This is a genomic window from Amorphus sp. 3PC139-8, assembly GCF_040750475.1.
Lineage (GTDB): Bacteria > Pseudomonadota > Alphaproteobacteria > Rhizobiales > Amorphaceae > Amorphus.
The window spans coordinates 1-52,478 of sequence record NZ_JABJVY010000031.1 but is presented as its reverse complement, the minus strand read 5'-3'; the positions used below and the strand labels follow the sequence as shown (position 1 = coordinate 52,478).

Here is a 52,478-nt window from a genome sequence, read left to right as displayed (position 1 = left end):
CTTCTGGGGCATTCCTGCATCCTCCATCTGGCTCGAAAGCCTACTTCAGGGAGGACCACTTTTCAGGGGGCAGGCCAGAGTGGCGTCATCCCGGCCGCATCCTTCCTCGGCAGAAACCCGGTCATCAACGCCCTAATGCAGATCAGCTCGGTTCCCATGGCACTCTGCAGACTATGCTTTACATCGGCGCCTGGATTTGAGCAGTGAGTCTCAATTTGGGTTCCGGAACTTCCGCCTTTGCCAGAACCAAGCCGCCCCGCTCAGGGGTACAACCTTTTCCAGAAGGGTAATACGCCCGCTCTCTTTCGGGAGATGTCAGTTATTGTTGAGCATTATTCCCCCATAAATCTGTGTTGCCAGCCGCTCGGGTTGCAATAAACGCCGGAATGCGACGCCTACTTCGGCTGGCAACACCTTTTAGCCTCTCGCAGATCTGAGCTCTTCGCAAGCAAAAGCCGCTTCGTTTGCGCGGCCACCCATAAGCAGGTGGTTGCAATAAACGAAGGAGGCGTCGCCGATGCGCGCTCTGGCCTTCCTGTGGGCTTTGTTTGTGCGAGCTCCGATGCGGTTTCTCGGTCGCACCCTGGTGGTGCTTGCGGGACTGTCGCTCGTATTCGTCTGGGGCTTCGTGCCTGTCGCGGTACTGCTCGGCCTTGTTCTTGGCACCGGCCTCTGGCTGCGGATCCGCCGACACCGCAAGTGGGCGACCCTGCATGGCTCGGCGCGCTTTGCCTCGCGCCGCGATTTGGATGGTCATGGGTTGCGCGGCCGCCGCGGCCTCATCCTCGGCCGTGTCGGTCGGACCTTCCTGCGCTTCGACCGGCCGGGCCATCTACTGACCTTTGCGCCGACGCGCTCCGGCAAGGGCGCGGGCTCGATCATTCCCAATCTGCTCGATCATCCAGGCTCCGTATTCGTCGTCGATCCCAAGGGTGAGAACCACGCAGCAAGCTCTGCCTTTCGGGAGAGCATCGGCCGGGTGCATGCCATCGCCCCCTTTGATCGTCAGGTCGAAGCGTCACGCTTCAACCCGGTCGACTTTATCCGGGTCGGAGAGGCCGAAGAGATCGACGACGCCACCCTCATCACCGACATGCTGGTGGTCTCCAGCGGCCCGGAGACCTTCTGGGACAGCGAAGCCAAGGCGCTGATCACCTGCCTGTTGCTCTACGTGGCGCATGCATGCACCGGCCCGGAGCGCACGCTCAGCCACGTCTGGACGCTCCTCATGCGCAACCAGGACGGGTTCGAGGATCTCCTGGAGGAGGTCCTTGCGATCGACCATGCGGGGATCGCCGCGATGGCTCGCGGCTTCTCCCAGAAGGAGATCCGCGAGCGTTCTGCCGTGATTTCCACGGCCCAGACCCACATGAAGATCTGGAAGAGCCCGCTGCTTGCTCGGGCGACCGAAGCCTCGGACTTCATGATGGAGGATCTGAAGCGCCGGCCGACCAGCCTCTACCTGATCCTGCCGCCTGAACTCCTGGAGACCTATCGCTCCTTCGTCCGTTTGTTCGTGGGACTGGCGCTCGTTGCTACGACCCGGGCTCGCACGGCGCGCCGCGAGCCGGTGGTGTTCTTCCTGGACGAGACCGCGGCCCTCGGGCGGATGGAGCCGATCGAGGCCGGGATTGGCTGGCTCGCGGGCTACGGTGCGAGCCTGTGGCTGTTCTTCCAGGATCTCGATCAGCTGATGCAGATCTATCCGCGCTGGCGCTCGATGATCGCCAACTGCGCGGTGCGCCAGGCCTTCAACGTCACCGACTACGCAACGGCCGCCGAACTATCCAACATGCTCGGGACGCGCACGGTGATCGCGCCCAGCATCAGCCGGGCGACGGCCGGACCGCTGTCGCTGTTGCCGAACCACTTCTCAACCAGCGAAGGGCTGCAGGCGCGCAAGCTGATGACCCCTGACGAGGTCATGGCCATGCCGACCACCCACCAGCTCCTGTTCGTCCAGGCCTGCCCACCGATCAGGGCGCGCAAGATCCGCTGGTTTGCCGAGGAGCCGTTCCGGGCCCGCAAGGCGCTTGCCGAGCGCCGGACGATAGCCCGCAAGGACGAAAGCTAGACACCACGAAAGCACGAAAGGAAGAGACCACGATGGACCCGAACACCAATCCCAACACCGCCGCCACCTGGCAGCTGTTCACGATGATCGCGGTCGCAGCCGCCGTCTTCGGCGTGACGATCGGCCTGGCCACGGCCAAACCGCCACCCAAGCTCCCGGCCTGCAACGCCGATGAGGGCCGGCGCATCGTCCAGGCGGGGTACGCCGCAGAGAACGATGATCTCGCCGTCTTCGGACTTCATTCGGTGCAGGAGACCGCGAACGTTGCCGACGGAACCGAGCTTCGCCGGTGCACGGCCGTCGCCATCACAGACCAGGGCGAGCGGACCCTCCGCTTCGTCGTCGGCTGGGTCGATCGGGCAGAGAAAATCGCGTTCTGGAGCAGGTTGTCGGATCAAGACGAGAGATGAGCTGCGAGTCTATGGTGGCTCGGTCACGCAACATTAGGAGTATCTTCAGAATGGGAGAAATCCGGCACAGTTCGCATCGCGCTTTACGTCGTTGATTGGCTGGGAGAAATCGGCTGTAACCGACTCAGTCATTCGACCGGCTTCCTCCCGAAAACCTCTCTCGCCAACCGCCGGAGTCGCCATGCCCCGACTTCCCAAAAGACCGCAAGCGGCTGCTGCCCGTAAAAGGGCGGGCGGGAAAAGCGATGGGGGGCTGTCGAAGGAGGTTATCCTCGCCGAGGCGATCCGGCTGATCGACCAGGAAGGCGCGCAATCTTTCAGCGTGCGCAGCCTTGCCAAGGCGCTGAACGTCTATCCCACGGCAATCTATTGGCACATTCCCAATCGACAGGCGCTCGTCGCGGAGGTCATCACGACTGTCCTGCGCGATCTCGTTCCACCGGGCGAGTTGGATTGGCGCAGTTGGCTCAAAGCGCTGTTCGCGCGCTACCGCAACATCATCCGGGAGCACCCCAACATCGCGCCGCTGATCGGCGTGCAGCTCGTCTCCAACGCCACGGTCGACCTGCAATTGATCGAATCGCTTCTGGAGAAACTCTACGATGCCGGCTTCTCCGGAGAGCGCCTGGTCGCCGCCTACAACACGGTGATCGGCGGGATGGTCGGGTTCGCGACCCAGGAGTTTGCGATCGTTCCCCCCGACGTGTTCGAGCTGCAGGAGATGATGGCGCGGAGCGTTCTCGAAGCTCCCGCGGACCGCTTCCCCCACTTGCACGAGAATGCCCCGCGCCTGCTCAACCGCGCTTTTATCCTGCGCTGGGAAAACGGGGCCACGGCCCCGATGGAGAGCGGTTTCGAGCTCTATGCCGATGCCTTGATTGCGGGGCTCGACGCCCTTCGCGTCCGGGGATCGCCTAATGTTTAGGCACTTACGGACAAAGCCCTTCACGTGGAGAATCTGAAAAATTATCAATAAAAATATATAGTTATATCAATTCTGTCGTTGTTTTCGGGCGACTATTGTACACTGGACAATAGTATGCCTTACTCGCTCCACGGCGGCCGTGCCGCCTTCGATGAAAGCCGTGGAGCGACGATTGATGAGTTTGGGAAGCGCGACCGCGACGCAGGACGACGTCAAGGCCCGGACAGCCCGCGGCGGTCCGATCCAGGTCTTCTACACGCCGGAGGATGCGCCCCAGCGGCCCCTGATTTCGCACGCGAAGGGGCTCTACATGTGGGACGTCGACGGCAATCGCTATGTCGACGCCACCTCCGGGCCGGTCGTCTCCAACATCGGCCACGGCAATGAGGCAGTGCTCAAGGCGATGACGGATCAGGCCTCCCGGGTCTGCTTTGCGTCCCGCGCGTTGTTTCGGAACCAGGCGAACATAGATCTCGCCGACACCGTCGCCGCTCTGGCCGGCGAAGGCTTCGAGCGGGTGTTCATCGTCTCTGGCGGGTCGGAGGCGACGGAAGCGGCGTTGAAACTCGCCCGCCAGTATACGGTCGCAGACGGCCAGTCCTCGCGCTGGAAGGTGCTGGGACGCAATCCAGGCTACCATGGCGGATCCCTCGGGGCAGGCTCGGTGACTGGCGATCCGGAGACCGACGCCATGTTCGGTCCGGTCATGAAGATCATGCCGCGGGTTCCCGCTCCATTCACCTATCGGTTGCCTGACAACCATGACGCGGATTCCTATGCGCGCGCCTGCGCCAAGGCACTGGAGGACACGATCCTCGCCGAGGGGCCGGAGAGCGTGCTGGCCTTCATCATGGAACCCGTCGGTGGCCTCGCCACGGGGGCGCTGGTTCCGCCGGCGCACTACTATTCCGCGGTCCGCGAGATCTGCGACCGCCACGGCGTGTTGCTCATCTACGACGAGGTGATGAGCGGTGCCGGCCGAACCGGCACGTTCCTCTCCGCCGAGCACTGGCCGGACGCGCGTCCAGACATGGTGATCCTGGCCAAGGGCGTCGCCGCCGGCTACACGCCGCTGGGCATGGTGCTCGCTCCGCGTCACATGGTCGACGCGGTAGTCGCCCAGGGCGGCTTCCTGCACGGCCATACCTATTCGGCGAATCCGCTGTCATGCGCGGTCGGCGCTGCTGTCCTGAAGGAGGTTGTCGACAACGACCTCATCGCCAACGCCGCCCGGATGGGCGAGCTTCTGGCCGCCCGCCTCCAGGCACTGGTCGGCGAAAGCCCGATCGTCGGCGATTCCCGCGGGCTCGGTCTTCTGCGCGCGATCGAGATCGTCGCCGACAAGGAAACCAAGGCGTCTTTTCCGGCCGAGCGCCAGGCGATCTCGCGGATCGTTGAGCTCGGTATGGCGCGAGGCCTCCTCCTCTATTCGCGCCGCACTGCCGGCGGCCGCTACGGCGAGTGGCTGATGATCACGCCGCCGCTCACCGTCACCGAGGCCGAGATCGACGAGATCATGGCGCTGCTTACCGACACGCTTTCAGCCTTCGCCAAAGAGGCGCTTTGAGCCCGAACCAGACCTGCACCGGGTCGGCGCGGGGAGGACCCTTTCGTGCCGTATCCGCAACACCGGAGGGATGACCGAATGCGAAAGATCTCTTGCGCCATCGTGGCTGCGTCCGTGATCGGGCTCGTCGGCCAAGCCGAAGCCGCCAACCTGCGCTTTTCGCATTTTCTGCCGCCGGGCCACTATTTCGACAACGATGTCCACGCCTGGGCTGACGCCCTCAACGCGGCCTCCAACGGCGATATCACCGTGCAGGTCTTTCCCGCCGGGCAACTCGGCGCGCCGGCCGACCAGTACGATATGGCGCGCGACGGCATCGTCGACGTCGCCTGGGTCAACTTCGGCTACCAGCCGGGCGCCTTTCCCATTGCCGATCTGATCGACATTCCGTTCTCGATCGGTGCGGATCGCGCGGTTGCCTCGCGGGCGGTGAACGACTGGTATTCGGAGTATGCACCGACGGAGATGGAAGACGTCCATTTCTGCCTGGCGCACGTTGGACCGCCCGGTACGCTCCATTCCGCCGAAGAGGTCATCCTGCCGGCCGACGTCGACGGCATGAAGGTGCGACCGGCCAGCGCAGCGCTGTCGCAGTTCATCGCCGATCTCGGCGGTTCGGCGGTTCAGGTGCCGGCGACCGAAGCCCGCCAGGCGATCGAGCGCGGCGTTGCCAATGCGATTACCTTCCCCTGGGGATCGCTGGAGTTCTTCGGCATTGCCGATGCGGTGCCGTATCACATCGGCACCAACTTCTATTATGTCGGCGCCGGCCTGGTGATGAACAAGGCGAGCTATGAGCGACTGTCGGATGAGGATAAGGCGGCCGTCGATTCCGTGTGCTCATCGGAGTGGGCGGAAAAGCTGGGCGCGAGCTGGGTGGAGTTCGAAAACTCCGGTCGTGCGGCGCTTGAGGCTACCGGCGGTCACACCGTTCACGACCCGACGGAGACCGAACTCAAGGCGTGGCAGGACGCCGCCGAGCCCTCCTTTCAGCGCTGGGCGGACCGGGTCAACGAGGCGGGTTACGATGCCGACGAAGTGAGGGCGAAGCTTCAGGCGGCCCTGACGTCCGAAGCCTCGAAATAGGGCGCAACTTTGACCCGCGTCGTCCGCATCGTGGAAATCGTGGCGAGCCTGTCGCTCGCCACGGTCACGCTCATCACCTTCGTGTCGGTGGTGATGCGCTATGCCTTTAACTCTGCGCTGCTCGACGCCTTCGACATGACTCGCATGGCGCAGGGGCTGGCCCTTGCCTGGGGGATCGCGCTTGCCACCCAGCGCGACGAGCACATCACCATTGATGGCCTCTGGAACATGGCCAACGACCGATGGAAGCGCATCATCACCGCTGCCTCCAGGGTAATCTCTGCTGGGGCTCTCCTGGTGCTGTCGTGGGTCATGATCCTGCGCGCGCTGCGCAGTCTTCACTCCGGCATTTCGACCGCCGAACTGCGGATCGTCCTGTGGCCCTTCAATTTCGCCATCGCGGCTGGTATCGCAGCGGCCGCCCTGGTTGCCTTGATCGCAGTGGCGCACAGTCTCAAAAGTGACGTCCGATGACGTCGGCTCCGACGCTTGTAGGGTTCGCGATCCTCATCGCGCTCCTGGCGATCCGCGTCCCGGTCGGCTTCGCCATGGCGACCGCCGGCATGTGCGGTTTCGCCATGGTGGTCGGGTTCGACCCCGCCCTCAGCATGGTCGGGCAAGTCGCCTTCAATTCGCTAACCGCCTACGAGTTTTCCATCATCCCGATGTTTATTCTCATGGGGGTGTTCGCGGCTCGGGGGAATTTGAGCCTGGAATTGTTCCGCGCGAGTCAGGCTTGGCTCGGCCGCTTCAAGGGTGGTCTGGCCTACTCGACACTGGTCGCCTCCGCAGGTTTCGCGGCCATCAACGGCTCCTCGCTCGCCACCGCCTCGACCATGACCCGGGTCGCAATGCCGGAGATGGAACGCGAGGGCTACGATGGCGGGTTGTCGGCGGGCGTGATCGCCGCCGGCGGCACGCTCGGGATCATGATCCCCCCTTCGGCGGTCTTCGCGCTCTACGGGTTCATCACCCAGCAGGATATCGCCTCCCTTTTCATCGCCGGCATTCTGCCCGGTCTTCTCGGGCTCCTGCTCTATTCGGCGACGGTGTTTCTGACCGGGCTCGTCAGTCCCTCTAAGATGCCGGGCACCGTGCGGACGAGCTGGGGCTACAAGTTCGCCACCCTCCGTCAGATCTGGGCGATCGCGCTCCTGTTCGTCCTGGTGATCGGCGGAATCTACGGCGGCGTCTTCACGGTCACCGAGGCCGCAGGCATCGGCGCGTTCGGCGCCTGGGTGATTGGCTTTTTGAGGGGAAAGCTCGGCCTTCGGGAAACGATGGAGTGCCTCGCCGAAGCGCTTCATATGAGTGCCGCGATCTTCACGATCGTCATCGGCGCGCTGATCTTTGGCTATTTCCTGACAGTTACCGGCACTACGGCTGGCCTGATCTCCTGGCTCGCCAACCAGCCGGTGGGACCCTACGGGGTTCTCGCCTCCATTCTCCTGGGCTACCTGATTCTGGGCGCCTTGATGGATGAACTTGCCATTACGCTTCTGACCCTGCCGATCGTTTTTCCAGTCGTGCAGTCGCTCGGTTTCGATCCCATCTGGTTCGGCGTGATCTTCGTCATGACGGTGACGCTCGGCGTCAACACGCCGCCGATTGGGATGAACGTGTTCGTTATCAATCAGATCGCCCGGCATGTCGAACTCGGACGAATCTACCGCAGCGTGATGCCATTCATCCTTGCGGACCTGGTTCGCCTGGGCCTGCTGATCGCTTTCCCGTCGATCGCCCTGGTGCTGGTCAACGGGCTCTGACGCCAACTGACGCCGACCATGGAAATTGAGGAACGGATGACGTCCAGCAGCAATTCTCCACTCGCCGAAATGCACAGCCTTCTCGAGAGCATGGCTGAGCGCGTGGAGGAGCGGATGATCGCCTGGCGGCGGGACTTCCATGAGCATCCCGAACTCGGCAACCAGGAGGTCCGGACGAGCAGGATCGTAGCCGATCACCTTAGGACCATCGGCTGCGACGAGGTCCGGGAAGGACTGGGCGGCAGCACAGGCGTAATCGGGATCCTGAAGGGCGACCGGCCGGGGCCGTGCGTCGCGCTCAGGGCCGATATGGATGCGTTGCCGGTGCGCGAGGAGACGGGGCTGGACTTCGCCTCCAAGGTCACCGGAACCTGGGGCGGCGAGACGGTGCCCGTCATGCACGCCTGCGGCCACGATGCCCACACCGCCGTGCAGATGGCGGCGGCGGAGGTGCTGGCTGAATGCCGCGAGCAGCTCGTCGGCACCTTGATGTTCGTCTTTCAGCCGGCGGAGGAAGGCCCGGCGCCGGACTGGACCGGCCTGAGTGGAGCCGCCCGCATGGTCGCCGACGGCGCTTTCGACGATCCAAAGCCCGACGTTTTCTTCGCCATGCACGTGCTTCAGGGCGAGGAGAAGGGTACGGCCGGCCGGATCAAGGTCCATCGCGGCGACGGCACCTATGGGATGAGCATGTTCCGCCTGACGGTGACGGGGAAGGGTGGCCACGGCGCCTATCCCTGGAAGACTGTCGACCCGTTGGTGATCGGAGCGCAGATCCTGCTCGGGTTACAGACCATTCCGGCGAAGACGGTGAATGTCTACGAGAACGACGTGACGCTGTCGGTCGGCATCTTTCGTGGTGGCACCAAATTCAACGTCATCCCCGAAACCTGCCTGTTGGAAGGGGCTCTGCGGCTGACCGACGAGGCGGCGCGGGGGGATTTGGAAGCCCGGGTGGAGAAGCTTGCCGTTTCCATCGCCATCGCTCACGGCGGGACGGCGGACGTCGACTGGTATCAGCGCGTGCCGATCTGCCACAACGATCCGGCGCTCGTCGAGCGCATGATGCCGACGCTGCGGCGGACGGCTGGCTGCGAGGAGATGCTGGTGGAGGTCGACACCTGCTTCCTCGACGACGTATCGAACTTCATCCAGGTCGCGCCTCTGATGTTCTACACCGTCAGCGTGGCCCTCGATGCTGACGACGAAGCGGAATCCGGCTTCCATCACGCGCCGAATTTCATGGTCAACGAGAAGGGTCTGCTGCCCGCACTGAAGACGGTGGTGGGGCTTGCCGCCGACTGCGGCCATCTCGCACGCTCCAACAGCTGACGCTTCGGAAAGTGCTCGAACGATCGACGCTCCAACGCAGCTCAGTGTGTGGGAATCGGCGCAGCGATCGCCCGGTTGCTGGTGTCTTTCGAGGCGCTTCGGGTCAACGCTTCGAACAGATCCGGATCGAACACGTCGTGCTCCGGCGTCATGACCTTCAGGCTATGGCCGCCGTCGCAATCCATGCAGCGGGCGATTTCGAGGGCAACTTCGGCGGTGTCGGCGGTTTCCGTCCAGAGCTCCCCGCCTGGACCCGTTCCCAAAACGCAGTAGGACATGGGCGTCCTCCGTGCTGGAGCATCCGCCATCGAGTGGGCAAGTGCTCAGCGCTCTTCTACAGCGCGCCACCAACGACAAGCTCTGCCTGGTTGGTGGCGGTTTGGTGACGCTCTCGCTGCAATGTCGAGACGCATCTCTCATCGCCGTCTTGGGCCAATCACAAGTCCGATACCGGCAGACGTGTGGCAGGAGAGTTTGACAGCTCAGCACTGGCGATGTTGGCTTTACGAGGCACCTTTCGTGGGGATGGACGATGAGACAAAACACACAAAGCTGGCTGGTGGCTGCGATTGTGTTTGTCGGCATGATGGCAGTGCCAATGCTCATGACCACCGACGCAGAGGCCCGCTCGAAGGCCGCCAACTGGCTCATCCAACAGCAGAAAGAGGCGGCGTGCGACGGCGCGCCGGCCTCTGTCATGCCCGACGCAATCTATGAAGGCGACATTACCGGAGATGGGCGGGATGATCTGATCATTTTCCACGCCGGGGTACGTTGTGGCGACCGGGTGCTGAGCCTATTCTGCGGTGCATCCAACTGCTCGCTCCTTCTCTATGTCCGACGCGGCAATCTGCTCGTCCTGGAGAATGAGCTTCTGGCCCTCGATTATGCGGTTAAGACCCGCTCCGGGCGGACCACCGTCGAGGTCGTCTCCGGAGCGGGTACCGACACGCTCACATGGGACGGGTCGGGGTTTCGGTGAGCGTTGATCTTCAAGAGAGAGCGCGGGCCGCGTGACAACGCCCGCGCCGCAATCCTCACCGCCCCCTTCCACGCTCCCGTTTCCTCTGCCGCTCATGGTGTCGCCGCCAGGCGCGGTGGAGCTGCTCGACGCGCTCGTCGGCAATCCGGCTTTTCTCGAACATGCGGTGATTGACCCGGTCGAGGGCGCGGGCGCGAAGGCGGATCGAGCGCCGCAGGTAGCGCTTCACCTGCTCGCGCTCGCCGACCTGGGCCTGGAGGTGGCGGAAGTTCGAGCGCACCCGGTCGGCCGCATGGCGGGCCTGCTGCATCTTGTGCCGGGCGTCTTCCAACTCCGCCCGGGCGTCGCGCCAGCGGGTGCGGGCCTTCTGGAGCGCCTCCCAGCTCTTGGCCGTGGCGCGGGCTGACCGGCCTGCTTTCGCATCGCGGTTGAGGCTGCCGAGGAGGCCAGGCGTCTTGGCCACGAGCTCGGCTGCATCACCCACGCCGAGTTCGCGCTCGAGCGCGGTCCAGCGGGCGTGGGCCTTGGCCGGGTCGGCAAAGAGCTTCTTCATGTGGAAGAGCATGCGATCGTGGGTGACGACCTCGCGGCCGCGGTTGCGGTCGAGTTCGAAGGATCGCTTCCGCGTCGTGCGGTCCGCCCGTTCGATCGCGCGCTCGGACGCGGTCAGCGTCTCGTCAAGGAGTGCCCAACGCCGGTATTCGAAGTCGGCGTCGTCCAGGCGGTGCAGGCTATCGAGGTTGTCCCGCTCTTTGCCCTTCGGTCCGTTCCTCTGACCGCGATCCGAACTAGCCTGGGACGAGCGTTCCCCGCTCTGCGTTCATTGGACCCTCCGTCCCCTTCGCGCTCGGCCACCAGGTCTCTGGCCTCGCGCGCATAGTAGTCGGCGAAGCGTTCGCCGAAGCGCGCCTCCAGCTCCTTCAGGCGGACGGTCTTGCCGAGCTGGGAGAGCTTGGCATAGGCGCGGCCGTCGGTGACGATCAGGCCCTGACCCTTGGCGCGTAGATAAAGGCCCTGGGCAGCCAGCCGCCCGCTCAGGCCGGCCCAGTTCGTCTCCTCGCGGAAGGCCGGAACAAGGCTGGTCTTGAGGTCAGCGAGTGCGTCTCGATCGAACGGCGCCTTCGGCTCGCGCCCCTCGCGCTGGGCGGTGCGATACTCGCCATCGGAGACGGGTCCGGTGCGGTCGGCGTCTCTCCCACGCTCCTGGTCCCGGCTGCGCTCCTTGAGCGCATTGAGACCGCGCTCCTCGGCGATCTCCCGGCACAGCGTGGTGAGCCTGATCCCGATGTTGCGCTGGCTCCAGGCCCGACCCGTCTCCGGGTGGACGCGGTTCACCAGGAAGTGGAGATGGGGATGCTTGCGGTCGCCATGGGCGTAGATCAGCATCTGGTGATCGTTCAGCCCGAGCTTCTCGGTGAGCTCGCCGGCAATCTCCCGCATGGACTCCGCATCGACGCGGCCGCGGCGGGCGTCCTTGGGGTCGAAGGCCACGATGAAGTGGAGCGCCGGCTGGCGAACCCGCTGGGACCGCTCGGCGGTGATCGCCATGATACGGGCCGCGTCTTCCGGATCAGTGGTGCCAAGCCCGCGCTCTTCAACCCAGAGCACCCGCTCGCCACGGGACTCCGGGCTCGACGTCTCGCCAAGGCGACCGCCGTCGTCTCGTCCACCTGAACGCTGTCCGTCGCGCCCAGCCTCCCGCGCCCGCTCCTCTTCGCGATGCTTGCGGGTCTTGCCCGCCAGATAGAGGGCGGCCGCCCGGAAGCTCGCCGGCTGTTGCTTGCCCACCTTGAACCGCATGACCGCTCTCCGCCTCAGCGCTCGGGCGACGGTGTCGCCCAGACGCAGTCCTCCAGCGGCCGGAGAGCCGCGGCCACGACCTCCAGCACGTCGGCCCCTTCGGCCTCGGTGACGGCGTGGCCGGCATTGGCGCGGTGGGCGAGCGCGTTCAGCAGATGACCGGCACGGTTGATGGAGGTGAGCAGATCTTCCATGGCATCGGCCCGCTCACTCGCCCGGACACAGTCCCGCACCAGGATCACCGCCACATGAGTGCGCCAGTCCAGATAGTCGGAATCCCCCAGGCTCGTCGCGAGCTGGCGGAAGTTCGCCCCCATGGACTGAAGCTCGTAGACGACCTGCTTCAGAGCCTGAGGAGCGGCAGACCGACCGCGAGGCCGTCCGCCGGAGAGCACCAGGCGCACATAGCGTCCAAGGCTCATGCCGCGATCCCGCGCAAGCGCACGAAGCCGATCCAGCTCCGCCGCCGTCATCCGCACCCGGATCTTCGCATCGGCCTTCAGCCGCTCGAACTGGCGTCGGTACGGCCGGCGCCGTGCGCCGGCCAGGACCGCACGGACATAGTCCGCCACGGCCATGCCGCCGCGCGCGGCACACTCCGCGATGAAGGCGCGCTGGGACCCAGGAAGCCGGAGGTCCAGGATGGCCGCCTGGCGCGCCTCCGCGGCAAGCGCCCTACGCCCCATGACCCACCTCCCGGATCGCGCCAGGATCCGCAAGACCGGTCCCGGCTTGAGCTCCCGACAGGGGGCGAATGCCGGACGGGTTGGCCCGTTTATGAGTCGTCACCGAAGCCAGTCTCTGGCGAGGTGATGCGAATAAATGTGGGACAACGTACATCTTGCCTCCCGCATACGACTGTTTTTCATCCTAAAACTGTTATGGGAACTCAGGACAAAAGCCGCAATACGGAGGCGAATAATTTATTCAATACTTACCGAATACGATAAGCCATGTCCAGCATGATCCGGTGCTGGCCAACACCGGCCAACAAAACAAAAGGGCGCAGGCCCGTGAAACGCTGCTCGGTAGGTGCCGTCACCGCTTGATCGAAGCGAAGACGCGGTTGCAACCCGGACCCAGCGGGCTGAGAGGGACGCCAGACGTTACGATGGTTCGAGCGGCGCGGGTCGACCGAGGTGGTAGCCTTGGGCGAAGCCGACAAGGGCATCGATCATGGCCCGACGAACTGGATCGGCGTTGATGCCGCGCGTCAGGCTCATGTCGAACTTGATCAGGTCCGGCTCCAACTGGAATATGTGCCGAAGGCTGGAGTGGCCAGCGCCCGCGTCGTCGATGGCAACGCGCACACCCAGCGCCCGCAGCGGTGCCAGTGCAGCCCGGATGGCGTCATAGTTCGCGATCAAGATCTGCTCGGTGATCTCCAGAACGATCCGGTCGTGGGGCAGATCCTTCAGCGCCACCTCCAGCTCGGGCATCAAGACCGTCGCCGGCGAAATGTTGACGGCGAGGAAAGCGCCATCGGGGAGCGCAGAAAGGTGTGACGTGGCACTGCGGATCGCCGCAAGCTCGAAAGCCTCGCGACGCTGCACCTCGTCGGCCTCGGCGAACCACTGATCCGGCGATCGTATTGGTTCGGCCCGCACCCGGCAGAGCGCCTCAAAACCGACGGTCCGCATGTTATGAATGTCCACGACGGGCTGGTAGACCATGTCAAACAGGCTGCCTTCCAGCACCGCCTCGATCCGGGCGCGCTTCTCCTGCTCTTCCCGCCTCGCTTCAACGTCTCGGCCGATCTCGAACGCTGCCAACTCGGCAAAGGCGCGCACCATTCGATGGTCGCGCTCGTTGAGGGTCTGATCCGACGCGAAGCTCAAGCAACAGAACATCCCGTAGCAGGTGCCGTCGGGCAGCCGGATTGGAACGCTGAGATGCGCGCCGATGGGGATTGCCTGGGTGATCGGCAATTCGCGCGCGAAGGCGTTCGCGGATGTGTCGGGGATAAGCTCAGGCAATCGGCCTGCCAGAATGTGCCGGCAATACACATCGTCCAGGGACTGGGAATCCCCGACCTTGATGAGCGCGTCCAGCCCGGGCGCGTCGACCTTCCGGAACACCGACCTGTCGTCCACGAACTCCGAGACGTACGCGACATCCATTCCGAGGTGCTTGCGGATGACTTCAAGAGCGCGCGCGACGATATCCCCCTCGTCGACGGCTTCCGTCGCCCTTTGAATGATGAGGTTGGCGATGGCCCGTTCGGGCATTGTCCAGCGTACTCCGTCCCTCAACGCTCCGATCTTGGGCAACCGCTGGGCGCGCTGCCGTCCCGAATCTCATTTGGCTCAACGACCGCTATGCGGAAGCGCGCCGGTAGGTGAGGTTAGCGCACGGCGTTCCAGTTTCAATAAGCACCAGCATCGACATGGGTGGTCAAGGCGCTGAGCTCTTTGTGCCGCGAAGTCTCTCGCTGCGTGTTCCGAGACCACCCAGGCCATTGTACTTCATTAAGTAAGGCGGCCCCGCCCGTTGAGCGGGGCCGGTTGTCGTCAGCGGGTCCAGATCAGGACCTGCTTGCCGTTGCGGTCGACGAGGTTGGCGTAGACCGGGGCCGGGAAGCTCGGGTCGTCCAGCTTGATGGCAAGGTAGCTGTTGCCGGCCTCGCTGGTGCGGGTCCAGGCCGCACCGATCTCGGCTGTGCCCGCCGTCACGCGGTAGTCGGGGGCAGTGTCTCCGCCGCTTGTCACGGGCGTCAGCGCCACCTTCGCCTTGAAGGTCAGGGTCTGGATGTCGCCGGTGTAGCCGCGCTCGGTTTTGGTGAAGGTTCCAATGGTTGCCATGTCGTAGTCTCCTTTCGGTGTGTTTGAGGCCGCGCTCCTCGCGACCTTTCCATGGCTCACCGTCGGCCCCGGTTGAGGCCGGGCCCTGCACCCAACGGGCGGAAGCGAAGCGGACGACGGCACGCGCCGACTTTTCTGCTTCGCGCGGAATGACCGGAGGTCAGAGGAGAAAAGTCGAAGCACGCCGTTGCCGGGCGCGGCGCCGGGGCCAGGTCCGCCATGCAAAGGAAAGGGCGCAGGAGCAGCGAACAACCTGGCGAAAGGAGCAAGGGCAGCCGAACGGAATAACACTGCAGAGCGGTTTCGGCGGGATCCGGTAATCGACCGTTTGACTCTACGAAACGGACGGTACTTGACGGGGCAGAATTGTGGCGACGACGCCGGCCCACAGTCTCATCGCGGATTGCGCTTATCCAAATCCGCTGGATCGTGATGATCCGGCGCCTGCTTGTTCGCTTGAACAATCGCCATCGGCATGTCGGGCGCAAGCATCCAGACATCGTCGATCGATCTTCGGCTCCGGCGCACCAAGGCTTGTAGCAGGTGGTCAGCTCGATCCCGCCAAAGGGATCCTGTGATGAAAGCTGTGGTCGTCTCGCGTGGAGCACACGTTGACGCGAGAGCATGATCGATGCCTCGGCCTGGTCCGAGAGCTCCGGGGCATGCCGCCGGAAGTTGCCGGAAGAACACGCTAGAGGGGGCAATTTTCTGTTCCCTCGGCTCATAGAGCCTCACGACCACGGTTCCATACATACGCCATTTCAAGCCATACAATATGTCACATTGTATGGATTTATCGATGCTGACATTTGCGTAGTGCCGTTGTGCCCGATCGGCGCTCCGGCAAGACGGGAGCAAACCGGAGGCACTGAACCATGGCAGACAAAACCACACACTGGCCCCCGCTCGATCCCTGGCGTGTCGGAATCCGAGGCCGGTGCCCCCGCTGCGGACAGGGACATCTGTTCAGCGGGTTCCTCAAGCTCGCACCAGGATGCGAGGTGTGCGGCCTGAGCTACGACTTCGCGGATCCGGCCGACGGCCCCGCCTTCTTCGTGGTCTGCTTCTTCTGCGTGCCGTCGGTCTTCTTCGCCGTCTGGGCGGAGGTCGCGTTTCAGCCCTCGATTTGGTTCCACGTCTTCGTTTCCCTCCCGATCATTCTGTTGACGTGCATACCGCCGCTTCGACCCTTGAAAGGCTGGCTCGTTGCCAGCCAGTTCTACTACAAGGCGGAGGAGGGGAAGCTCGTCGGTACCGACGAGTAGCCCCCTCACCCGAGCGGCTTGACCGGCCAGCGCATGCCCCAACTCGGCAGACCGCCGGTGTATGGCAAAGCTGACCGGTAAAGCCATACAATAAACGACACCCTGCTCAGTTGGCACCGGAAGAGACGCCGAATGTGGACACCGCGCCTGGCCGAGACGGCTCGGAGAAAATATCTCGGCATCGTCGAGGCGCTGGAAGACGACATCCGGGCCGGGCGCGTCGAGCAGGGTGAACGGTTGCCGCCGCAGCGTGCCATTGCCGAGGCGCTCCATGTCGATCTGACCACGGTGACCCGGGCCTTCAACGAAGCACGCAGCCGCGGTCTGGTTGCGGCTCAGCCCGGCCGCGGCACCTTCATTCGCAGCGGGATCGGAGGCGACCGCGGCGACGCCGGGCGCGGTCAGATCGACCTCAGCATGAACATTCCCTCGCAGCCCGCCGACGTCGCATTCGAGACACTCATCCCGCAAGGGATCGCGGATCTTCTGGGCGGAGCGCGGGGGCTCATGGCCCTTCACTATCACCCGAGTGCCGGAGCCGAGCCGGACCGCGAAGCCGGGGCAAGGTGGCTGGGTCGTCGGATGGAGGGCGCCACACCCGAGCAGGTCCTCGTGACCGCAGGTGCCCAGAGCGCGCTTTACGCCGTGTGCGAGCTGCTGCTTCGCCCCGGCGACACCCTTGCCGCCGGTGCCATGACCTATCCGGGTCTCAAGGCGATCGCGCTTCAGAGGGGCCTTTCTCTGAAGCCGCTGGAGATGGACGATGACGGCATTCGGCCGGAGGCGTTCGAGACGCTCTGCCGGGAGACTGCGCCGAAGGCACTCTATGTCGTTCCCAGCATAGACAACCCGACGACGGCCACGCTTCCGGAGGCGCGCCGCCGGCACCTGGCGGAGACGGCCCGCAGGCATAGCGTGGCCTTGATCGAGGATGACCCGTACGCCCCGTTGACGTCGATGCGAACGGTCGCCCTGGCGGAGCTAGCTCCGGAGATCACCTGGCACATCGCGACGCTGTCCAAATGCGCCACGCCGGCGTTGCGGGTTGCCTATGTTCGCGCCCCCACCGCAGCTCTGGCGGAACGTCTCGCCGGCGTCCTGCGGTCGACGGTCCTGATGGCGCCGCCGCTGATGTCCGCACTGGCCAGCCGCTGGATCGCAGACGGCACCCTGCACCGGATCACGGCCTCCATTCGCGCGGAGAATGCGAGCCGTCAGCACCTCGCCCGCACGATCCTGGCTGACTTTGGCTTCGCCGCCGATCCGCACGGCCATCATCTGTGGCTGCGTCTGCCCGACCCGTGGCGGGCCAGCGATTTCGCCGGGCACGCCGAGCACGCCGGAATTTCGATCGTGCCGAGTTCGGCCTTCGCCACATGTCCCCACCCTGAGGAAGCGGTCCGGCTCTCCCTCGGCGTGGCGCCCGATCGAGGCGACCTCGAAGACGTCCTCCTTAGGCTCGTCGATCTGACCATGCGGCCCGCGCTGAGTACGAAGGTCGTGGTCTAGCCTGGGTCGGAGCGCCATCAACTTCCGCCTCGGCTGACCCTTTTGGTCGCGCTTGACAAGCCCTGTGGGGCGGCCGAGCATGCGAGCCATGTTCAAGATGAAGCAAGACAGTTTGTTCAGGCCGTTTCCCATCGCGGAATAGCGGCCCCGGTCCCGGCACAAGGGGCCGGGGAGTCGTTTGCTTCACCATTCCCAACTTTCGAACGCGCTCAGCACGCACCGCTCGCGGTGGGGCCCTCCGCGAGGAGGCGTGCGTTCGGGTCGCTTGGGCGACCGGCTTGAACAGAAGACGTTTCCTCCATGGAACCCTCACTCATCGTCCTCAGGGAGGACTACGAGCGGCTCACGCGTATGGCGAGCGGGCTGCTCTCAAAGAACCCCGATCTGGCTGAAGATCTTCTTGGCGAACTCGAACGCGCGCGGATCGTCGCCACACGCGAGATGGCCGGCCCGAGCGTGCAAATGGGATCGACCGTCTGGTTCTCGACCGACGATGGTGGCTCGCGCGTGGTGACCCTGGTCTATCCGGACGAGGCCGACATCGCTCAGGGGCGCGTCTCCATCCTGACTCCGATTGGAACCGCGCTTCTCGGGTTGTCGATTGGAAGCCAGATCGATTTCGTCGCCAATGATGGTCGCCTGCGCATGCTGACCGTCACCGCGGTCGAGCCATCACACGCAGCTGCCTGAGACCTCCGCGACCGGCTGGCGATGGAGAACGAGTGTTCCCGTCGCCACTGGCATTTCACCCAGTAGCGCGACCGGACGCCTGAGACCCGCATGGTCAGCGGGCTGGTCGATCGTGTCCGATAGGGATTGTGTGATGTCGACCCTGAACATCAAAACGTCCACCCGAGCCAGAGCCTATGGGGGCAGTCTTACGGAAGACGATCACGCTGTCCTGCATCGGTTGGCCGGTGGCGGCGAGGCATTTTCCGAGCGATATCAGCAACTGCTGGCCGCAAAACTCCGCAGCTGCATTGTCTACCCGGCAGGTGGTATCCCCGAGGATGTCGTTCGGCTCAATACGTGCTTCACCTATGCGATCGACGGCAACCTGAAGGAGGCGTCGATCCTCGTTCGTCATCCGCCTGCCGATCTGCCGCCGTTCGCGCTGTCGCTCCACACCATGAGAGGATTGGCCCTCCTGGGTCTGAGCGAAGGGGAATGCGTTGAGTTGGGCGCGGCCGGTGGCGCCTCGGAGACGATCGAGCTCGTGCGGATCCTTCGCCAGCCCAGAGACTAGCGATTCCGAGCAGACCGCCAGCGGTCTCCGCCGAGGCAATTGGTCCGGGCGACATGGACCCCGCCTGTCGAAGCAGTGAGCGACAGGCGGGCCCGCACTTCTGCGGGTTGGGGGGCGCCCTCCCTGATCGTCGCGCTCACTTATTGGTCCGCGGGCCTTCGGTCAAAATCCGCCCCTGGAGTTCGGAGAACCCCATCTGTCGAATGACGCGCAGATGGTCTTCGTCGTCGACACCTTCCGCGGTGATGGCGAGGCCCATCTCTTCGCCCAGGTGGAGAATGGCCTGCACAATGGCGAGCGAACGCGGATCGGTCCCAATGCTACTGATGAAGGTCTCGTCGATTTTGAGCCGATCGAAGGGAAATCTCCGCAAATGCGCGATGGTTGACGAGCCCGATCCGAACTTGTCCAGAGCCAGATGGACACCCTTTTCTTTGAGCGCAGCCAGCGTTGCATAGATCCGATCTTCGTCCCCGAGCAACGCGGTTTCGGGAAGCTCGAGCTCGAGCCGGTGGCTCGGCAGGCCGGATGCGGAAAGTGCTCGCTCTACTGTCTTGAGAAGGTCGCCGTATTCCAATTGGATGGGGGATACGTTGACGGTGACGCGTTGATCCGTCTCCCAGGTCCTCGCGTCCGCACATGCTCGCTGCAGTACAAAGGCGGCAATCGCGTGCATGAGTCCCGCCTTCTCCGCGACGGGAAGGAAGACGTCACGGGCAATTTCGCCGCGATCGGGATGGATCCAGGCCGGCAAGGCCTCGTAGCCGTGGACGGCCCCGTCCGGCCCGCTCAACGGCGAGTACTCAAGCGAGAGATCTCCATCAGTGAGCGCGCAGCGAAGGTCGGCGTCGATCTGCCATGCTTCCCGATTGCGGGGGGCGCCATCGGCTCCAGCTCGCAAATAGGCGCCGCCGCCCGTTCGCTTGACCTTGTAGAGGGCGTCGTCGGCCTCTTTGTAGAGGGCTTCGGCGTCGTTGGCTTCGTCCGGGTATATGGAAATGCCGATCGAGGCGGAGACCGTGAACTCGTCGCTTCCGAGCCGAACGGGCTTTTCGAGAGCATCGATCAGCCGCTCCGCCAAAGCGAAGGCTCCGCTGGGTTGATGTATGCCGACCTGAACGATGCAGAACTCGTCGCCACCCAGTCTTGCAACTGTATCAACGATGCGAACGTGGCTTTTGAGGCGCTTTGCCACGACCTTCAGAAGTTCGTCGCCCGCGGCATGTCCATGCCTGTCGTTTACGGCCTTGAACCCATCGAGGTCGAGCAAGAGGTAACCAATTCGCGTGTCGGCCCGTCGGGCCAGCTCGAGCGCCTCGGCCAGGCGCTCATTGAGCTGCGTGCGGTTGGCCAGACCGGTTAGACCATCATGGGCCGCCAGGTAGCGCGCCCGGGCTTCCGCCTCACGGATCGAGGTGATGTCGGAGACTGTGGCGATGATGAAGGGCGTTTCGCCATCCGGGGTCGGCAGGTGAATCAGTCGCTTGCGCGTCACGACGATATGCGGAACGCCTTCGGCGTCCGAGGCCACCTCCTCGTTCTCGTTGGGAAGCCCGGTCCGAAAGACCTCGTCGTCCATCTTCCAGAAGACCTTTCTCTGCTCTTCTGGGACGTCTCCGGTCTTGGTCAGAATCTCTTCGGGCGACACTCGGGCAAACTCGCAGAACGCGTCATTGACCATGACGATCCTGTGGTCCTTGTCGAGCAGGAAGACAGGACTTGGAACCGAATTGAGGATCCTTTGCAGCGACTTAACGGTGGGCAAGATCGGCGATTTTGAATGCATTAGCTCGACCGAAGAAGCTTCTTCACCCATCGTCTGGGAGAAAATGTTGCGTAAGGCCACCAATTTCTCGCTGAATTTTGGTGGGTCAAGGGCAATCTGACCGAGGCAGAAGGTGCAATCCGCTTTTTTGGAAGCCCGACCCCAAATCAGCAAGCTCTGTCTCCACGAACCTCTTTTGGGGAAACGCCGAACCTTTTGCGAAACGCTACGGAAAGATGAGCTGGCGCGTAGCCGACCTTGTACGCGATCGTAGCGACATTCATGTTGCCAGCCGCAAGCAGCTGAAAGGCCGTGTCCAGCCGCAGGGTTTGCACGTAGTCCGCGACGGTCGTCTCGAACGCCAGCTTGAAGCCCGCCGTCAGCTTCCGCCGGTTGAGACCGACATGAAGGCTGAGTTCGGAGAGCGACGGAGGCCGATCGAAACACGCATCCAGGGTGTCGCGCGCGGCATGGAGCTTCGCGAGATCGTCAGTGGTTAGACGGACGTTCGGCGGCGGAGCCTCATCGAAGGCGTCGAGCATAATTGGCCTGCTGCCGGTTTCGTGGACACCGAGATAGGGTGTTTGACGGAACCGGAGGATTGGAATGCGGAGACGGAAGTTCAGCCGCGAGTTCAAGCTTGAGGCAGTGAGGCTGGTGAAGGACCGGGGCGTGGCGGTGGCTCAAGCCGCCCGCGACCTTGATGTCCATGAGAATGTGCTGCGCAAGTGGATCCGGGACTTTGCCGCGGATCCGCAGCATGCGTTTCCGGGCCATGGTCAAATGAAGCCGGAGCAGCTCGAGATCGACCGGCTGCGCAAGGAAGTCGCGAAGCTGAAGGCGGAGCGCGACATCCTAAAAAAGGCCGCAGCCTTCTTCGCGAGGGAAGCGACATGAGGTTCGCTTTCATCGCGAAGCACCGGAGCATCTGGCCGGTGGCATGGCTCTGCGACGCGCTGGATGTCTCTCGGTCGGGCTTCCATGCCTGGCTCAATGCATTCCAGTCACATGCACCCCGGTCCAGCCGGGTCGAGGCGCACCGTAGGTGAAATCCGAGAGCCACAGCATGTTCGGCGCCGGAGCATGGAAGACGCGGTTCACATGATCGAGCGGGCATGGCGCCGACGTGTTCTGGACCGTCGTCCGGATCGGCTTGCCCCGGATGACGCCTTGGAGACCTATCCCCTTCATCAGCCGTTCGACGGTGCACCGGGCAACATCGAACCCTTCGCGCTTCATCTGTCGCCAGACCTTGCGCGCACCATAGACCTCGAAGTTCTCGGAGAAGACACGCTCGATCACCGGCTTTAGCGCCAGGTCCCGCTTCGCTCGCGGCGAGAGCTTTGACGGATCAAGCCGCCGGGAGACGTGGGCATGGTCGGTCGATGGGGCGATCGGCAGCACGCGGCAGATCGGCTCGACCCCATACACACAGCGATGATCGTCGATGAACGCGATCATGTCTTCGACCGGCGGTCGAGCTCCGCCTGGGCAAAGTAAGCCGATGCCTTACGCAGGATCTCGTTGGCCTGCCGCAACTCGCGGTTCTCCCGCTCGAGCGCCTTCAGCTTCGCGGCCGTGTCTGTCGATACGCCAGCACGCTTGCCAGCGTCGACCTCGGCCTTCTTCACCCACTCGTTCAGCGAGCGCGCCGAGCAACCGATCTTCGGGGCTATCGATACGACCGCTTGCCAGCGCGATGCGTGTTCGTGCGCGTGTTCGAGAACCAGCCGTACCGCCCGGTCCCGTACCTCAGGTGAAAACTTGTTCGTTGTCCTGCTCGTCATCGCTCCACATTCTCAGGAGTTGGAGCCTCCGACAAACCAGGGGCGGTTCACTCTCTACTGGCTCAGTCGATCGGAGAGGACATTCAGCATACGCCCCACGAGTTCGGGAGACTGCGATACAATCCCGGTCGGAGCCGGCAACTTGGTCAGTTGGCCCTTCAACTCCGCCTCTCGGCCGTCGCTAGGCGACGCGCCTGCGAGCTTCTCTATTTCGGCCAACCGGCCGGCCATCGCCGCCACGGGCCCATCGTCGTCGAGAGACTGGTCCACTTCCCCTTCAACCGCCGCCCCAAATTGCGCACCCCATGGATTGGCGGCCAGAAACCCGACTGCGACTTTCGCCCGCTCCGGGAGCGGCGCCTCCTCATCCAGCATCCGCCGGACGGACCCCGCGACCGGCTCCTGATTGAACCGAGGCCGCCGCATTGCACCGAACGGATCCTGTTCCTCTTCCTCAAACACCGGCGGCGCGGGCATCGGCTGATTCCGCAGCCCCATCCCGCCCCCCGCTGCCTCCACCTCTTCCTCATCGTCGGTTTGCGCGAATGGCGGCGCCGACCCTGTCGGCGGCTCCTCCTCATACTCCCCGAACTCATCCTGGATCGAAATCTGAAGCCGCCGCAGCCCACCGGCACAAACGGCAACGAGGCTCGGATCAACGCCCGCCCCACCGTCTCTGCTCGCCGCAGAAACGGCCGCCGCCGCCGTACCCGCCGCCGATAGCAGGCCCTCTCGGCACACGCGCCCGGTCACTGTCCGGCCGACGTCTCCGCTGCCGATTTGCCGAGTGCAATCGACGAACGCCTTCTCGAAAGCAATCTCCCGGCTCTGATCGAGATTGGGTGCCCGGTCGAAGGGTCCACGAACTGGAAGAAACTTGTTTATCGCAAAGCTGTCGGCATATTCTTTGCCATCTTTGATGCCGTCGCCCACGTAGAAGCAATTCGCTTTTACAAGGACACCGTCAAACAGGTAATAAAACACACCTGGGTCAAGCCCGTTCAACTCGGGAAGCGGAATGCGATCTTCCTCTTTGAAGGTTATATCGCCTCGGTCGACGTAGTTGGTTCCAGCAAAGCCCGTCTTAGAGGAATACCCGCTGGAAACCGCGACGGTGTGGCTCCCCACCCTCTTCTTGACGAATTCGTAGGTCAGGCTCGAATCAACGGTTTTGCCGATCGCAAACAGATTGGTATTGGCCGTAACGGTGTCTAGCAGGTGCGGAGCGCTCTCTTTGAGAGCGGTGACATCCTGGAGACCGACCACTTGCTGAAAGCCCAGGCTTCGGCCCTGGGCAAACATTGTGTCCACACCTTTCGTCAGGTAGTAGCCGGCTTCGTCCAATACGAGAATGAACGGCATCCTGGCCACGGTTGGCCGGGACTCGATCACCTGCTCCCGCGTGCCAACCACCGTCCCGCCGGCCGCCTTGCCCATCATGATCCGGAACAGGGAGACGATGACCCGGCCGAGATTCTTCATCTCCTCAGGAGCCTTCTCCAGGGCCGGCAACAGGACGACGAGGATCCGCCGGTTCTGAACGACGTCCTCCATATCCACCTCGCCCAGCGCGGTGCGGAAGACATGCGCGAAATCGTCCGCCAACGTTCCCAGCGGCTTCGTAAGCTGCATGCTCAAGTAGCCGTATTGCTCGATCGTCTTGCCCTCTTGCGGCTTACCCTGCATGGCCGCATCCATGCTGAAGCCTGGGAGCGTGTCGAAGAAGGCCTTGAGCTGCAAACGCGATGCATCCGAAAAATCGCCATTCAGCGCCCTCAGGTAGAGCTCAATCAGGCCAGGCCGGTTCGCGAGTTCTTTCCACTCTTCCTCGGTCGGCTCTACCCCTTTCTCCGGCCGACCACTCCGCTTGATGCCAAGCCCGAGCGGCAGGTAGTCGCGGATCGCCTGAACGTCGAGCAACAGCTCGTTGCGGTCGCGCATGTTCACCAAGATGCGGATGACGGCCGCCACGAGGCTGGCCGCACGTCCACGCCACATACTGTCGGCGCCGCTCGACTCTCCCATGAGGGAGTCAATGATGTTGCGGAGCTCCGCGTCCGACCCCTTCGCGAATGGGTTGAGGGTGTTGGTCTCATAGGCGGGCCCACCGGCCGGCGCGTCCGAGAGCGTTTCAGGGTTCTTGAAGCTGATCAGCCTGACGTCGTCTTCGCGCCCAAAACGACGGGCTAGGCTCCAGACGCGGGGATAGAGATCGTTCGCTCCCTTGCCGTCGATGAACGCGAAGCCCGAAGACCACATCAGGCTTTGGCTGACATACCCGAGCATCAACTCGGTGTTGTGCGTGGTCACATAGCCGTCGGTGATATAGAGCCCATCCGCGCGCGTGGTCTTGATGCACCGGCATTCTTTGAGACGAGGGCCAGGCTCTAGCCCCACCAGCCGAACACCCTTTCCGGAGAATTTCGCGACTTTGACCTCGTCAGCCATCAGTTCGTCGAAGCCGGGCCCATGGAACCGAAGCGCCCAACCGCTCCGGCGGCCGTGGCGCCGGCCGTTGGTCTGTATCACCATGGCCAGTCCGCCGAGGCTCCACACCAGCTGTCGAAGAGCACGCGCATTGGCCTTGGAGCTGCAGCCGACCTCCATCCCGAATGCGGTCGCGCGCACTTTGGCCGCACTCAGGTAACCGCGCAGGAACGCCCGCCTGCCCTGCACAGAACCGCACTGATCCGCCATGCCGCCCACCGCTCTGACGAAACCGACATCGTACGCCTTTCGGCCGTCGCCCTCGGTCAGATCTTGGCTACCAGGGATGCCCGGATACGGTTCGATCAGCGGCACGAAGATTTCGACATCGCCCTGGTGGACACCCAGCAGGATCCCCAGATCCTTCGCCTCCATGACCTGAAATCCGTCACCACCCGCGCCGCCGGGAGCTTTGCTCCCCAGCATCTCCACTCTGCCCTCGATCCGAACCTGCCAAAGGTGCTCCGGCGTGCATTCGACAATCCGTCCGTCCTCGAACTCGAGCCGGCACACCGGCTGCCGCCCTTGAGGATGGACACTTTCGACGAAGGTCAACGAGCCGTCGGGGTGCCACAGCGCGTCCCCCACGCGAAGCTCGCGATTGCGGCGCCAACCGACCGGCGTCAACACCAGAGCATCGTCCGGCAGCGCCTTCCCGGAGCCGGTCGTGCCCATCACCAGGATGTGGCGCCTCGCATCATCATTGGTGATCCAGAGCGCCTGGCCGTCGTCGTAGGAGAACCCTCCGTAGAAGATACCCGACGCTGACCGGGGCTTTCCTGTGGGGGATGTGTTGCCATAGTCCGGCCCCGGCCAGGTGATCGGCGCCCGAAACGGCAACCTGATCTTCAATCCCGTCAACCACAGATAATAGGTGAGTGCCAACGGCACCACGAGCAGGAAGAGTGAAGGAAGCACCAATAGCGCCAACGCACTGCAAAGAAGGGAGACGAACGCGAAATCGCCGCCGGAAATGGTCTCGATGAACCCACGGCTCGGACGGCGCACCTTCCGCCGTATCTGTGCCGACGCCACAACACCGCGCGCCGCATCCTGCGTTCGGGCTTCCTTCGGTTCGCTCATGCCTATCTCCAAGAAAAAAGGCGGAGGGGAACCGCCCCCTCCGCCTCCGATCCGCTCGACCCAGGCTTCTCGCCCGCTAGGTCCTCGAGAAATGCCAGGTGATGGAGTTGCCGCCGTTGACGCACAGCCCCGCCGCGTCGACCGGCGTGATGCCGTCGGTGTCGGCGTTCGCGATATCCGTGTCCGGAGTGGCCGTGGCGGCTTCGACGGTCACGCCGATGATGCCGGTGCCCCCCTGCCCCATGCCGCTCGTGTCGTAGGGAACCAGGCGCGTGCACGCGTCGTCCGGGACGTCATCGTAGCTGATGGCGAATTCCTGGTCGTTGCCCGTCACGAGGATCTGCCCTTCCCACTGATTCACGACCGCGCCTCCGGCGCGCTCCAGGTTGCCCTGGATCGCCCCGGAGTTGACCAGCGCCGGCGTGATGTCCGTGCCGACGGCCCCGAAGTCCGCGGACGTCTGGTGCATCGCTCGGGTCTCCGACTGCAGGGACATGAGCGTCCGAATCGCATCGTTCACGCGCGACGACAGCGAAGCCTGGCCGAAGAACACGATGCCGCCGACGATCACGCTCAGCGCGATCACGATATAGAGCACCGCTTCCATGAGCGAGATGCCACGCTGGTGGATGCTGCGGAGGCCTGCCGCGCTCGGCATCTCCCGGTCGACAGTCGCACGGTCGCCTCGGCGCGAATACAGCCGATCGGCCATGACGGCCAGGAAGCCGAGCGCCAGGAAGAGCGCCCCGGCCGGCGCCACCAGGAACAGGATCGAAAGCAGCACCAGCCCCATTGCCGACATGGCCATCATCGGCGGCGGCGAGTGCAATGCACGGGTAAGAGTGGCAGTCATGATGAGCTCCGTGATTGTTTGAAGAACAGGCCGCCACCAAGTTCTCCGTAGGCGGCTCGCCTTGTGTTTTTCGCACAAAACACCGACCACAGAGAATGCGATTTTCAAAATACCATGCACTTTGCAATGTCGATGCGATGTTTCGAGTCAGCGCCGGTTCAATTCCTGGGCGAGCTGATCCTGAAGGGCGTACATGCCGACCACCACCGAGATGATCGCGCCAAACACCAACAGCATGAAGATCGACCTCAACAAACCCATCTGGGTATTGATCCGCTTTTCCGAGCGCGACAGCCAGTCCCGCGACAGCTGCATCAGCTGCTCCGAAAGCTCTTGCGTTTGGGCAAAGATCTTGATGGACAGGTTCATCCTCTTGTCAGGCCATCCGGTCCCCGCGGCGGCCAGGGCACTGCCAAGGTCCTTGCCGTCCAGCATCAGCAGACGGATGCGATTCACGCGATAGCGAACATACGGGCTCGCGTTCTGCCGAATTTTCTCGAGCGCCTTGATGGCCGGCATTCCCCCATCAAGCAGCGACGCGAGCGAGAGCAGGAAACTTACGCCCGTATAGGTTCGATACAGCGAATAAATCGGCAGATTTTCGACGTATTTCCGTCCTTTCGTTGCCCAGCGCGGCAACGTAAAGCCGATTGCCAGGAAGAACAGGACCACCCCAACGGCGCTTGGGAGGGCCCAGTTTTCTGCAAACTTCCCAAGAAGCGCAAGGAAACGGGCCGCTCCCGTCCATTTCTCCGGCGGCATGATTGTCGCCACGACCGGCACGACGGAGCTTCCGAAGTAGGTCAAGAGCACGTAGACCATTACGAACAGCGCCACGGGATACGCCAGGCCGCCGATGATCGCTCCCTTGATGCGGGCCTTCGCACGCATCGTTTCGCAAAAGGCATCGAGCTGACCCGGGAAGTCGTCACTGTTTTCGGTCGCTTCGATCACCATGAGCTCGTCGCGCGGGATCCAGCGGCGCATCGCGGTCGCGAGCTCTGCTCCATCGCGCATCGATAGGGCCACATCCCACATGATGACGGCCAGCGCTTCGCCCTTCTTTTTCCCTTCCTCCGAGTTCACGAGGTAAAGATTGTCGATCGCGGCCCGCTTTGACAGGTTCGCGCGCAGCAACCCTGCGAGTTCCTGATAAAAGCCGAGGCGCTTTTCGAAGCCGAACTGGATCCGAGCGAAGTGGTACGTGATGCCCTTTACGCGGCCTCGTTTTCGCATTTGCTTTTTCTCCCGAGCATCTCGTCGATTTCCGCTCTCATCTTCTCAACGAGGTGGCCGTACTCGTGCACGAACGAACTGACGAGATCGACCTCCTCCTCCACTTCGTTGATGTCTGCAATTCCCTGCGCGACCTTCATGAGCGCGTGGTAGATGACCGGACGCCCGCCTAGACCGCCCTCCGCCCGATCCTTCATCCAATGCTCATGCATGCGGCCCCGCTCACCGATGCGGTAATAATCGAGGAGCTTCTGGTCGACGAGAACTACTTCCGCCACCACGGTTCGGCCATTTAGCCCCTGAATGCAGTGTGTGCAGCCATTCTTCGAGCGCAGATAGAGTTCCTCCAGCTCCATTTGAAACAGTCTGGCGACGTCTTCGGCCAGCCCTCTGTCCAAACGACCTTCTTCGATCCCTTGCGCGTAGCTTATTCGACAGTGTGGACACAGCGTCCCGACCAGGCGCTGATAGATCAGGCCTCGCGTCACGGATGGATCGGTAATTTTCCAAAGGGCAACCTCGAGATCGAGAAGCCGATCGAGGATAGAAAGCGCCTTGCCGGCGTGAACCGTGGACCACATGGCATGGCCCGTCAGCGCGCCCTGGATTGTGTAGTAGGCGATGCCCGGATCGCGGATCTCGCCGACGACGATCACGTTCGGGTCTGACCGCAGCGCCGACTTGATCGCGTCCTGAAATGCGGTGCGCCGGTCCTCTTCGGTAGCCGCCGTAATCGCCACCTGGACGGCATTCGGAATGTTCAACTCGATCGGCTCTTCGATCGTAAAAATCGTGATCTCGCCGTTTTTCTCATGATACATCGCGTTCATCGCGCGCTCTAGCGTCGTCGATTTTCCCGAGGAGACTTTGCCTGAAAGAATGTACAGGCCGTTGGTCCGCCGCCGCATCAGCGCGATGTCTTTCGCCTGGGCCTGCGTATAGCCCAAACTGTCGACGTCACGCTCGCCCGGCTTACTCCGGTACTTGAGCCGCATGACGAGCGCGCCCCGCCCTTCGCTCGACGGCGTGTACGCGAGGCGGACCATCTCGATTTGTTTCGGAAGCCACTTGTTGCTCGCGTGCGTCAAGGCGCCCTGCTGGTAGGAGCGATCGTTCTTCGCGACCGTGTCGTCGGAAATCGCGAGGGCGGCACGCATAACCCTCTGTCCCTCCTCCACCGAAAGTGATTTGCCGTTCGTCATCCGCCCGAACACGCGGTATCTGACTTCCGTAAGCCGCGGTGTGACCCGAATGTGCACATCCGACGCTTGCCCCATGACCGCATCCATCAGCATCGCTCTCAAGATGCCCTGGTGCTCGAGCGCCTCCGTCTCATCGTCAATCCCGATCCCACCGCTGCCTGCCAGCTTCGCGGCATCGTACACCCGATGGATGATGACGCCGGGCAGTTCCAACAGACACGAAATCGAATGCCCGAAGCGCTTCTTGAAATCGCTTTGAACCGTGCGGACCAGCGGGGTGAACTTTGTCCCGTGCTCGCACAGAAGAAGCCCCTCTCGGAACGCGGCGACCATGTGCCGGTCTTGCCTTTTCACAAGGTAGGCCTGTTCACCACCGTCGCCGGTCGTTGTGCTAAAATGCGCGATCCGGCGCAGCAGTTCTTCGTGCCCGTCCTGACCCTGCTCCGCGAGACGCTTCAGTTCCTCCACCAGCTGTGGCGATAGAGCCGAGGGGTCTGCATTCGCGACAGCGCTGACCTCCTCCCCGGACTGAAGGCCGAGGGTTCCTTTTGCGCTGCTCATGCGGCCCTCCGGGGGGGTCCTGCTTCGCCGGGCGCGCGATCGACGTCCCTCAGGGCGTTCTGGAGCGCGTGGACGGGACAGTCCCGCAGCCAGTCGACCTGGCGGCGCAGCGCCGTGAGCTCCCGCGACTGCTGACCGAAGGAGAAGCGCCGGCCCGGCCGCCACCAGTCCCGCCGCTGCTCGAGGGCGAGGTTGTGGACGAAGCGGCACGCGCCGGCGATGCGCGCCATCGCCGCGGACTGGGCCGGCGTGGGGTAGAGGCGATAGACATTGGCGCGCATCTGCTCCATCCACAACTCCAACACTCAGTCACCCGCCGGCGGCGATCGCCGCCGGCCGCTCGAAGCAGACCCACCAGGCCCGCTCTCCCAATCAGCTGCGCAGGCTGAGCACCCTCGTGTTACCGGCCTCCTCCACCGTAACGCTGTCGGCACCCACCGCCTTGACGCGAACCTCGCCCGGCAGTGTATCTCCAGTGCGAACCCGGACCCTTTCACCGTTATATTCGATAACGGCAATATAGCTTCCCAGAAGTCCGTAGACCTCACGCAGCGACATCTGTTGAGACAGCGGCTGCGGATTGGCGCCGGCATCTTTCTGCTTGGTCTCCATTTGCGTCCGAAGCGCCGCGAGTTCGGCCCGCAATGCGTCAAGCTCGGCAGACGGTTGCGAGGCCAGCGTGCCATCGTTCCGCAACCGCGGGGCCTGCACGTCGACATTGGTCGAGTCGTTGGCGTTCCGCGCCTTCGGCTCGTCCTCGGGCTTCGGCGGAGGGTTGAGCAGCTTCTCGATCTCCTGCTCGCTCTTCGTCCGAGCGATCTCGGCATTCCGCTTTTCCTGCTCCAGCGACCGCTTGAGCCGGATTGCCGCCGGCCGATCGGAGAAGCTGCGGAACTCGCCGGGTGCCACTTCAACCACAGCGTCCGGTCCGGCCGCATCGATCAAATCGTTGATCGCCTTCGCGATCTCGAGCTGGCGGTTCAGCAGAAGCAGCGTTTCACTCTGATCGGCCTGCCGGTCGATGAAACCGCCCGTTTCCACCCGCGCCCGTCGCTCGGTCAGTGCTGGATCGACCCACTCCCCCGTCGCCGTCTGCACTTTGCCTGCCGGCGGACTGACGCTCGTTGCCGCGACCGGCTTCTTTGGAGGGGCAGGAGCATTCTCACTCGGCCCGGACGGATCCTTTTCCGGTTCACTCTCCGGTCCCGACGGCATGCTGGCTTCGCGCGGCGCCGCTTTCACTGTCGGCGGCGGCGCCCCTTCGACCGTCGCTCTGTCTGCCGGCACCGGCCCCAGTGGCGTCCTTCCATCCGCGCCTGCCGGCGGCACGGCTTGGCGGGCGGGATCAGCGGCACTGCTCCCTGAGGGACCTTCATCCGCGGCCACCGGATCCACTCCCGCACCCGCCCCAGGGACGGTAGGCACATCCCGAAGCGCCGGCCGCTCTGTATCCTGATCCCACCCGCTCGGCCACTCCGACGGTTGCATCCATGCCGGCATATCTCCCGAGGACGATCGGTCCGGATCTTCACCGGTCGGAACAGGTGACGTGGTCGCAGCTCCGGCAGGTACGGATGGCCCGGACGGCATCTGCGCCAACGCCAGTTCGACGTCCTCCACCGTGCAAATCATCACGGCGAGAGCCAAAATAAGCAGGTAACGACCCATGACGTAGCCCTCTTAGAAGTTCAACCAGCTCCACCCCCGACTTTGAGACGCCTGATCCGGGGGTGGTGGAAGGATCGGCGGCATATAGATTCTCGCGCGCAATTCCCAGCTGCCGTCCCGCGTATCGAGCACCACGCTCTCCGCCACAGCCGCAGGAATATCGGCCAGCAGCTTCATCACGTCGTGCAGATCGCTCGATCCCATCAGTCTCAGCGAGTAGTAGTTGTAGACGGGGCTGGTGAGCTGAGCGCGTTCGCTGCGCGACAGGCTTCGCGTTTTCGCGCTCAATGCCACATCGATCCCAAATGCGTTGAAGCGCTCCCGGACGCGGGATTCGATATCCGCCTCGTCCCACGGCTTTTCCTGCTTCCTTGCCGCCTCTGGCGGCACCTTGACGGTGAAGCTGAGTGCGGCCGCGGTTCCCGATTTGCTCAGATTCACCGCGCCTTCGATATCCGCCGGCTTTGCCGCCTCAAGCCAGTAGAACCGCCCCTGAGGGGCGCGTCCCCATTCGAGCGCAACTTGAATCTCACCCTTGTTGTTCTTGCATTCGAGCGGCTCCGGGTTCCATCCAGCGACCGAAAAAAAGCCGACATTGAAAGCCGCGACGCACTCGTCGACCACTCGAGGCGGCGATGCCGCCTCCTGCCACGGATAGCGGATGCTCAAGCGGGCACGCTCGGCTTTCAGCTGCGCGATCCGCTCCTGCTCCAACCGAACCTGGCGAGCCTGGTACCAGTCCCATGCGTACCAGCCCACCATGACCAGCGCGATGGCAGCAACGCCTCCCATCAGATGCGGTCGGAAGGCGCGAAGCGGGTAGAGCGGACGCAGCCGCCGCGCTGGCCCTGTGGCCCATTCCGCCAGGTCACCGTCCTCGGCGTCAGGTACGAACCAGTCTGCCGGCGCGATCACCCGCTCCCAATGTGCGCCGCCGACCAGGCTGTTAAATTCGTTGCGCGCCTCCGTCATCTCCATATAGACGGCATCGGTCGAGATATCGCGCTGGTTGAAGGCAACGATCCAGTAGCCTCGGGCGCCGAGTTGGAACGCGGCGAGCCAATTCTCCCCAATGCTCGCCGGGAATAGCGATAGGCCTACGACTGATCCACGCGACAGCCCGTGGCCAGTCGCTGCGAAGCCGACCATGGCTCGCCGATCGTCGTAGTACCCGTAGAGGTCATATTCCTCGCCACCCGCCGAGGCCTCCGCAGCTTGTTCCGCCAGCGAGAAATCATCATTGGGCGGCTCCCATTTGAGACCTACAGCCACCACGGTCCGGCCGACCTGGATCGCACTCTGCGACAGAACTGTGATTTCCCCGGAAAGATGCGCACGCCCTTCCCGTTGGGAAACGAGACCCTGGAGTGTATCCAGAAGACCCACCTTCGAGCGCTTTGCCGCCTCGCCCTCTTCGCTCGGCCTCGCCTCGTGAACCAAGGTGGACGTATCAAGCCCGCCGTCCTCGACCTCCACCGGTTCGCCGGTGGGCTGACGCCTCTTCCAGAACTGCAGATTGCCTAGGCGCATATCCGGATCCTTCTGGCTCTCAGTCCCGCGCCGTGGCAAAGATCGGGCGCCGCCGATCCAAAAGCCGTGGCGTCAAAAGGATCACGGTCGCGATACGCTCTTTCTCGATGTCACGAGAACCGCCGAACAGGAAGAAGCGAGGATCCCCGACACCCTCTTCGTCGATCGTGTTGCGGGTCCGCTCGAAGCCCGCCAGGATCAGCGTCTCGCCATTTTCCAGCAACGCCTGTTGCTCGAAGCTTGTCCGCGCGACTTCCGGGAGTTCGACCTGCGAGTCCCCACTTCCGAAGGTCCGAATGTCGTTCAGGTCGGACAGAACGACAGTGTACTGGACCATGATCTCGCGATTGTTGAGGATCCGCGGCAGGAGCTGCAGATTGAAGCCAGTGACGACCGTATCCGGCGTCACCTGAACCGCTGTCTGATCGCCATCGCGGTCCAGAATGACTTGCGTTTCCTTGACGTAGGCGACCTCTTCGACAACCTCGATCGGAGCCATGCGATTGTTGGAAGTCGTCGTGCCTGTCCGCGTCTGGACCCCGACCTTGCCCTGACGAGAAAGCGCCTCGATCACGCCATCCAAAGTGAAATCGTCAGAGATGACGCCGATGTTGACGGCCCCCACCGGCCCGGTCAACGTCGACGCACCCGTCCAGGAGACCGTTGCATCGCCGAGCTCGACCATCAGATCAGAGATATCGACGCCATAGCCGTCTTCGCGCCGCATCGTCACGGTCAGAATATTCACGTCAAACGCAATTTGCCGCCCCAGGCTCTCGTTGATCTGGTCGACATAATTCTGGATCCGCTCGTGGTCGCTCAGCCGCGCCGTTACCGTGATGATGCCAGTCCCGGTCCCCAGGGAGATGTTCGCTCCGGGACCCGCCAAGCCCGCCATCACGTCCTCGATCTCGTCCCAGAAGCGTACGTCCACATTCGTGGTCGTCGACGTGTCGTCAGCGCCGATCTCCGAGCTCGAGGACACCTCCGAGGGAAGCGCCACCAGCTGGTACTGGCGGGTAATGAAGTCCCGGAACAGCACTCGGCCATCCGTGTACGACCAGGTCGCCCCGAACGTCGTCGCCACTTCATCCAGCACTTCCGACAGGGGGCCCTGCAGATCGGGGCGCATCGTGGCATCCTCGCTGTCTCCGATGTCGTTCGCGACCCGCGCGGACACCATCTTCGGGGACATGTTGGCCGGGGCCTGGGCGCCGAATTCTGTGCTCGTCCCACAGGGCTGCAGCGAACCATCGGACCCGCGGCATAAGGACGGAGCCGATCCCAGCGTCGACGAATCCTTGACGTCCCGTTCTTCGTCCACGCCGCTGTCAAAGAGCCCCGTCGGTCCGAGGGCGGCAATGTGCGGAATCCCGGTGATTTCTGTGAGCCTCGCGGCGATCTGCGGCAGGGTCATCGGATCTCGCGATTCCAGTCGCACCGCATTCGCCTTCTGAACCCGGTTTGGCAGGTTCGCCCCCGGATCCCGCTCCACGCGCTTTGCGGCGACGAAGACCCCATCATTGACCTGCGCCCCACCCGGCCGCAGCGCTCGCCGAGAATTGAAACGAGCAAGCCCCTCGGTCGCGACGGCATTTTGCTCGTCCCAGCTGGGTCCGGTATACGCGGTCTTCCCATTTTCGCAGCTTGCCAAGCCGAGACCTATCACCGCTGCGACAAGCACCGCCAACGGCCGCCGAAATCGCACATCGTGCCTGTACATCGCAATATGACCTTTGCTTTTCGCAGACAGGGGAGCAGCGTCACACCTAGCGTGTGGCCGGCGCAAGCGTGTAGACGTGGATCGTACGGTTGCCCTTGTAGAGATCCACTGCGAGCTCCGGATAGCTCCGGTAGACGGCATCGACCAGTCCCGTTACAGCCTTCTCAAACGGTCCGTCGAACGTCACGCTCGCTCGCAGCGCGTAGTCGCCCTCATGGTCCCAAACCAGGCGCCATCCCGCCGTGCGCGACCATCCCAACAGGGTGCTCTTCAGTGTCGAGCCGGCCATGACGGCCCATGTGCCGGTTTCTGCCGCTGGCTCCACAGCGCCAGCCGGCCGCTGAACGAATGGAGCGAGCCCTGTGCCGCTCGGCTCACCAGCGCGACTGACCGCACAGCTTGCGCAAAGAGCGGCAAACACCAAAACTGCGTAGCGCATGCGACTAGGTTCCCTTTTCCTCGTGCGATTTCTCGCGCGCCTTGGATCCGACCGAGAGGAGCGGCTTGGCCTGCGGCCGAGGCGGTAGCTCGCGAGCCGCTTGCTTTTTGGCATCGGGCTCGCTTGGCGGCGCACTTCTCGTGAACTCGAAGTGCGGCCCTTTGAACGAAAGCAGACCTGCATCGTCGTCATCGCCGGCGGCGCTGCCCGCGAAGGACCTTGGCCGCGGCCTGGGCACTATCGGGTTCGGATGGCCGCGAAGCAGACCTCCAAAGCCCGTTTCGATCTCCAATGCCCCGTCCCTCTGCACAATCGACTCGACAGGACCCAACGCTCCCAAAACGACCCCTCGCTCAACCTCCAGTCGCGTTGCCTCGTCGTCACCCTGCTGGATCCACGCTCGCCCCTCAGAATCTCGGTAGGCGTCCCAGCCCCTTGTGAGGAGGGTCGGTCCGTCTGAGGGGGCTTCGGACTGGGGCACCCCTGGCGCACTCAAGGGAGGCACGCCGATCGTCGGCGGACTACTTGGCCGGCGATCGGACAGCCATTGCCGGCCAACCTCCGGATCCTTGAGCGCCAATACGAGTCCGATCGCCGCTTCCATTTGGTCTGGGCTCATCTGCGCGATCGAGGCGAGATCAATCAATGCATCCGATCGAGCTCCTCGATCGGCCTGCGACCCGACGAAAGCATCCGGCACGACCCGAACCGCCTCATCATTTTTCACAGAATTTGGCGCAGAATCCTCGCTCTGCACTGCCGCCGGCACGCGCGCTGCCATGGCGTCCTCCGCCTCAGCAGGAGGGCTCTGCTCGCGGGTCTTCCTCACAACCTCGATCAGATCCGCCGCGCCAGCCGCGGCTGGCCGGTCTTCACCATCCGCAAGACGACGAAAAAGTGAGAGACCCGGATCCAGCGTCCACCGACCGTCGACGTCAGACCAGTCCACCGCGAAGCTGTCCTCGCCCTCCGCAGCGACCTCTGAAGGCGTAGATCTTGTTGGCTCTTCCAGAAATGTCGGCGACGGAAGCTGTGCGCTCGAGAACCGCCCCGTCGGCGCCTCCTTGTGATCGCGATCATTGGTGGCGCCGGCCACCTTCAGCTGCACGCCCAGCGGTACGGCACCCACGACCAACACGACCATCCCGAAGGTCGACCATTTCACCGTGCCACCCTCCCGTCACGCCGCTCGCTTGAACCCCTCGCCAGCGCGGAGGCGACACGGGACGATCGGCTTTCTCCGTAGAGGGCCTCTTGCAGAATCCGCCGCGCGCACCATTCCAAGGCGACGAAAAGATTGTGGTGAGCCGCCAATGCCGACCCTGACCAGTCCGGCTCCACGGCGACCAACCCATCGAACACACTTTCGTTGGTGGAGATCTCGCCCAACGCGCGCACACGCACTGGTGCAGGCAGGTACGCAAACACGATCGCGAAGGGCACGCCGATGCCTGAGGATATCGGACTATGGCACTTCGCACATCGGTCGACGAAAGTGTCCAGTTTTTCGCCTAGCAGATCCGAGACGTCATCATCCGTGAGACACCAGGGCTCCCGGCTCGACAGCGCCACGACGAACTCCGCGATCGTCGGGCAACGCGGAGCCCCTGCGTGTTCCTCTTTCACAGTGTCGTCTCGACGCTCGACCGCCTGGACCATGCCTCAATCCTCGATACCCTATATCGAGTTGCATTTTCGCAAAGACCGCGCAAGCGCGATTGCCTTCCAATTCAGGGAAAACCGCATTCAACGGCTGTCACATAGGTCCTCGAATACCAATGCAAAAAAGCGGATATCTCTTGAAAAACGGGGCTGCCTACGGCCATGATCAGCCACGAGGACCGGCGCGCGGACTGCCGCGCTGTACCGAGAGGGTCATGATCAATGCTCGATGAGACAGCGGCCCCCGCCATCATCTCCATCGCATTGATGGCGCGGGCGGTGCGGGCCAAATCAAGGCCAATCCCCCTGATATCAGCTCTAACCAATTACAATTTCACACGCGCTTCGCTCGACGTCGCGACAACGCTGGTCGTCCAGAGCATGGCGCCAGGTGCCTCCCAATCCGTTCACCTGGGCCCGCTCCTTTGCGCCCTCGACTTCGCATGGATGGAGCTCGCCAGCTCCGAAAACGATCCTACGCTCCTCGAGCCTGGCGCCCTCGTGGCTCACGCACGCGCCCTCGCGCCCCGGTACAACCCGCGTGACCTCTACGCACCCGAACTGCTGACAGAGATCCAGTCTCTCGCGCGCCACCACTCCTTGGTGCATTCCGCGCAATCCAGCATCACCGATCAGCCGGCACAGGCGTAACCGATGCCGGCCCCGTCCAATCCCTCCCGCACCAACGACGACGATCCCGCCCTCATCGGCCTCGTGCTGATGATGGTTGCGGTCGTCGGCTTCGGTTTTCTGCTTCGCTACTACGCGGCCCCCATCAACCTATTTGTAGGAGCGGTCTCCTGGATCCACGTCGCCCCCGCCGCGTTACTAGCCGAGATCCTGACCAAGACGACGATCGCGCCGGCACTCGGAATTCCGGATGCCATGTTCTGGCGCAGAGCAACGCTCGTCTGGAACTATCTAAATCAGGGCACGTTCGACACGATGTCGCCGACCCAACGCTCGGCCATCTTGTCGACCGCGGGCTTCTACGCGGCCATCCTCTATGCTCCCATCATAGCTTGGCTCGGGGTTCGAGCCCGCCGCTACAGGGTCGACGAGGTCCACCGCGGCAAACTCTCACTCAGCCAGATGATCGTCGAGCAGACCAAGCACTGGCACACCGGGCGTCCGGCCCGGGTCATCGACCCCAACTATCTGCCGGACACCAACCATGACGAAATTCGAGCCGCCTTCCAGAAGGCCCGTTCCAGAGTCCAGAGGGAAACTCCCGACCTGGGCCTCCTCCTCCAGCCGGAGAGCGCTCCGGTCCGCCCCCCTAGAACGGGTCGATCCTTGCGCCCTGAGGAGTGGATCTCATCTGTTGGACTGCTCGAAGACCAAGACGGGGACCTCCCGATCGAGGACCTGGTTGAGGTCCTTTCCGCTCAGCTGGTCTTTCCCTGGAAAGGCTTCGACCAGCTGCGACCGTACCAACGCGCGCTGTGTGCGATTTTTGCTGCAATGTATGATATCGGCTTTCCGAAAAGCCAGCGCTCACCCTACGGTCGCGACGACGCAAACTGGCTCCTAGACGCGCTCGGCATTCTATTCGAGAAAACCGGCCACCGAAAAGGAATGGATGCCGCGATCGCCGCCGATGCTCAGGTTGCCGAGCGCATCGACGCTATCCTCTCCAGTGTCGCCGCCCGCCGATTGCAGGTGAACGTCGCCGCTCGCCACGCCTGGGTCGCGACGGCCATGATCGGAATGCTGGTCAACGCGCGCAAGGGCCGAGGCGTTCTCGCGACCGCCCAGTTCAATTGGCTGAAGTACGAAGATCGCCCGCTTTGGTATGCGCTCAACTGGGCCGGCGTCGAGCCATCCGCCGTAGAGTGTGCGGCGGTCGTTGCGCACTACAAAGCCGAAGTCCAATTCGGGTTCCCCATTGCTCATCCAACTGTCTGGCAGGCAGCACGGGCGCTCCATGACGAATATCTCGACATGACCCCTGAAAGAAAAAAACTTCGCACAGAACGCCGAGAGGCCTCCAAGAGTCTTTCGGAAATCGTTACCGGGGCGTTCCGCCCAACGACCGAGACCAGCTGATGATTTCTATTCTCGCGGCAGCGCTCGCAACGACGTTTCTACTTTACAACGTCATTCTCCCTGCCGCCTGGGAGCAGTATGACCAAATCGGCTACCAGGCCGACGCCGATGCGGAAAGCATGCTCCGCTACCACCAACGAGCGGTCGACCTGGTTGATGCGGATCCTGCGTCCTTCAGCCCGGGGAGCGAACTCGTCACCGTCGACGTCCGATATCCCTATACCAATCTCGGCATATGGCGCGCCCAAGTCGTAGTCGCCGACGGGAATCTCGGCATCGTGACGGCCCCCGCCGACTTCGGATCCTCGACCACGCGATCGGAAGCCGAATATCAAGCCATCCTGACCACCCTGAGCCGACGCAATGTTGTCGGGATTGGGTCCGCCCTCGGAACCTTCCCTTCGTCCGCCCCTGCGACAGTCGGGGGCATCACTCTCACCTCGATCGGAACGCCGATCGCTCCGGGAGCGCCAACACTGGTCACGCGCCTCGCAGCTTCCCCGACAGCGCCCTAGCACGCCGAGCAACCGATGACAGTCCCCCCTCTCCTCAGTTTCGCAACGCTCGGCATGCTGATGCTCGCGGCGATCGCGATGCCGCGATATGCGCGGTGGTGTTCCCAGCGCGCTGCGCATGCCGCTGGCGTCGCCAGTTCCCTGCCTCCTCTGGACTGGACCGGTCGCATCCTTATCGGTCTCGGCGCGGCGGCCGCCTTGCTGGCCTACGCCGTTCAGACCATCGGTGTGGCAGAACCTGCCTACTTCGAGGCAGCCATCTCCGCGATCCTTGCTCTGTTTCTCATGGGCGAGGCGGCTGCCGACCGGAACTGGTGCTTTGCCCCGTACGGTTTGATGCTCCCCATTGTCATTTGCTCGGCAGCGCTGTCCCCCTACGGCGCTCCAAACGCCTTCGTTGTCGCGGCCGGAATGTGGGCGGGCGCCTACGTGCTCACCATCGTCCAGATCCGCACCGGATATTTGACCGTCGTGACCCAGGACATCGTCGCAGCTCTCATGCCGTTGCTCCTCTTCGGGGTCAGCCTCTGGGCGGTTGCGACCTATCTCACCACAGCAGCTGCGCTTGCCCTTGCCCTATCCCTCGGCCCGAGCAAACCGGCCATTGCCGCGGCCCACGAGACCGGCATGACCCTCGGGCCGGCGCGCGTGCACATCCCGTTCTGCGCCGTCATGTTTCCCATCCTCGCCGGCTGTCTCTTGTGGAAGGTGCTCGCCGCCTTCCCACCGGTGCACCACGCAATCTCGATGGTAGGATTGTGAAAATGCAGATACTTCCTTCTTTCACGTCGCCCACCTGCTCCAGTCCTCCGTTCGGCGCGCGTGGCCGTTCAACCCTCACCGTCCATGAGCGCGCCATATCGCTGATGGAGGCGATCCTCGGTTTGACGATCATGCTGGGCGTGATGGCGACGACCGCGCTCATGCTCAACGATCAGCGAGAAAGCCAGCAGGAAGCCGTATCGGCGGAATCCATGGGGATCATTCTGCGAGCTGCCCAGAACTACGTACAGGCCAACTACGACACCCTCCTCAACGAGCTTGCCGGGGTCGCCACCACCACCGGCGCCGGCATTCGAAGCCAAGACATCGATGTCGTGACCGACGCAGGCTTTCTTCCCCCCGCGTTCCTCAACGACGGCAGCACGGCATCGAACTTGTGGGATCAGAGGTACGCCCTCCTGTCCCGGATCGTGCTCAACGGCGACACGACCAACCCACCGGCCACCGTAACGGGTGGTCAAATCGCCGGAGCCGGCGGGCTCGGCACCAACAACATTCCCGACGCCTGGGAGGACGATATCCTGGACGCCGGCACCGGCAACGACGAGCTAGGTCTCGAGATACTTCTGGTGACCTACGACGGCGAGGAGATCGACCCGAACCGGGGAAACCCGATCGCGGTCCTTGCCGGCCCGGACGCGGGTTTCGTGCGGGTCGCCGATTCCGCCAGCGGTCCCTACGGCGCCTGGACCATCGACCTCACCCCCTATAGCGGCCTCTCCGAATATCCAAGCGAGGGTCATTTCGCGTCCCTTGTTTCCCTTTCCGGCTATGGGCCTATCCTGTCGGGAGAAGTCGACCTGCGCCCCTACCTCAATCGGTGCGAGGGCCTCACCGGCGCGACCCTCCAAGACTGCCTGAACAGCCCGCCCAATGAGGTCTATGGATCCGTCGTTTTTCAGCAGGACCAGGACGGCGACGGTGTCGACGAGACGCCGACTGTGATTCAGGGCCTCTCCGAGATCGAATGCCCGCCCGGAACCGTCACCGCGTCCGTCGGTATCCTCTTGATCGACTGCCCGACCACGCGCACCTCCGGCCAGCTGATTGTCGACACGGACGTGAACATCGGAAACAACCTCCAGGTCGCGAACGGCGCCGGCGTCGGCGGGGACCTTACGGTCAACGGCAACGGCGCGTTTGGAGCCGATGTCTCGATCGCGCAGGACCTGGCCGTCACCGGCGACGCGACTGTGCAAGGCGGCGTCTGGTCGAATGACGGCTTCACGACCCCTGGCGATCTCGACGTCGGCGGTGACGCCCGCTTTGGCAACGACATCGATGTGGATGGCGACGCGGCGATCGACGGTCAGATGCAGACCAGCCAGGCCGTGGTGACGTCACTTCACCGCCCTGGCGAGACACTCCGAGACATCTCCGAGGGGGTCTATGACGTCATCGTCGCTGAATCCGGCGACTCCATCGCCAAACCGACGTGCCCTCCGCAGAATGCCGAAGGCTTTTTGATGGCCCCCCGCATCTACGTCTCGACCATGTCCGCAGCCGATTTCGACGGGCGGCCGATTGTCGGGACCCGAACCTTTGCCACTGACACCGGCCCGAATTGGCAAGTCCGGATGCTGAACTTCGTCGGCCAGGACGTGTTCACGAACGACACAGCAAACCCGCCTGGCCGGTGCACCGAGTCCGGATTGACCACGACCAATTGGCGCTTCTGTGCCGACGTCAACGGCGACGGCGTCATTGCCGGCGATGGCCAGGCGGATGTCTACGAGGTCGACGGCGGCTACGGAAAAATGATGGTGGTCGTCCGTTGCTTCTGACCGCGAGCCCCTCTTAGAAGGGGCTCGGCCCCATCTCCGTGTTTGGGCGACGATCGTTCTCTTCGACGTCCTCTTCTACATCCTTCGCTGGCTCCGGATCGGGCGTCCGCCCGGTCGCGACCAGGTCCGCTGCTGCCGGCGGCGTCATCACTGCCCTGGCGGCGTCATCAGCCGCCGCGGCCGCCAGCATAGCCTCTCTCACGTCATCCGGCAGATTGCGCAGAATTGCCGTCAATCCTCTCCCAATAAGCTCGGGGCTCATCCCGGCCGTGGACGCTTCGCGATCGCGTACTTCGACGCCACCGATGGCTGCGGCGTTCCGGGAAACTTCTTCAATCATCTGACTTGCGCGTCGGTCGCGAAAGCACAGCGGGGCAGCCTGCAGGCTCTCTCGGCCGATTGCGCTCAGGGTCAGGGTCCACCCGTCCAATTCCACCAGCCGCTCCGCTGCCGGCGCGTCGGCGTGCACATGCCAAAGCGCCGGGCGCCCCAGACCCTCATGGTCCAAGATATCCAGCAGGACAGAATCCACGGGCCACTTGCGCACCCCTGTCGCTCTCTTCTGCCCCCAGGGAACCCCGAAGCGAGGCTCGCGGAACCATTCCATTTCCTCTAGTGCACCCCGAACCGCCTCCGGCGCGTCTCGGCCCACCCACACACCCCGTTCTCTACGACGATCGCATCCCGCCTCTATCGCGCGTCGCGCCACGACCGCGAAGAGCGCATCATCCGCATCCTGCGCCTGAGCTTCACCGTCAGACCGTAGCTTCCTCATCCTCCGAGCCCCTTCAGCCGATGGCAGCGGATAGAGCCCTTCGTGCGGCGCGCCAGCCTCCACCGGCGCCGACTGCAACAACATGTCCGGATCGAACCCAACCACCCCGGCCAATCGTGCGGACTGCTCAACGGCCTTCACTCCCTCCGCTCCGATCCCACTCGATTCCGTTCGCGGGTACGAGACGGCTCCCGTTTGATACAGTCGCTGCAGTGCCTCAGCTCCTGCCCGAAGCCCCACCCCGAACCAACGACGTGCAGCGCCGAGCGCCGACGCGGTATTGTGCAATTGCGCACCGACAAACCGATCCCAGACCCCAGCTGACAACGGCGACACCAACCGGACCGAGCCCGGGATGTTTCCGCCTTGATAGGCGTTCGCCAAAGCGACCAATGCATCTGGCGGCGCCACCCCCGACCACACCGGCAGCCGAGCGGCGAAATCCGCCCCGCAGGTGGCCGACCGGCATCGCAACACGATCTCGCCAACCTCCGGCCGATATCCTTCCGATGCCGCAACAGTACCAAGCAAAGCACTCCGCACACGCCCGACCGACAATCCGGATCCCGGTCGACTGAACGTGTGGCCAATCAACCGATCCGTGACCGCCCGCACGCGCCCCGCCAGCGCCCGCCGCTGCAAGACACCGACTTGCCCGGCCAGCCGCTTCCTTCCCGCCAACGCTTTGGCTATCCCCTCCTTCGTCATCGACGTCGGCAGAGCTCTGGACACATTCCCCAGCTGCACCCCTGCCTCCAAGAGAAGGGTCAACACCTCAAGCGCGATCACATCTCCCTCGTCGTCCACGTCAGTCGCGATGACGACCTCATCTCCGTGCTCCGCCGCCGCCCGGGCGGCCGCTCGCACCCTCGCGCTGTTGCGTTCATCCCAGCGCCGCGCCGGCTCCAAGACCCGAGGCGCCGACCCCCGCAGTTCGATGCCAAGCGGAAACAAAGTCTCTGGAAACGCATTCAGGTGGCCGAATGTGGCGATCACGGAGCCACTCACCCCCGCGCCAGTCAATACCGCTTTCCAGGCCGCTATCTTCCCGAACGCTTCGACAAACACCCTGACCTCCCCCCCGGCCCGAAGTCCGAGGATTCCTTTTGGGCTGCTCATGCGGCCCTCCGGATGGTTCCTGCTTCGCCGGGCGCGCGATCGCGTCCCTCCACAGGCATCGACGACAGGCCCTGCCGCAGGATGGTATTCGCCGCGTTGACGTCGGCATGGTCGGTGTGGCCGCAGGCGGTGCAGGCGAACACGGCCCGCGCCCTCCGGCTTGCCCGATCCACGGCGCCGCAGGCCGAGCAGGTCTGCGACGTGAAGGCGGGCTCGATGGCGACCAGATGCCCGCCGCGGGCCGGCAGCTTGTAGGCCAGCGCCGCGCGGAAGGCGAACCAGCCGCCATCGAGAATGGAACGGTTGAGGCCCGCCTTGGCACGCACGTTGCGCCCCGGCTCCTCGACCGTTCCCCGCGCCGACGCGGACATGGACCGCACCCGCAGGGCCTCGACCACGACGACGCCTTGGCTCTCGGCGATCGCGGTCGTCTGCTTGTGGATCCAGTCCCGCCGGATGTTCGCGATCCGCGCATGCAGCCGGGCGACCTTCGCCACGGCCTTGCGCCGGTTCGCCGAGCCCTTCTTCTTGCGGGCCACGGCCCGCTGCAGGACGGCGAGACGCTTGCGGGCCGCCGCATAGGCGCGGGGCCCCTCGATCAGCCGCCCGTCGCTGGTCGCGACGGCGACGGCCACGCCCATGTCGAGCCCCAGGGGCGGCAGGGACGACGGTGCGGGCTCCACCACCTCGCGACGCCACTGGATCGCGGCCGACCAGACGCCCGCGCGCCGCGAGACCGTGAGGCTGCGGAGCTCGCCGGGGATCGCATACCAGCCCCGGAACCGGACCCAGCCGACCTTCGGGATGCGCACCATGCCGCTGTGGCGGCCGGTGCGCCGGACGGTGAAGCAGGCCGGGTCGCTCTCGCGAAAGCTGTCGCGGCCGCCCTTGCTGCGGAACTGCGGATAGCCGGCCCGGCCGGCGAAGAAGGCCTGGAACGCGCGATCGACGTCCCTCAGGGCGTTCTGGAGCGCGTGGACGGGACAGTCCCGCAGCCAGTCGACCTGGCGGCGCAGCGCCGTGAGCTCGCGCGCCTGCTGCCCGAAGGAGAAGCGCCGTCCCGGCCGCCACCAGTCCCGCCGCTGCTCGAGGGCGAGGTTGTGGACGAAGCGGCACGCGCCGGCGATGCGCGCCATCGCCGCGGCCTGGGCCGGCGTGGGGTAGAGGCGATAGACATTGGCGCGCATCTGCTCCATACGCAACTCGTACGAACAGATTTGGTTTTTCGCAAGATGGATTGCGGCGCGCCGCCGTCGATTGTGCGCGAGCGCGTCGAGAACCAGCGATAGACCGGCCCCTGACCCCTACCTGAAGAACGGGGCTTGCGGGGCGAAGATCGGCCACCAACGCACCAACCTCCCAACAATCCCCAGCAGGCGAACCGTCCCGATATTGCTTTTCGCAAAACGATCCGTCTAGCATTTGGCGATTCGCACCGAGCCTCACCTCGTCTGGAGACGGACATGCTCACCCGCCGCGATGCCCTTGTCGCCGCTGCGGCCGCCGTCGTCACGATCGGGACGTCGCGGCCCTCGTGGCCTGCCGCTCCCCAGACCCACGATGGGTCCCCGGCACGCCCGGGCACCAATCTCGATCTGCTCGTTCCGGCTATCGAACCCTACCTGGAGCTTACCAACCAGAACACGGGGGAGACCTACAAGGGGCACTTTTTTCGCATATCCTACGACATGGACGCCGTCGCCTCCCTCAAGTGGTTTCTGCGCGACTGGCGTCGGTCTGAAGTGCGCGATATCGACGTTCGGCTGTACTGGGCGCTCGCAGCACTACGCATGGCGGCCAAGAAAGACGGCCATGACGGCAAGATCGTCGTCACATCCGGGTACCGCAGCAAAAAGACAAACAGCTCAATCGAGGGCGCTGTCCCAAACAGTCTCCACATCGACGGCCGCGCCGTCGACTTCACCGTTCCGGGAATCCCCACCAGCGACCTGTTCACATATATCCAGTGGCTTGGCGTCGGCGGGGTTGGTCACTATCCCCGCCGCCACTTCATTCACATGGACACTGGGCCCGAAGAGCACTGGGTCAGGCGCTGAGGATTAGAATTCGACGCGGTTTCCGCGTGGTCTCATTTCTGATGGCTTGCCCGATGCGAGCCATGCCGCACCGGCCCACAGTACCCCTGCGGGATCTGCGCGTTCGATCCCGCCTCAGCGCAACGCCGTCTCTGCCGCGCGCTGTCCTCTTTGCGGCGGCTCGTTCCATCCGTCGGCGCCACCTCCTTCTCTCCCACGAAGAACGGAGCCAGTCCCTCGAAGAAGAACTCCGCCGACGCTCGCTCTGCCCCAGAGACCGACAGCACGGCCGCCGCGGCCACAACCACCATAGCGCGCATCACACCACCTCCAATGACGTGCTTCCACCCAGGAACGCATCGACCAGAAGCCGATCCTCCCACGCCTGAGCCACCTCGCTCGGTTCGAGAACGTCCCTCCGGATCGCACGACGAACATCCAACGACCAGATCAGGCATTCATGCAGGAAGCCCGGCGCAATAAGCGCGATTTCCTCGAAATCCTCGGCATCCCCTACGGACCGGTCCAGGACCGCCGACAACCCCCTCCAAAGAAGCTCGCGAGACACGCCCTTGATCCCCTCCAGCGCTACTCTGTCTTCGCCCACAAGGCACTCGCCGGTCGCAATCACTTCACGAACCATCGACTGGCTCGGAAAGGCCCGGGGGGGATCTTCACGGCCGCCAAGCCCCCCGCACTCCTTCAGCCGATCGACGACCGTCGTCGCGATGCAATCCCATCCGAAGCCGAAGATCCAAAGCTGCGGAACCGGGCAGCCTCCGGCACTCGGTGCCAGTATCGCCACGTGCGTCTCTCGCCACCCGATATCCACCGCCACCGACGGCCGTCGGAACACTCTGGTCGCCTCGAGCAGCCTCACCCCCGCGCACATGGGAAGGATTGAGAGCCCGGCCGACATGTTCTCGCGGCGAAACAACCCTTGTGCTTCGCTGCTTTCGGGCGAGATCACTTGCGCTGCCCCGCCCGGATACCACGGCGGGCTGATCCGGCGGCCGGTAATTGCGCTCAAAAAGGGCCGCTCGGAGTGCCAAGGCCCCATGCCCTCGCGCTCCTCCTCCCACCCACGCGCCGGAAATCCGACACGGACACCTCGGTAGCTGGCCTCTTTCGCCCCTCCTTGCACCACCAGCTCCCGCGGCTCTTTCCGCGTGCCCTTGCTCGCCGCCGGCGTTTCCTCCGGATCGGGCGCCGCCTCCAAGGTTTCGAGAGCCGCCGCCGCTTCGACCGCGAACAGCCGAGCTTCGTCTTCTTCCTCGAGCGCCATGTCCGCGAGTGCCTCGCCCTCTTCGCTCGCAACGGCCCACCCTTGGCCCGTGTCGCCCGTCAATACTCGAGACAGCCGCGAAAACACGGCCTCCCTCTCATATTCTCGGCCCTTCTTGATCAGTCCATTTGCCATCTCCGACTCCACGCTCACGTTTCCGCACCGATTTTCACGCGCCGGCGATCGCGCGTTGGCGATCCCTCTCCCTTTTTGCGGTGCGCCGATCGCGCCTGCCGGTACCTGCCGCGATCCAGCAGGATTTCGGCCCCGAAATCGACACTGGCCCGTCGATCGCTCAACCGCCGGGCTGACCGGAACCGTCCGGCAACAAGCGAGCGAGCTTTTCGGATTGCATTCGGAAAATCATAGCCGCGTGTCTCGACAATCCGAAACACCCCGGCGGCCAGGAGAAACAGAATGAGCGTGCTCAGCCGCAGATAGAGAACCAGCGCCGCGATGAACACCACGATCCGCGCATCAAAGATCAAAAACCGCGCCGGGCGCATGGTCTCGCGCCAGAAGAGGTTGCTACCGTACATCGCCCCTCCCCTTCCACGACTGCAGAGCCATCAGCATCCTGCGCGAGTCCTCCGAGATGACGCCCCTCCGAAAGTAGCTCTCCACATCCGCCTCGAGCCTCCGGCGCATAGGCCCCCCGTCGCCGTCCGATGCCATCAGCTCGCTCACGATTTCCGGCCACCGATCCGTGTGACGGTTGTAGAGCTCAGACCGTAGTTCAGGGGTTATCTGCAGATACTCCCGGACGGGCACTCTGCCAGGTTCGTCCGACCGCTCCACCAGGAACTGGACCATCAGGAATCTCAGGGACGTCAGCAGGTTGAAGCTCTCGCCTTCCCTCTGCTCCCCAGGAAAAACCATCACAAGCCGCCGCAAAGCCTCAACGACCGATCCCGCGTGCGTCGTCGTATAGACCAGGTGCCCTGTCAGCGAGGCCTCGATCGTGGCCTGGATCGTAGGGAGATCGCGGCACTCTCCGACGTTGATGATATCCGGGTTACGACGCAGCGCAGACCTCACCCCTTCGGCGAAGGTCTTCACGTGCCGCGGGATCTCAGACTGCCCAATGATCGAGGCCGAGCCTTCCATGTCTGCAAGGACGTCGCGGTAGGTGTATTCAATCGGGGCCTGAAGATCGACGATCTTGACCGGGCGCTCTTTCCACTCCAGCCATCGTCGGGTCATCGCCGCCATCGTGGTCGATTTCCCGTGCCCGGTCGCACCGCAGATGACAATAACCCCGTTGTTCGCCAACACCGCGTCCGCGATGTCCTCTGTCAGCGACACCGATTCCCATGTCGGGGTTTTCGTCGGAAGCACGCGGATCGTAATCTCGACCCCGGCCCCTTCCCTGCCGAAAATCCCGGTAGCGTTTACGCGGAACCGTTGCCGGATACCGTCCGCCTGGGTCAGCTCATAGGAGAAATCCAGCACCTCGCCGCGGTTGATTTCCGCCACGGCGTTGGCGTCCCCGTACAGCTCCGCCAGCACCATGTTGACGTCCGTCGTCGTCCATGCTCTCCGCGATGCCCGGTACTTACGACCGTATATCTCGCACCGCGGCTGGATGCCGGACTGAATCGTGATGTCCGACGCATTCGACTGCACGCACGACATGAGAAATCGTCGGAAGCTCGGCTCATCGAGCCGCTGCGGCTCCTCCTTCAGCGCGCGAACACTCGTTGCATCGACCGACACCGCGAACGGCTCCGCCTGGTCAACGCCCTCGCGAACCCGCATCGAGCTCACGATCGGACCCGGCTCCCGCCCGACGTCGATCATTCGCTCGCCCCGGAGCGACCGATCGAACCCCGTTCCACGATCGCCGCGTCCTCTGGACCCGGGGTAACGGCGCGCCAAACCCGCGGATCCGCCTCGAACTGCGCTTCGCCTACGATTTGAACGACACGTTCGCCTATTCGCATCGTATCCCCGCCGCCAGTGACACCGAAGTCGGCGTCAGCAACCACGATCCTGTTCATCATGCCCTGCGCCACCAGCCGCCGGTACTCGGCCATGCCCTCGAAATCTCGCCGCAAGCGCGCCAGCTTTTCTTCCAGCGCGGCGTCCGCCTGGGCCATCCCTGCAGCGTAGCCGGCCTCAATCTCCCGCTTGAACACCGCTACTTCATCACGAGATTGGGGCTTCAAACTCGACGCCAGTTCCTCGGGCTCCTCGGCCGCGAACAGCAAATAGTCTCGCCACGTGGGCACCACCGGCGATAGCCGACCTGGGGCGACGATCTGCAAATACTCGTCAGCCGCCGTTACCCGAGTGCCGTCCGTATCGCCCTCGAACGCCGCGAACGATCGCCCGACGACCGGCGGAAGCACATAGCCTGTGTCGCGCGGAGCAGACATCGCCACTCGACCGAAGTCGAACACGGCATCCAATTCCCTCGACTGCACCTCAAGCCGCTTCTCGATCTGCCAGGCACGGTACGCATAGCCGAGCTGGCTCCCATAGCTCAGCGCCGCTTCCCGCAGGGCCTGCCCCCGGATCCCGCCCAGCCCGTCCATCTCCTTGCGCGGATCGACCGCTTCAATTTTTACGTCGGCTAAGGTCTTCGGCGGAGGTCCCAGTTGGAGGTCGTCATGCCCACCTATCTGGGGCACCGGCGCAGGCACCGCCGCCGGCGGTGCCTCGCCGAGCGCCACGCACCCCACCAGAGACAGGCAACCGGTAATCGCTATTGCGCGCGCAACCCGTTCCACGCTCAACCCCTGCTCTCGTACCGCAACTCGATCGTCCCTCGTTGTGGGTTGAGAACGACCGTGCCCCGATCCACGACCAGCGTCCCCGCGTCTCTCACTACGGTCCATAGCGGCGCCTCCTTTCGCGTGATCGACACCGTCGGAGGCGCTGGCTGACGGACGCCGGACACCACCAATCGATACCCGGCCACGTCCGCCAGAGACTGAAGCAGCGGCTCAATCGGTCCTTGCCAATCAACCGAGACCAACTGCACCACCTCCGCCGGCAGCTCCACACCTGGCGGAACCATCTGAGCTGGCGCCGGCGCCAAGGGCGCGGACGCCGCCACCTCGACCTCCGCGATTGCCGCCGAAGCCGCGGCGCTCTTCTTTGCGGCCTCAGCGATCTCCGCGTCGATCAACGCCAACGGCGCGGGCTCGGGCGAGGCGCTATGCGCGCACCCGCCAACCGCCACAGAACAAATCAGCCAAACCACACCGACACGTGCCCGTCGAACACCTTCCGACGCCGAACGAACGAGTTCATCGAACATGCCGAACCTCCTCCTCGAACGCGCCGGACCGACGCATTGGGCGACCCAGCGCTTGCCGGTGGCCGCGCTGTGCATGATATGAGCCGCTTGTCTTTTCGCAAAACTTCAACTGCATTTGGATGCCGAAGCTTGCCGATTTTTGTGGAGTGGACAACTCGAACTGGCAGGAAAAAGAAATGCGCTTTTCGCACGACGGCTCAGCCTGTACCTTCTTTTCAAAACCACCGACTGAAAAGAAGGTACGCGCCGTCGAAAAGAACCTACCGTGAATTGACAATTCCGAACCCTGAACACACGCGAAAAACCGATTGAAAGGAATATTGCGAACCACCGAAATGACACCTTCTTCTCACCCCATCTTTTCACCGACTCAATCCCGACCGGGACCCTCTCCATGACCGCGGCCCTCTCTCCTCACTACGCAAAAGCTGTCCGCTCTCTCATTCTCGCAGCCGACCGCCGCCTCGGCGGCACTCCCTTGTCCGCGAACGAACTCGCCAACCAGCTCGCTCTCCGCGGACCATGGCTTTCTGAGTCCAGTTTAACCCGCGATCGACGAGCCCTACGCCTCTGGCTCGACGCCGCCGCTGACAACCCGGCAACGGCGATCGACGTCCTCGTCGCTGCCCTTCCGGCCGGCTTTGACGACGCCCACCGCCTCCTCGATCCAGCTCTCCCCATTCCGATCGAGGAGCTCGAAGCCGCGCGTGCGACCCTTTCCCAGAAAACCTCCGAGATCGCCAACCTCGGTCGCCACCTCATGGAGGAATACCTCGAACCACTCTTAACGGATGATCCAACCGCCGATCCCAACAGCCTCGTCGAGACCGTTGCCGGTTTCGCCCGACCCGCGCAGCTCATCCATTTTGGCCGAACCGCCGGCGGTCGCTACGTCCCGCTCAATGCCGAAATCCTGGAGCGCATCTCCCGCTATCTCGATCCCGCACGCGACAACATCGAACTGCTTCGCTCAGTCGCCACCCATCAACCGAACCGCCCTGCTCTCGCAGCACTCCTGTTCCGCGCCAGTTGGTACACGGGGCTCCGCCCCTATGAGTGGTGGCACTCTACACTCCTGGTCGACCGCCGCGGACAGCACACCGACGCCGAGAGCTTCGTCATCGCCGCCCTCGAAGCGCGCCACGCCACGAGCTTCGCCCAGTCGACCCGAGACCCCGCCGAGATCATCGCCGCGCACTCCACCGCTACCGCGACCGCACCAATTCTCCACGTCATCAACGCGAAGCAGACCAACGCCAATCCCATCATCGCCGCTCGAGAGCGCACACTCCGGCTTGAAGCCGTCCCAATCCCCGCGCTTCGCGACATCTATTTCGCGACCCAGCTCCGACACTTCTGGGCTCACTACGCGACCGAGTACGACGTTCTCCTCGCCGCTCTAACCCGGTACATCAACCGCGCGCACTCTACCCTTTACCCGACAGCCGGCGCGGTGAGCCTCTACACCCCCCGACACGATTTCATCGAGCGCGCGAAGCTTCGCTACACTCGGCCCGAGGTCGCCGCCCTCGCCGGTCACACCGGTCAGCGCAGCCCCTCCCACTACGGTAACCGCTACACCCGACAGACAACCGTCGGCGCCGAGCGGCACGCCTGGCTACCGAAGCCCGACCCGCTCCGCACCGAACAGATACACCTCCTGTGGAATGACCGCGGCCGCCCCGGACACTACCCGCCCGGCCCGCGCTGAAATCGCCTGGCCCTGGCGCCGAAGGCGCGCTTGCCTTGAATCGATCGATTGCCCTCGGAATCCTTCGGTTGTCCACCCCACGACCTGGTCACCCTCAGACAGCCGGGTCTGCCACCGCACAAACTAAAGGCCGATCGCTTATTCCATTTGAGCTAGCCTCACATTGTACTGGATAGCCTCCGGGCGAAGTGCCTAACCCTTTCCGCGCCCCCGGGATCCTGACATCAGCTCTCATCTGGCGGATGGGTCCGCTTCGTCACTTGACCAACAGGCGCTTGACCCGAATCCGGCGACTACCCTCGGAGATCTTCGGCAATCCGCTGCTATAGCGCGACATTCTGGGAGAGAGGTGCGCGACAATCTGGATGAGAATCTGGTGTCGCGGCGGTGATGATGA

General features: G+C 63.7%; 46 protein-coding genes, 2 pseudogenes and 1 other annotated feature. Of the genes and pseudogenes, 21 read left to right on the top strand and 27 right to left on the bottom strand.

What is annotated here, in order from left to right; genetic code table 11:
* Positions 1-517 precede the first annotated feature (517 nt).
* The 8 genes from HNS03_RS22255 (at position 518) to HNS03_RS22220 (ending at position 9,160) form a co-directional block, all read left to right on the top strand.
* A complete protein-coding gene (locus tag HNS03_RS22255; RefSeq protein WP_367198253.1) occupies positions 518-2,074 on the top strand; it encodes a type IV secretory system conjugative DNA transfer family protein in 1,557 nt (518 codons plus the stop codon).
* 32 nt (positions 2,075-2,106) lie between these two features.
* Positions 2,107-2,484 carry a hypothetical protein gene (locus tag HNS03_RS22250; protein WP_367198252.1) on the top strand — a complete coding sequence of 126 codons (378 nt, stop codon included), beginning with the start codon at positions 2,107-2,109 and terminating at the stop codon, positions 2,482-2,484.
* A 181-nt stretch (positions 2,485-2,665) separates the two neighbouring features.
* A complete protein-coding gene (locus HNS03_RS22245; protein ID WP_367198251.1) occupies positions 2,666-3,409 on the top strand; it encodes a TetR/AcrR family transcriptional regulator in 744 nt (247 codons plus the stop codon).
* A gap of 175 nt (positions 3,410-3,584) precedes the next feature.
* Positions 3,585-4,976 (top strand): aspartate aminotransferase family protein, encoded by a 1,392-nt coding sequence (locus tag HNS03_RS22240; RefSeq protein WP_367198250.1) that lies wholly within the window; start codon positions 3,585-3,587, stop codon positions 4,974-4,976.
* Between the two features lie 78 nt (positions 4,977-5,054).
* Positions 5,055-6,062 (top strand): TRAP transporter substrate-binding protein, encoded by a 1,008-nt coding sequence (locus HNS03_RS22235; protein WP_367198249.1) that lies wholly within the window; start codon positions 5,055-5,057, stop codon positions 6,060-6,062.
* 9 nt (positions 6,063-6,071) lie between these two features.
* Positions 6,072-6,536 carry a TRAP transporter small permease gene (locus HNS03_RS22230; protein WP_367198248.1) on the top strand — a complete coding sequence of 155 codons (465 nt, stop codon included), beginning with the start codon at positions 6,072-6,074 and terminating at the stop codon, positions 6,534-6,536.
* Positions 6,533-7,828: a TRAP transporter large permease gene (locus HNS03_RS22225; protein ID WP_367198247.1), complete on the top strand. Its 1,296-nt coding sequence runs from the start codon at positions 6,533-6,535 to the stop codon at positions 7,826-7,828. Before HNS03_RS22230 ends, HNS03_RS22225 begins: the two co-directional genes overlap by 4 nt.
* A gap of 36 nt (positions 7,829-7,864) precedes the next feature.
* Positions 7,865-9,160, top strand: coding sequence for an amidohydrolase (locus HNS03_RS22220; protein ID WP_367198246.1), 1,296 nt, complete (start codon positions 7,865-7,867; stop codon positions 9,158-9,160).
* 41 nt (positions 9,161-9,201) lie between these two features.
* Here the strand turns inward: HNS03_RS22220 and HNS03_RS22215 are convergent, their stop codons facing one another.
* Entirely contained in the window at positions 9,202-9,438 is a 237-nt protein-coding gene (locus HNS03_RS22215; protein ID WP_367198245.1) for a hypothetical protein, read from the bottom strand.
* 254 nt (positions 9,439-9,692) lie between these two features.
* Here HNS03_RS22215 and HNS03_RS22210 point away from each other — a divergent pair, with 254 nt between their 5' ends.
* Entirely contained in the window at positions 9,693-10,142 is a 450-nt protein-coding gene (locus HNS03_RS22210) for a hypothetical protein (RefSeq protein ID WP_367198244.1), read from the top strand.
* A 55-nt stretch (positions 10,143-10,197) separates the two neighbouring features.
* Here HNS03_RS22210 and HNS03_RS22205 read toward each other — a convergent pair whose 3' ends face one another.
* The 5 genes from HNS03_RS22205 to HNS03_RS22185 all read right to left on the bottom strand — a co-directional run bounded on the left by HNS03_RS22205 (position 10,198) and on the right by HNS03_RS22185 (position 14,743).
* On the bottom strand, positions 10,198-10,707 hold the full coding sequence (locus HNS03_RS22205; RefSeq protein ID WP_367198243.1) for a hypothetical protein: 510 nt from the start codon (positions 10,705-10,707) through the stop codon (positions 10,198-10,200).
* Between the two features lie 101 nt (positions 10,708-10,808).
* A complete protein-coding gene (locus HNS03_RS22200; protein ID WP_367198242.1) occupies positions 10,809-11,942 on the bottom strand; it encodes a relaxase/mobilization nuclease domain-containing protein in 1,134 nt (377 codons plus the stop codon).
* A 14-nt stretch (positions 11,943-11,956) separates the two neighbouring features.
* Complete coding sequence (locus HNS03_RS22195) at positions 11,957-12,628, bottom strand: hypothetical protein (RefSeq protein ID WP_367198241.1); 672 nt, start codon at positions 12,626-12,628, stop codon at positions 11,957-11,959.
* A gap of 420 nt (positions 12,629-13,048) precedes the next feature.
* Positions 13,049-14,170, bottom strand: a complete 1,122-nt coding sequence (locus tag HNS03_RS22190) for an EAL domain-containing protein (protein ID WP_367198240.1) — start codon at positions 14,168-14,170, stop codon at positions 13,049-13,051.
* 282 nt (positions 14,171-14,452) lie between these two features.
* Positions 14,453-14,743: a DUF736 domain-containing protein gene (locus HNS03_RS22185; protein ID WP_367198239.1), complete on the bottom strand. Its 291-nt coding sequence runs from the start codon at positions 14,741-14,743 to the stop codon at positions 14,453-14,455.
* An 875-nt stretch (positions 14,744-15,618) separates the two neighbouring features.
* On the opposite strand from HNS03_RS22185, the gene HNS03_RS22180 reads away from it, so the two are divergent.
* The 4 genes from HNS03_RS22180 to HNS03_RS22165 all read left to right on the top strand — a co-directional run bounded on the left by HNS03_RS22180 (position 15,619) and on the right by HNS03_RS22165 (position 18,763).
* Complete coding sequence (locus tag HNS03_RS22180; protein ID WP_367198238.1) at positions 15,619-16,008, top strand: DUF983 domain-containing protein; 390 nt, start codon at positions 15,619-15,621, stop codon at positions 16,006-16,008.
* A 132-nt stretch (positions 16,009-16,140) separates the two neighbouring features.
* Entirely contained in the window at positions 16,141-17,517 is a 1,377-nt protein-coding gene (locus HNS03_RS22175) for a PLP-dependent aminotransferase family protein (RefSeq protein WP_367198237.1), read from the top strand.
* A 300-nt stretch (positions 17,518-17,817) separates the two neighbouring features.
* The gene (rnk, locus tag HNS03_RS22170; protein ID WP_367198236.1) at positions 17,818-18,207 is read left to right on the top strand and encodes a nucleoside diphosphate kinase regulator; all 390 of its coding nucleotides are present in this window, start codon (positions 17,818-17,820) and stop codon (positions 18,205-18,207) included.
* Positions 18,208-18,340: 133 nt separating this feature from the next.
* Entirely contained in the window at positions 18,341-18,763 is a 423-nt protein-coding gene (locus HNS03_RS22165) for a hypothetical protein (RefSeq protein WP_367198235.1), read from the top strand.
* Positions 18,764-18,899: 136 nt separating this feature from the next.
* Here the strand turns inward: HNS03_RS22165 and HNS03_RS22160 are convergent, their stop codons facing one another.
* Both HNS03_RS22160 and HNS03_RS22155 read right to left on the bottom strand, forming a co-directional pair.
* Positions 18,900-20,702, bottom strand: a complete 1,803-nt coding sequence (locus HNS03_RS22160) for an EAL domain-containing protein (RefSeq protein ID WP_367198234.1) — start codon at positions 20,700-20,702, stop codon at positions 18,900-18,902.
* A complete protein-coding gene (locus tag HNS03_RS22155) occupies positions 20,696-21,070 on the bottom strand; it encodes a helix-turn-helix transcriptional regulator (RefSeq protein WP_367198233.1) in 375 nt (124 codons plus the stop codon). Before HNS03_RS22155 ends, HNS03_RS22160 begins: the two co-directional genes overlap by 7 nt.
* Before the next feature lie 64 nt (positions 21,071-21,134).
* Here HNS03_RS22155 and HNS03_RS22150 point away from each other — a divergent pair.
* A pseudogene (locus HNS03_RS22150) lies at positions 21,135-21,520 on the top strand (transposase); the annotation flags it as partial.
* A gap of 49 nt (positions 21,521-21,569) precedes the next feature.
* Here the strand turns inward: HNS03_RS22150 and HNS03_RS22145 are convergent.
* The 12 genes and pseudogenes from HNS03_RS22145 to HNS03_RS22090 all read right to left on the bottom strand — a co-directional run.
* Positions 21,570-22,315, bottom strand: a pseudogene (locus HNS03_RS22145) (IS3 family transposase); the annotation flags it as partial.
* Positions 21,915-22,031 (bottom strand) — a sequence feature (AL1L pseudoknot). It overlaps the preceding pseudogene by 117 nt.
* A gap of 54 nt (positions 22,316-22,369) precedes the next feature.
* Positions 22,370-25,885 carry a TraM recognition domain-containing protein gene (locus tag HNS03_RS22140; protein ID WP_367198232.1) on the bottom strand — a complete coding sequence of 1,172 codons (3,516 nt, stop codon included), beginning with the start codon at positions 25,883-25,885 and terminating at the stop codon, positions 22,370-22,372.
* A gap of 76 nt (positions 25,886-25,961) precedes the next feature.
* Complete coding sequence (locus HNS03_RS22135) at positions 25,962-26,738, bottom strand: type 4 pilus major pilin (protein ID WP_367198231.1); 777 nt, start codon at positions 26,736-26,738, stop codon at positions 25,962-25,964.
* Between the two features lie 147 nt (positions 26,739-26,885).
* Positions 26,886-27,974, bottom strand: a complete 1,089-nt coding sequence (locus HNS03_RS22130) for a type II secretion system F family protein (protein ID WP_367198230.1) — start codon at positions 27,972-27,974, stop codon at positions 26,886-26,888.
* Positions 27,953-29,737, bottom strand: a complete 1,785-nt coding sequence (locus HNS03_RS22125) for a GspE/PulE family protein (RefSeq protein WP_367198229.1) — start codon at positions 29,735-29,737, stop codon at positions 27,953-27,955. Before HNS03_RS22125 ends, HNS03_RS22130 begins: the two co-directional genes overlap by 22 nt.
* On the bottom strand, positions 29,734-30,027 hold the full coding sequence (locus HNS03_RS22120; protein WP_367198228.1) for a helix-turn-helix domain-containing protein: 294 nt from the start codon (positions 30,025-30,027) through the stop codon (positions 29,734-29,736). Before HNS03_RS22120 ends, HNS03_RS22125 begins: the two co-directional genes overlap by 4 nt.
* 82 nt (positions 30,028-30,109) lie before the next feature.
* Positions 30,110-31,132: a type IV pilus biogenesis protein PilP gene (pilP, locus tag HNS03_RS22115; RefSeq protein WP_367198227.1), complete on the bottom strand. Its 1,023-nt coding sequence runs from the start codon at positions 31,130-31,132 to the stop codon at positions 30,110-30,112.
* Between the two features lie 285 nt (positions 31,133-31,417).
* On the bottom strand, positions 31,418-32,881 hold the full coding sequence (gene pilO2 / locus HNS03_RS22110) for a type 4b pilus protein PilO2 (protein ID WP_367198226.1): 1,464 nt from the start codon (positions 32,879-32,881) through the stop codon (positions 31,418-31,420).
* A 73-nt stretch (positions 32,882-32,954) separates the two neighbouring features.
* Positions 32,955-34,799 (bottom strand): hypothetical protein, encoded by a 1,845-nt coding sequence (locus HNS03_RS22105; protein ID WP_367198225.1) that lies wholly within the window; start codon positions 34,797-34,799, stop codon positions 32,955-32,957.
* A complete protein-coding gene (locus HNS03_RS22100) occupies positions 34,705-35,097 on the bottom strand; it encodes a TcpQ domain-containing protein (RefSeq protein WP_367198224.1) in 393 nt (130 codons plus the stop codon). Before HNS03_RS22100 ends, HNS03_RS22105 begins: the two co-directional genes overlap by 95 nt.
* A gap of 4 nt (positions 35,098-35,101) precedes the next feature.
* The gene (locus HNS03_RS22095; RefSeq protein WP_367198223.1) at positions 35,102-36,262 is read right to left on the bottom strand and encodes a hypothetical protein; all 1,161 of its coding nucleotides are present in this window, start codon (positions 36,260-36,262) and stop codon (positions 35,102-35,104) included.
* Positions 36,259-36,756 carry a hypothetical protein gene (locus tag HNS03_RS22090; protein ID WP_367198222.1) on the bottom strand — a complete coding sequence of 166 codons (498 nt, stop codon included), beginning with the start codon at positions 36,754-36,756 and terminating at the stop codon, positions 36,259-36,261. The genes HNS03_RS22095 and HNS03_RS22090 overlap by 4 nt, the downstream gene beginning before the upstream one ends.
* A gap of 225 nt (positions 36,757-36,981) precedes the next feature.
* On the opposite strand from HNS03_RS22090, the gene HNS03_RS22085 reads away from it, so the two are divergent.
* From HNS03_RS22085 to HNS03_RS22065, 5 genes are read left to right on the top strand one after another with little or no spacing between them, the layout of a single operon-like run.
* Entirely contained in the window at positions 36,982-37,410 is a 429-nt protein-coding gene (locus HNS03_RS22085) for a hypothetical protein (protein WP_367198221.1), read from the top strand.
* Positions 37,411-37,413: 3 nt separating this feature from the next.
* Positions 37,414-38,808, top strand: a complete 1,395-nt coding sequence (locus HNS03_RS22080; RefSeq protein ID WP_367198220.1) for a hypothetical protein — start codon at positions 37,414-37,416, stop codon at positions 38,806-38,808.
* Positions 38,808-39,323 (top strand): hypothetical protein, encoded by a 516-nt coding sequence (locus HNS03_RS22075; protein WP_367198219.1) that lies wholly within the window; start codon positions 38,808-38,810, stop codon positions 39,321-39,323. The genes HNS03_RS22080 and HNS03_RS22075 overlap by 1 nt, the downstream gene beginning before the upstream one ends.
* 15 nt (positions 39,324-39,338) lie before the next feature.
* Complete coding sequence (locus HNS03_RS22070; protein WP_367198218.1) at positions 39,339-40,085, top strand: hypothetical protein; 747 nt, start codon at positions 39,339-39,341, stop codon at positions 40,083-40,085.
* A 2-nt stretch (positions 40,086-40,087) separates the two neighbouring features.
* Entirely contained in the window at positions 40,088-41,890 is a 1,803-nt protein-coding gene (locus HNS03_RS22065) for a hypothetical protein (protein ID WP_367198217.1), read from the top strand.
* 13 nt (positions 41,891-41,903) lie between these two features.
* On the opposite strand, the gene HNS03_RS22060 is transcribed toward HNS03_RS22065, so the two are convergent.
* A complete protein-coding gene (locus HNS03_RS22060) occupies positions 41,904-43,733 on the bottom strand; it encodes a toprim domain-containing protein (protein WP_367198216.1) in 1,830 nt (609 codons plus the stop codon).
* 47 nt (positions 43,734-43,780) lie between these two features.
* The gene (locus tag HNS03_RS22055) at positions 43,781-44,980 is read right to left on the bottom strand and encodes an RNA-guided endonuclease InsQ/TnpB family protein (protein ID WP_367198215.1); all 1,200 of its coding nucleotides are present in this window, start codon (positions 44,978-44,980) and stop codon (positions 43,781-43,783) included.
* A 267-nt stretch (positions 44,981-45,247) separates the two neighbouring features.
* On the opposite strand from HNS03_RS22055, the gene HNS03_RS22050 reads away from it, so the two are divergent.
* Positions 45,248-45,841, top strand: a complete 594-nt coding sequence (locus tag HNS03_RS22050) for a YcbK family protein (RefSeq protein ID WP_367198214.1) — start codon at positions 45,248-45,250, stop codon at positions 45,839-45,841.
* A gap of 298 nt (positions 45,842-46,139) precedes the next feature.
* Here HNS03_RS22050 and HNS03_RS22045 read toward each other — a convergent pair whose 3' ends face one another.
* The 5 genes from HNS03_RS22045 to HNS03_RS22025 are packed head-to-tail and all read right to left on the bottom strand — an operon-like array spanning position 46,140 to position 50,244.
* A complete protein-coding gene (locus HNS03_RS22045; RefSeq protein WP_367198213.1) occupies positions 46,140-47,240 on the bottom strand; it encodes a hypothetical protein in 1,101 nt (366 codons plus the stop codon).
* A gap of 14 nt (positions 47,241-47,254) precedes the next feature.
* The gene (icmT, locus tag HNS03_RS22040; RefSeq protein WP_367198212.1) at positions 47,255-47,644 is read right to left on the bottom strand and encodes an IcmT/TraK family protein; all 390 of its coding nucleotides are present in this window, start codon (positions 47,642-47,644) and stop codon (positions 47,255-47,257) included.
* On the bottom strand, positions 47,634-48,905 hold the full coding sequence (locus tag HNS03_RS22035; RefSeq protein ID WP_367198211.1) for a type IV pilus twitching motility protein PilT: 1,272 nt from the start codon (positions 48,903-48,905) through the stop codon (positions 47,634-47,636). Before HNS03_RS22035 ends, icmT begins: the two co-directional genes overlap by 11 nt.
* Positions 48,902-49,837, bottom strand: a complete 936-nt coding sequence (locus HNS03_RS22030) for a type IV secretory system conjugative DNA transfer family protein (RefSeq protein WP_367198254.1) — start codon at positions 49,835-49,837, stop codon at positions 48,902-48,904. The genes HNS03_RS22035 and HNS03_RS22030 overlap by 4 nt, the downstream gene beginning before the upstream one ends.
* A 2-nt stretch (positions 49,838-49,839) precedes the next feature.
* A complete protein-coding gene (locus tag HNS03_RS22025; protein WP_367198210.1) occupies positions 49,840-50,244 on the bottom strand; it encodes a DotD/TraH family lipoprotein in 405 nt (134 codons plus the stop codon).
* A 520-nt stretch (positions 50,245-50,764) separates the two neighbouring features.
* Here HNS03_RS22025 and HNS03_RS22020 point away from each other — a divergent pair.
* Positions 50,765-52,081 carry a hypothetical protein gene (locus tag HNS03_RS22020; RefSeq protein ID WP_367198209.1) on the top strand — a complete coding sequence of 439 codons (1,317 nt, stop codon included), beginning with the start codon at positions 50,765-50,767 and terminating at the stop codon, positions 52,079-52,081.
* Positions 52,082-52,478: the final 397 nt, after the last annotated feature.

Bases quoted from the DNA above. Each gene is read 5' to 3' on its own strand.
- HNS03_RS22175 (WP_367198237.1), top strand. From the start codon at position 16,141: ATGTGGACACCGCGCCTGGCCGAGACGGCTCGGAGAAAATATCTCGGC.
- HNS03_RS22195 (WP_367198241.1), bottom strand. From the start codon at position 12,628: ATGGGGCGTAGGGCGCTTGCCGCGGAGGCGCGCCAGGCGGCCATCCTG.
- HNS03_RS22080 (WP_367198220.1), top strand. From the start codon at position 37,414: ATGCCGGCCCCGTCCAATCCCTCCCGCACCAACGACGACGATCCCGCC.
- HNS03_RS22055 (WP_367198215.1), bottom strand. From the start codon at position 44,980: ATGGAGCAGATGCGCGCCAATGTCTATCGCCTCTACCCCACGCCGGCC.
- HNS03_RS22225 (WP_367198247.1), top strand. From the start codon at position 6,533: ATGACGTCGGCTCCGACGCTTGTAGGGTTCGCGATCCTCATCGCGCTC.
- HNS03_RS22105 (WP_367198225.1), bottom strand. From the start codon at position 34,799: ATGCCGTCTACCGGAGCTATCCGGAGCTCGCAGTGGATCTCTACAAGG.
- HNS03_RS22185 (WP_367198239.1), bottom strand. From the start codon at position 14,743: ATGGCAACCATTGGAACCTTCACCAAAACCGAGCGCGGCTACACCGGC.
- rnk (WP_367198236.1), top strand. From the start codon at position 17,818: ATGGAACCCTCACTCATCGTCCTCAGGGAGGACTACGAGCGGCTCACG.
- HNS03_RS22250 (WP_367198252.1), top strand. From the start codon at position 2,107: ATGGACCCGAACACCAATCCCAACACCGCCGCCACCTGGCAGCTGTTC.
- HNS03_RS22180 (WP_367198238.1), top strand. From the start codon at position 15,619: ATGGCAGACAAAACCACACACTGGCCCCCGCTCGATCCCTGGCGTGTC.
- HNS03_RS22050 (WP_367198214.1), top strand. From the start codon at position 45,248: ATGCTCACCCGCCGCGATGCCCTTGTCGCCGCTGCGGCCGCCGTCGTC.
- HNS03_RS22085 (WP_367198221.1), top strand. From the start codon at position 36,982: ATGCTCGATGAGACAGCGGCCCCCGCCATCATCTCCATCGCATTGATG.
- HNS03_RS22075 (WP_367198219.1), top strand. From the start codon at position 38,808: ATGATTTCTATTCTCGCGGCAGCGCTCGCAACGACGTTTCTACTTTAC.
- HNS03_RS22190 (WP_367198240.1), bottom strand. From the start codon at position 14,170: ATGCCCGAACGGGCCATCGCCAACCTCATCATTCAAAGGGCGACGGAA.
- HNS03_RS22200 (WP_367198242.1), bottom strand. From the start codon at position 11,942: ATGCGGTTCAAGGTGGGCAAGCAACAGCCGGCGAGCTTCCGGGCGGCC.
- HNS03_RS22020 (WP_367198209.1), top strand. From the start codon at position 50,765: ATGACCGCGGCCCTCTCTCCTCACTACGCAAAAGCTGTCCGCTCTCTC.
- HNS03_RS22070 (WP_367198218.1), top strand. From the start codon at position 39,339: ATGACAGTCCCCCCTCTCCTCAGTTTCGCAACGCTCGGCATGCTGATG.
- HNS03_RS22125 (WP_367198229.1), bottom strand. From the start codon at position 29,737: ATGAGCAGCGCAAAAGGAACCCTCGGCCTTCAGTCCGGGGAGGAGGTC.
- HNS03_RS22215 (WP_367198245.1), bottom strand. From the start codon at position 9,438: ATGTCCTACTGCGTTTTGGGAACGGGTCCAGGCGGGGAGCTCTGGACG.
- HNS03_RS22255 (WP_367198253.1), top strand. From the start codon at position 518: ATGCGCGCTCTGGCCTTCCTGTGGGCTTTGTTTGTGCGAGCTCCGATG.
- icmT (WP_367198212.1), bottom strand. From the start codon at position 47,644: ATGTACGGTAGCAACCTCTTCTGGCGCGAGACCATGCGCCCGGCGCGG.
- HNS03_RS22090 (WP_367198222.1), bottom strand. From the start codon at position 36,756: ATGGTCCAGGCGGTCGAGCGTCGAGACGACACTGTGAAAGAGGAACAC.
- HNS03_RS22065 (WP_367198217.1), top strand. From the start codon at position 40,088: ATGCAGATACTTCCTTCTTTCACGTCGCCCACCTGCTCCAGTCCTCCG.
- HNS03_RS22220 (WP_367198246.1), top strand. From the start codon at position 7,865: ATGACGTCCAGCAGCAATTCTCCACTCGCCGAAATGCACAGCCTTCTC.
- HNS03_RS22035 (WP_367198211.1), bottom strand. From the start codon at position 48,905: ATGATCGACGTCGGGCGGGAGCCGGGTCCGATCGTGAGCTCGATGCGG.
- HNS03_RS22240 (WP_367198250.1), top strand. From the start codon at position 3,585: ATGAGTTTGGGAAGCGCGACCGCGACGCAGGACGACGTCAAGGCCCGG.
- HNS03_RS22140 (WP_367198232.1), bottom strand. From the start codon at position 25,885: ATGAGCGAACCGAAGGAAGCCCGAACGCAGGATGCGGCGCGCGGTGTT.
- HNS03_RS22100 (WP_367198224.1), bottom strand. From the start codon at position 35,097: ATGCGCTACGCAGTTTTGGTGTTTGCCGCTCTTTGCGCAAGCTGTGCG.
- HNS03_RS22165 (WP_367198235.1), top strand. From the start codon at position 18,341: ATGTCGACCCTGAACATCAAAACGTCCACCCGAGCCAGAGCCTATGGG.
- HNS03_RS22245 (WP_367198251.1), top strand. From the start codon at position 2,666: ATGCCCCGACTTCCCAAAAGACCGCAAGCGGCTGCTGCCCGTAAAAGG.
- HNS03_RS22205 (WP_367198243.1), bottom strand. From the start codon at position 10,707: ATGCTCTTCCACATGAAGAAGCTCTTTGCCGACCCGGCCAAGGCCCAC.
- HNS03_RS22155 (WP_367198233.1), bottom strand. From the start codon at position 21,070: ATGCTCGACGCCTTCGATGAGGCTCCGCCGCCGAACGTCCGTCTAACC.
- HNS03_RS22120 (WP_367198228.1), bottom strand. From the start codon at position 30,027: ATGGAGCAGATGCGCGCCAATGTCTATCGCCTCTACCCCACGCCGGCC.
- HNS03_RS22235 (WP_367198249.1), top strand. From the start codon at position 5,055: ATGCGAAAGATCTCTTGCGCCATCGTGGCTGCGTCCGTGATCGGGCTC.
- HNS03_RS22135 (WP_367198231.1), bottom strand. From the start codon at position 26,738: ATGACTGCCACTCTTACCCGTGCATTGCACTCGCCGCCGCCGATGATG.
- HNS03_RS22045 (WP_367198213.1), bottom strand. From the start codon at position 47,240: ATGGCAAATGGACTGATCAAGAAGGGCCGAGAATATGAGAGGGAGGCC.
- HNS03_RS22130 (WP_367198230.1), bottom strand. From the start codon at position 27,974: ATGCGAAAACGAGGCCGCGTAAAGGGCATCACGTACCACTTCGCTCGG.
- HNS03_RS22210 (WP_367198244.1), top strand. From the start codon at position 9,693: ATGAGACAAAACACACAAAGCTGGCTGGTGGCTGCGATTGTGTTTGTC.